General features: G+C 70.5%; 59 protein-coding genes and 1 pseudogene (2 of these 60 cut by a window edge). 25 read left to right on the top strand and 35 right to left on the bottom strand.

The window, feature by feature from the left end; translation table 11 throughout:
• Positions 1–370, top strand: the 3' portion of a protein-coding gene (locus OOK31_RS36970) for an SIP domain-containing protein (protein WP_267091816.1). Its footprint begins 32 nt before the window's first position; the window shows 370 of its 402 coding nt (coding positions 33–402); its start codon lies beyond the left edge, outside the window; the stop codon is at positions 368–370.
• Between the two features lie 120 nt (positions 371–490).
• Here OOK31_RS36970 and OOK31_RS36965 read toward each other — a convergent pair whose 3' ends face one another.
• Both OOK31_RS36965 and OOK31_RS36960 read right to left on the bottom strand, forming a co-directional pair.
• On the bottom strand, positions 491–1,168 hold the full coding sequence (locus OOK31_RS36965; protein ID WP_267091815.1) for an SDR family NAD(P)-dependent oxidoreductase: 678 nt from the start codon (positions 1,166–1,168) through the stop codon (positions 491–493).
• A 393-nt stretch (positions 1,169–1,561) separates the two neighbouring features.
• On the bottom strand, positions 1,562–2,191 hold the full coding sequence (locus tag OOK31_RS36960) for a TIGR03086 family metal-binding protein (RefSeq protein ID WP_267091814.1): 630 nt from the start codon (positions 2,189–2,191) through the stop codon (positions 1,562–1,564).
• A 52-nt stretch (positions 2,192–2,243) separates the two neighbouring features.
• Here OOK31_RS36960 and OOK31_RS36955 point away from each other — a divergent pair, with 52 nt between their 5' ends.
• The 3 genes from OOK31_RS36955 to OOK31_RS36945 all read left to right on the top strand — a co-directional run bounded on the left by OOK31_RS36955 (position 2,244) and on the right by OOK31_RS36945 (position 4,376).
• The gene (locus tag OOK31_RS36955) at positions 2,244–2,699 is read left to right on the top strand and encodes a MarR family winged helix-turn-helix transcriptional regulator (protein WP_267091813.1); all 456 of its coding nucleotides are present in this window, start codon (positions 2,244–2,246) and stop codon (positions 2,697–2,699) included.
• 637 nt (positions 2,700–3,336) lie between these two features.
• The gene (locus OOK31_RS36950) at positions 3,337–3,732 is read left to right on the top strand and encodes a hypothetical protein (RefSeq protein ID WP_267091812.1); all 396 of its coding nucleotides are present in this window, start codon (positions 3,337–3,339) and stop codon (positions 3,730–3,732) included.
• On the top strand, positions 3,732–4,376 hold the full coding sequence (locus OOK31_RS36945) for an OmpA family protein (protein ID WP_267091811.1): 645 nt from the start codon (positions 3,732–3,734) through the stop codon (positions 4,374–4,376). Before OOK31_RS36950 ends, OOK31_RS36945 begins: the two co-directional genes overlap by 1 nt.
• A gap of 339 nt (positions 4,377–4,715) precedes the next feature.
• Here the strand turns inward: OOK31_RS36945 and OOK31_RS36940 are convergent, their stop codons facing one another.
• Positions 4,716–5,663 carry an AraC family transcriptional regulator gene (locus OOK31_RS36940; RefSeq protein ID WP_267091810.1) on the bottom strand — a complete coding sequence of 316 codons (948 nt, stop codon included), beginning with the start codon at positions 5,661–5,663 and terminating at the stop codon, positions 4,716–4,718.
• Between the two features lie 96 nt (positions 5,664–5,759).
• Here OOK31_RS36940 and OOK31_RS36935 point away from each other — a divergent pair, with 96 nt between their 5' ends.
• The 4 genes from OOK31_RS36935 (at position 5,760) to OOK31_RS36920 (ending at position 9,482) form a co-directional block, all read left to right on the top strand.
• Positions 5,760–6,482 carry an SDR family oxidoreductase gene (locus tag OOK31_RS36935; RefSeq protein ID WP_267091809.1) on the top strand — a complete coding sequence of 241 codons (723 nt, stop codon included), beginning with the start codon at positions 5,760–5,762 and terminating at the stop codon, positions 6,480–6,482.
• Between the two features lie 242 nt (positions 6,483–6,724).
• Positions 6,725–7,723, top strand: coding sequence for a hypothetical protein (locus OOK31_RS36930; protein ID WP_267091808.1), 999 nt, complete (start codon positions 6,725–6,727; stop codon positions 7,721–7,723).
• Positions 7,724–7,764: 41 nt separating this feature from the next.
• Entirely contained in the window at positions 7,765–8,775 is a 1,011-nt protein-coding gene (locus OOK31_RS36925; RefSeq protein WP_267091807.1) for a clavaminate synthase family protein, read from the top strand.
• A gap of 173 nt (positions 8,776–8,948) precedes the next feature.
• Positions 8,949–9,482: a hypothetical protein gene (locus OOK31_RS36920; protein WP_267091806.1), complete on the top strand. Its 534-nt coding sequence runs from the start codon at positions 8,949–8,951 to the stop codon at positions 9,480–9,482.
• Positions 9,483–9,590: 108 nt separating this feature from the next.
• Here the strand turns inward: OOK31_RS36920 and OOK31_RS36915 are convergent, their stop codons facing one another.
• The 6 genes from OOK31_RS36915 to OOK31_RS36890 form a co-directional block, all read right to left on the bottom strand.
• Positions 9,591–10,469 (bottom strand): hypothetical protein, encoded by an 879-nt coding sequence (locus tag OOK31_RS36915; protein WP_267091805.1) that lies wholly within the window; start codon positions 10,467–10,469, stop codon positions 9,591–9,593.
• 10 nt (positions 10,470–10,479) lie between these two features.
• Complete coding sequence (locus tag OOK31_RS36910; protein WP_267091804.1) at positions 10,480–11,043, bottom strand: papain-like cysteine protease family protein; 564 nt, start codon at positions 11,041–11,043, stop codon at positions 10,480–10,482.
• A 235-nt stretch (positions 11,044–11,278) separates the two neighbouring features.
• Positions 11,279–12,133 (bottom strand): NmrA family NAD(P)-binding protein, encoded by an 855-nt coding sequence (locus OOK31_RS36905; protein ID WP_323188301.1) that lies wholly within the window; start codon positions 12,131–12,133, stop codon positions 11,279–11,281.
• 98 nt (positions 12,134–12,231) lie between these two features.
• Positions 12,232–12,705 (bottom strand): hypothetical protein, encoded by a 474-nt coding sequence (locus OOK31_RS36900; RefSeq protein ID WP_267091802.1) that lies wholly within the window; start codon positions 12,703–12,705, stop codon positions 12,232–12,234.
• A gap of 153 nt (positions 12,706–12,858) precedes the next feature.
• Positions 12,859–13,377, bottom strand: coding sequence for a MarR family winged helix-turn-helix transcriptional regulator (locus OOK31_RS36895; RefSeq protein WP_267091801.1), 519 nt, complete (start codon positions 13,375–13,377; stop codon positions 12,859–12,861).
• Positions 13,378–13,667: 290 nt separating this feature from the next.
• On the bottom strand, positions 13,668–14,591 hold the full coding sequence (locus OOK31_RS36890; RefSeq protein ID WP_267091800.1) for a transposase: 924 nt from the start codon (positions 14,589–14,591) through the stop codon (positions 13,668–13,670).
• 83 nt (positions 14,592–14,674) lie between these two features.
• Between OOK31_RS36890 and OOK31_RS36885 the strand changes: the two genes are divergently transcribed.
• Together OOK31_RS36885 and OOK31_RS36880 are read left to right on the top strand one after the other, a co-directional pair.
• Positions 14,675–15,130, top strand: a complete 456-nt coding sequence (locus tag OOK31_RS36885) for an ASCH domain-containing protein (protein WP_267091799.1) — start codon at positions 14,675–14,677, stop codon at positions 15,128–15,130.
• A 71-nt stretch (positions 15,131–15,201) separates the two neighbouring features.
• On the top strand, positions 15,202–15,570 hold the full coding sequence (locus OOK31_RS36880) for a VOC family protein (protein WP_267091798.1): 369 nt from the start codon (positions 15,202–15,204) through the stop codon (positions 15,568–15,570).
• Positions 15,571–15,686: 116 nt separating this feature from the next.
• Here the strand turns inward: OOK31_RS36880 and OOK31_RS36875 are convergent, their stop codons facing one another.
• The 4 genes from OOK31_RS36875 to OOK31_RS36860 all read right to left on the bottom strand — a co-directional run bounded on the left by OOK31_RS36875 (position 15,687) and on the right by OOK31_RS36860 (position 18,263).
• Positions 15,687–16,109 carry a hypothetical protein gene (locus OOK31_RS36875; RefSeq protein WP_267091797.1) on the bottom strand — a complete coding sequence of 141 codons (423 nt, stop codon included), beginning with the start codon at positions 16,107–16,109 and terminating at the stop codon, positions 15,687–15,689.
• Positions 16,110–16,285: 176 nt separating this feature from the next.
• Positions 16,286–16,762 carry a DUF4265 domain-containing protein gene (locus tag OOK31_RS36870; protein ID WP_267091796.1) on the bottom strand — a complete coding sequence of 159 codons (477 nt, stop codon included), beginning with the start codon at positions 16,760–16,762 and terminating at the stop codon, positions 16,286–16,288.
• Between the two features lie 179 nt (positions 16,763–16,941).
• Positions 16,942–17,496, bottom strand: a complete 555-nt coding sequence (locus OOK31_RS36865) for a DUF3291 domain-containing protein (RefSeq protein WP_267091795.1) — start codon at positions 17,494–17,496, stop codon at positions 16,942–16,944.
• Between the two features lie 32 nt (positions 17,497–17,528).
• Positions 17,529–18,263 (bottom strand): metalloregulator ArsR/SmtB family transcription factor, encoded by a 735-nt coding sequence (locus tag OOK31_RS36860; protein WP_267091794.1) that lies wholly within the window; start codon positions 18,261–18,263, stop codon positions 17,529–17,531.
• 235 nt (positions 18,264–18,498) lie between these two features.
• On the opposite strand from OOK31_RS36860, the gene OOK31_RS36855 reads away from it, so the two are divergent.
• The 3 genes from OOK31_RS36855 to OOK31_RS36845 are packed head-to-tail and all read left to right on the top strand — an operon-like array spanning position 18,499 to position 20,701.
• On the top strand, positions 18,499–19,041 hold the full coding sequence (locus tag OOK31_RS36855; RefSeq protein ID WP_267091793.1) for a 2OG-Fe(II) oxygenase: 543 nt from the start codon (positions 18,499–18,501) through the stop codon (positions 19,039–19,041).
• Positions 19,038–19,778, top strand: a complete 741-nt coding sequence (locus tag OOK31_RS36850) for a hypothetical protein (RefSeq protein WP_267091792.1) — start codon at positions 19,038–19,040, stop codon at positions 19,776–19,778. The genes OOK31_RS36855 and OOK31_RS36850 overlap by 4 nt, the downstream gene beginning before the upstream one ends.
• Positions 19,775–20,701, top strand: a complete 927-nt coding sequence (locus OOK31_RS36845; protein ID WP_267091791.1) for a glycosyltransferase family 2 protein — start codon at positions 19,775–19,777, stop codon at positions 20,699–20,701. The genes OOK31_RS36850 and OOK31_RS36845 overlap by 4 nt, the downstream gene beginning before the upstream one ends.
• Positions 20,702–20,839: 138 nt before the next feature.
• Here OOK31_RS36845 and OOK31_RS36840 read toward each other — a convergent pair whose 3' ends face one another.
• Positions 20,840–22,894: a transglycosylase domain-containing protein gene (locus OOK31_RS36840; RefSeq protein WP_267091790.1), complete on the bottom strand. Its 2,055-nt coding sequence runs from the start codon at positions 22,892–22,894 to the stop codon at positions 20,840–20,842.
• Positions 22,895–23,207: 313 nt separating this feature from the next.
• On the opposite strand from OOK31_RS36840, the gene OOK31_RS36835 reads away from it, so the two are divergent.
• Positions 23,208–24,077 (top strand): MBL fold metallo-hydrolase, encoded by an 870-nt coding sequence (locus tag OOK31_RS36835; protein ID WP_267091789.1) that lies wholly within the window; start codon positions 23,208–23,210, stop codon positions 24,075–24,077.
• 75 nt (positions 24,078–24,152) lie between these two features.
• Here the strand turns inward: OOK31_RS36835 and OOK31_RS36830 are convergent, their stop codons facing one another.
• The 3 genes from OOK31_RS36830 to OOK31_RS36820 form a co-directional block, all read right to left on the bottom strand.
• Positions 24,153–25,217, bottom strand: a complete 1,065-nt coding sequence (locus OOK31_RS36830; RefSeq protein ID WP_267091788.1) for an LLM class flavin-dependent oxidoreductase — start codon at positions 25,215–25,217, stop codon at positions 24,153–24,155.
• A 95-nt stretch (positions 25,218–25,312) separates the two neighbouring features.
• The gene (locus OOK31_RS36825; protein WP_267091787.1) at positions 25,313–26,785 is read right to left on the bottom strand and encodes a sialidase family protein; all 1,473 of its coding nucleotides are present in this window, start codon (positions 26,783–26,785) and stop codon (positions 25,313–25,315) included.
• Between the two features lie 529 nt (positions 26,786–27,314).
• Positions 27,315–27,521 carry a hypothetical protein gene (locus OOK31_RS36820; RefSeq protein WP_267091786.1) on the bottom strand — a complete coding sequence of 69 codons (207 nt, stop codon included), beginning with the start codon at positions 27,519–27,521 and terminating at the stop codon, positions 27,315–27,317.
• Between the two features lie 137 nt (positions 27,522–27,658).
• Between OOK31_RS36820 and OOK31_RS36815 the strand changes: the two genes are divergently transcribed.
• The gene (locus tag OOK31_RS36815; RefSeq protein ID WP_267091785.1) at positions 27,659–28,108 is read left to right on the top strand and encodes an RpiB/LacA/LacB family sugar-phosphate isomerase; all 450 of its coding nucleotides are present in this window, start codon (positions 27,659–27,661) and stop codon (positions 28,106–28,108) included.
• Positions 28,109–28,167: 59 nt separating this feature from the next.
• Positions 28,168–28,695, top strand: coding sequence for a 2'-5' RNA ligase family protein (locus OOK31_RS36810; RefSeq protein ID WP_267091784.1), 528 nt, complete (start codon positions 28,168–28,170; stop codon positions 28,693–28,695).
• A gap of 6 nt (positions 28,696–28,701) precedes the next feature.
• Here the strand turns inward: OOK31_RS36810 and OOK31_RS36805 are convergent, their stop codons facing one another.
• Positions 28,702–29,133 (bottom strand): DUF4267 domain-containing protein, encoded by a 432-nt coding sequence (locus OOK31_RS36805; protein ID WP_267091783.1) that lies wholly within the window; start codon positions 29,131–29,133, stop codon positions 28,702–28,704.
• 200 nt (positions 29,134–29,333) lie between these two features.
• Between OOK31_RS36805 and OOK31_RS36800 the strand changes: the two genes are divergently transcribed.
• The gene (locus tag OOK31_RS36800) at positions 29,334–29,957 is read left to right on the top strand and encodes a histidine phosphatase family protein (protein ID WP_267091782.1); all 624 of its coding nucleotides are present in this window, start codon (positions 29,334–29,336) and stop codon (positions 29,955–29,957) included.
• 81 nt (positions 29,958–30,038) lie between these two features.
• On the opposite strand, the gene OOK31_RS36795 is transcribed toward OOK31_RS36800, so the two are convergent.
• The 3 genes from OOK31_RS36795 to OOK31_RS36785 all read right to left on the bottom strand — a co-directional run bounded on the left by OOK31_RS36795 (position 30,039) and on the right by OOK31_RS36785 (position 32,821).
• Entirely contained in the window at positions 30,039–31,145 is a 1,107-nt protein-coding gene (locus OOK31_RS36795; RefSeq protein WP_267091781.1) for a hypothetical protein, read from the bottom strand.
• 108 nt (positions 31,146–31,253) lie between these two features.
• Positions 31,254–32,063 (bottom strand): hypothetical protein, encoded by an 810-nt coding sequence (locus OOK31_RS36790; RefSeq protein WP_267091780.1) that lies wholly within the window; start codon positions 32,061–32,063, stop codon positions 31,254–31,256.
• A 449-nt stretch (positions 32,064–32,512) separates the two neighbouring features.
• Positions 32,513–32,821, bottom strand: a complete 309-nt coding sequence (locus tag OOK31_RS36785) for a M20/M25/M40 family metallo-hydrolase (protein WP_267091779.1) — start codon at positions 32,819–32,821, stop codon at positions 32,513–32,515.
• On the opposite strand from OOK31_RS36785, the gene OOK31_RS39610 reads away from it, so the two are divergent.
• Positions 32,724–33,101 carry a peptidase inhibitor family I36 protein gene (locus OOK31_RS39610; protein ID WP_353962699.1) on the top strand — a complete coding sequence of 126 codons (378 nt, stop codon included), beginning with the start codon at positions 32,724–32,726 and terminating at the stop codon, positions 33,099–33,101. The two genes, OOK31_RS36785 and OOK31_RS39610, sit on opposite strands and share 98 nt — an antisense overlap.
• On the opposite strand, the gene OOK31_RS36780 is transcribed toward OOK31_RS39610, so the two are convergent.
• The 4 genes from OOK31_RS36780 to OOK31_RS36765 form a co-directional block, all read right to left on the bottom strand.
• Positions 33,022–34,104 (bottom strand): MerR family transcriptional regulator, encoded by a 1,083-nt coding sequence (locus OOK31_RS36780; RefSeq protein ID WP_267091778.1) that lies wholly within the window; start codon positions 34,102–34,104, stop codon positions 33,022–33,024. The two genes, OOK31_RS39610 and OOK31_RS36780, sit on opposite strands and share 80 nt — an antisense overlap.
• A 202-nt stretch (positions 34,105–34,306) precedes the next feature.
• Positions 34,307–35,008 carry a DUF4232 domain-containing protein gene (locus tag OOK31_RS36775; RefSeq protein ID WP_267091777.1) on the bottom strand — a complete coding sequence of 234 codons (702 nt, stop codon included), beginning with the start codon at positions 35,006–35,008 and terminating at the stop codon, positions 34,307–34,309.
• A 335-nt stretch (positions 35,009–35,343) separates the two neighbouring features.
• Positions 35,344–35,931, bottom strand: coding sequence for a hypothetical protein (locus OOK31_RS36770; RefSeq protein WP_267091776.1), 588 nt, complete (start codon positions 35,929–35,931; stop codon positions 35,344–35,346).
• Positions 35,932–36,069: 138 nt separating this feature from the next.
• On the bottom strand, positions 36,070–36,408 hold the full coding sequence (locus OOK31_RS36765; protein ID WP_267091775.1) for a YciI family protein: 339 nt from the start codon (positions 36,406–36,408) through the stop codon (positions 36,070–36,072).
• Positions 36,409–36,622: 214 nt separating this feature from the next.
• On the opposite strand from OOK31_RS36765, the gene OOK31_RS36760 reads away from it, so the two are divergent.
• A complete protein-coding gene (locus tag OOK31_RS36760) occupies positions 36,623–37,885 on the top strand; it encodes an FAD-dependent oxidoreductase (protein ID WP_267091774.1) in 1,263 nt (420 codons plus the stop codon).
• Positions 37,882–39,102, top strand: a complete 1,221-nt coding sequence (locus OOK31_RS36755; protein ID WP_267091773.1) for a cytochrome P450 — start codon at positions 37,882–37,884, stop codon at positions 39,100–39,102. The genes OOK31_RS36760 and OOK31_RS36755 overlap by 4 nt, the downstream gene beginning before the upstream one ends.
• Positions 39,103–39,175: 73 nt before the next feature.
• Here OOK31_RS36755 and OOK31_RS36750 read toward each other — a convergent pair whose 3' ends face one another.
• The gene (locus OOK31_RS36750; protein WP_267091772.1) at positions 39,176–40,147 is read right to left on the bottom strand and encodes a LuxR C-terminal-related transcriptional regulator; all 972 of its coding nucleotides are present in this window, start codon (positions 40,145–40,147) and stop codon (positions 39,176–39,178) included.
• A gap of 221 nt (positions 40,148–40,368) precedes the next feature.
• Between OOK31_RS36750 and OOK31_RS36745 the strand changes: the two genes are divergently transcribed.
• Together OOK31_RS36745 and OOK31_RS36740 are read left to right on the top strand one after the other, a co-directional pair.
• The gene (locus OOK31_RS36745) at positions 40,369–41,967 is read left to right on the top strand and encodes a DUF6545 domain-containing protein (protein WP_267091771.1); all 1,599 of its coding nucleotides are present in this window, start codon (positions 40,369–40,371) and stop codon (positions 41,965–41,967) included.
• Positions 41,968–42,056: 89 nt separating this feature from the next.
• Positions 42,057–43,667: a M48 family metalloprotease gene (locus tag OOK31_RS36740; RefSeq protein ID WP_267091770.1), complete on the top strand. Its 1,611-nt coding sequence runs from the start codon at positions 42,057–42,059 to the stop codon at positions 43,665–43,667.
• Between the two features lie 295 nt (positions 43,668–43,962).
• Here OOK31_RS36740 and OOK31_RS36735 read toward each other — a convergent pair.
• Positions 43,963–44,172: pseudogene (locus tag OOK31_RS36735) on the bottom strand (IS5/IS1182 family transposase); the annotation flags it as partial.
• 51 nt (positions 44,173–44,223) lie between these two features.
• Positions 44,224–44,583, bottom strand: coding sequence for a hypothetical protein (locus tag OOK31_RS36730; RefSeq protein ID WP_267091769.1), 360 nt, complete (start codon positions 44,581–44,583; stop codon positions 44,224–44,226).
• Positions 44,584–44,842: 259 nt separating this feature from the next.
• On the opposite strand from OOK31_RS36730, the gene OOK31_RS36725 reads away from it, so the two are divergent.
• A complete protein-coding gene (locus OOK31_RS36725; protein WP_267091768.1) occupies positions 44,843–45,418 on the top strand; it encodes a dihydrofolate reductase family protein in 576 nt (191 codons plus the stop codon).
• A gap of 66 nt (positions 45,419–45,484) precedes the next feature.
• Here OOK31_RS36725 and OOK31_RS36720 read toward each other — a convergent pair whose 3' ends face one another.
• Positions 45,485–45,748, bottom strand: a complete 264-nt coding sequence (locus OOK31_RS36720) for a hypothetical protein (protein ID WP_267091767.1) — start codon at positions 45,746–45,748, stop codon at positions 45,485–45,487.
• 169 nt (positions 45,749–45,917) lie between these two features.
• On the opposite strand from OOK31_RS36720, the gene OOK31_RS36715 reads away from it, so the two are divergent.
• Positions 45,918–46,307: a hypothetical protein gene (locus tag OOK31_RS36715; protein WP_267091766.1), complete on the top strand. Its 390-nt coding sequence runs from the start codon at positions 45,918–45,920 to the stop codon at positions 46,305–46,307.
• A 100-nt stretch (positions 46,308–46,407) separates the two neighbouring features.
• The gene (locus OOK31_RS36710) at positions 46,408–46,566 is read left to right on the top strand and encodes a hypothetical protein (protein ID WP_267091765.1); all 159 of its coding nucleotides are present in this window, start codon (positions 46,408–46,410) and stop codon (positions 46,564–46,566) included.
• Between the two features lie 80 nt (positions 46,567–46,646).
• Here OOK31_RS36710 and OOK31_RS36705 read toward each other — a convergent pair whose 3' ends face one another.
• From OOK31_RS36705 to OOK31_RS36680, 6 genes are all read right to left on the bottom strand, one after another.
• Entirely contained in the window at positions 46,647–47,525 is an 879-nt protein-coding gene (locus OOK31_RS36705) for a hypothetical protein (protein WP_267091764.1), read from the bottom strand.
• Positions 47,526–47,598: 73 nt separating this feature from the next.
• On the bottom strand, positions 47,599–48,465 hold the full coding sequence (locus tag OOK31_RS36700; RefSeq protein ID WP_267091763.1) for a hypothetical protein: 867 nt from the start codon (positions 48,463–48,465) through the stop codon (positions 47,599–47,601).
• On the bottom strand, positions 48,462–49,976 hold the full coding sequence (locus tag OOK31_RS36695) for a hypothetical protein (RefSeq protein WP_267091762.1): 1,515 nt from the start codon (positions 49,974–49,976) through the stop codon (positions 48,462–48,464). The genes OOK31_RS36700 and OOK31_RS36695 overlap by 4 nt, the downstream gene beginning before the upstream one ends.
• A gap of 196 nt (positions 49,977–50,172) precedes the next feature.
• Positions 50,173–51,147 carry an endonuclease/exonuclease/phosphatase family protein gene (locus OOK31_RS36690; RefSeq protein ID WP_267091761.1) on the bottom strand — a complete coding sequence of 325 codons (975 nt, stop codon included), beginning with the start codon at positions 51,145–51,147 and terminating at the stop codon, positions 50,173–50,175.
• 78 nt (positions 51,148–51,225) lie between these two features.
• On the bottom strand, positions 51,226–52,866 hold the full coding sequence (locus OOK31_RS36685; RefSeq protein WP_267091760.1) for a trypsin-like serine protease: 1,641 nt from the start codon (positions 52,864–52,866) through the stop codon (positions 51,226–51,228).
• A 305-nt stretch (positions 52,867–53,171) separates the two neighbouring features.
• Positions 53,172–53,641: the 3' portion of a choice-of-anchor D domain-containing protein gene (locus tag OOK31_RS36680; RefSeq protein WP_267091759.1), read on the bottom strand. 2,674 nt of this gene lie beyond the right edge of the window; the window shows 470 of its 3,144 coding nt (coding positions 2,675–3,144); the start codon falls outside the window, past its right edge; it ends in the stop codon at positions 53,172–53,174.

Here is a 53,641-nt window from a genome sequence, read left to right as displayed (position 1 = left end):
ACACGGCGACGCCTTCCCGGCATCTTCCGCCGTACTCGTGGACGCGGTGCGCGACCTCGGTCTTCCCGGCGAGCCCGGGACCGCATACGTGGCCGGCGAGACACGTACGGTCCAACTCGTCCGACCCCACCTCGTCCACGAACGCGACCGGCCCCGCCGCTCCGGTCTCACCACGCCGTTCCGGACACCGGGCATGACCGGGATGGAGTGGGCCCGACGGATCCGCGCCGCCCGGGGAGAACCGCTGGTGCGCGGGGTCGAGGGCGCGGAGGTGCAGGACATGACGGCACCGGGCAGGCCCGTCGTCTCCTACCCGGCGTTCAACGACCCCGGCGGCAACGGATGGACCGTGCAACAGCTCCCCGGCTGACAGCCGCCCCCACACCCGAACCGGACCCCCGCAGGACGCAAGACCGTGTCCCGGCCGGGCGATCCGTAGCGAGCGGAGGTTCTCTCCCAGGCGTAACCCCGGACTGCTGATCATTGCGATCTACCAGGGGCTGGCGCCTGCGTCGTCGAAGAAGCTTCCGGTGGGGCCGGCGGCGGTGAGCTGTGCGGCCCGCACGATGGCGACCGCACCTTGTTCGACGGTTCGGGTGGCCTGGAAGGCGTTGAGGCCGGTGGAGGTGGGGCCGGGGTCGACGACGTTGATGCGCAGGTTGGGGTAGGCCATGGCGTACTGGACGGTCAGCATCGAGACGGCGGCCTTGGAGGCCGAGTACGCCGGGTTGTAAGGGTGGGATTCGACACGGGCGGGGTCCTGGACGCGGCCGAAGGAGCCCATGCCGCTGCCGACATTGACGATGACACCGTTGCCGCTGCGCTGGAGGAGCGGCAGGAAGGCGTGCAGGACGCGGACGATGCCGACGACGTTGGTGTCGAGTACGGCCGTGATGTCGGCGCCGGTGAGGTCGCTGACGGGCTTGCCTGCCCCTGCCCCGGGGATGCCGGCGTTGTTGACCAGGACGTCGAGGGAGCCGTGCTCGCGGGAGATGTGGGCGGCGGCTGCCTGGACCGAGACGTCGTCGGATACGTCGAGGACGATCGGCCTCGCTCCGAGTTCCTTGGCGGCGTGCTGGGCGTCGTCCTCGTTACGGGCGGCGGTGTAGACGGTGTGGCCGGCGGCGACGAGCTGGCGTGCGGTCTCGAAGCCCAGGCCCATTGGCATGGGGCCGCGGCGCCCGTGCGGCGTGCCGGACTTGTTGTGCATGAGCGCGCTCGCGCGCTGACCCAGCCCGTCAGCTTGGGCTGCTGGGTCGCCGCCTGACCAGCGACGACTGGGACGAGGGTGGCGCTCGCCCGGAGGGTCGCCGCCAGCTTCGCCTCCGCGGCGGTCGCGCCACCAGGACGACCCGAACCCATGTCAATCAGCGGCCGCGCTGCTACGTGAAAGCGCTCAAGGGCGGCTCCGTGCGGGCCTCCACGGAAGCGCGGCCGAAACGTGCGACAACCGCGATCACCGAGGTGACCGCGGACGCCCGCGCCGTGCTGAGAAGTCGTCGGCGGCCGCGCAGTAGTCGCAAACCCGATCGGTCGGCTCCATGCCGTCGTCCCGCCCGCCTCAACCGCGCCCATCGCCGGCACCTCTCACGCCCCAGGAGGAGGAGCGGCCCAAGTGGGTGAGGATTCGGGTCAAGGCGTCGGAGTCGGTGGGTTCGGGGAGGCTCGGAGCGAAGGCGGAGCCCAGCTGCGTGCGGTGGGCGCCGTCGGGAACGGCCCGTGCGATGGGGAGGGCGGAGTCCAGGAGGTCAGGGTCCATGGCGAAGGGCAGCTCGAGGGCGCGGGCGACGTCCCACGCGTGGACCACGTAGTCGAGGAAGTGGAATCCGATGGCCCGGATCGCCGGGAAGGCTGCGCCCGCGCCGAATTCCGGGAGGGCGAACTCCTGCTCCTCCGAGCTGACTTCGGCGAATGCGGCCAGGACCTCTTCCGCGGCGGCAAGGTAACGCCCGACGGCTTCCGACCCCGGCACCTCGGCCTTCCAGTGCGTCAGGTCACCGCCGTCGGCCCTCGCCGCCGCCGCGAAACCCCGGTGCTGGGCCGTCATGTGTGCGAGCAGCTCGCCCAGGTTCCAGGCCGAGCAGGGGGTGGGACGGGTGAGGTCCTCTACGTTCACCCGGCGGACCACAGCGATGCTCTCGCGTACCGCACGGGCGTTGAAAGCCTTGATGGTCACTAAGTCAGTAAGCATCTGCTTACGGTAAGCATGGACAGATCATAGGTCAACGAGTATCTTCTTCTCCATGACCGGGAACACCTCATCCGAAGGGCGCCCCGACCTGGCGGCGATGATCGTCCCTCTGGGCCGCGCGCTGGTCACCGCCGAGTTGCCGGTGCTGCGCGAACACAATTTGCGCATGTGGGCGTACTCGGTACTGCTCGGTCTCGACGACGAGCCGGTACGGACGCAGGCCGCGTTGGCGCGGGACATCGGCGCCGACAAGACCCGGATCATCGGCGTCCTCGACGACCTGGAGGAACGCGGACTGATCCGGCGGCAGCCTGATCCCGCGGACCGGCGGGCGCGCGTACTCTCGCTCACCCCTGCGGGGCGCCGGGTGCGCGACGCAGTCCAGTCGGCGATCCAGCAGCGCGAGGAACGGCTGCTGGCTCGTCTGCCGGAGGAAGATCGACGCGGCTTCCTGAACACTCTGCAGGCTCTCGCCGCGCTGCCTCCCTCGGAGATCACCGGGGACTAGGACGTCGTCGGCGGTCCAGGGCGACCCGAAGCCCCTGGGCTGCGGTGTTGGCAGGTCCGGGTGCGGTTCACGCAGGTTGGCCGGGTAATGCGCCGGCCGACCGGCCGCGCCACGCACCGGACTCCTGGTCACTGCCTGGTCGAGGGGGACGCCTGTCGTCGAGTCGCAGCGGCCATCGGCGGGTGTCCGGCGGACAGACCGTGCCTCTACCGGAGCACGGAGTACGGAGTACCGGACCATGGACTTCGTGGCCGCCAGCTCGGCCTCGGCAACTCCCTGAGTGCGGCCGAGAGCCGCTGCGCTTCTCCATGATGCGCGCGCGTTGCCCGATTGACGCCCCTGCCGGCCCCATTCCGGGCCCGGGAGGGCGCATTCCACCATCTGCCGGACCGAGGAAGGTCCGTAAGGGAAAGGAACATCGTTCATGAGCATGAGGCTGATGAGGAGCATACGTCGGGGCGGGGCAGCCACCGTTTTCGCGGCGGCCTTGGCCTTGTCATTGTCGGCCTGTGGTGGCAGTGGTGGGACCACGAAGGACAGCAGCAGCTCCTCGCCCTCCTCCGCGGCGTCTTCAGGGGCCGTGAAGGACGGGGCGTCGAAGGGAGGAGGGGGCAGGACCTTCCCCGACAAGAGCAAGGTGCTCGGCACGTTCAAGGGACCGGACGGCATCGACCTCATCGTCCACGCTGCGACCAGGGACAGCGGCGGGTTCCTCACGGTCTACGGCGAGTTCAAGAACACCAGCAGCGAGGACTACACCGTCCCGATCGGCTGGCAGGGCCTGGAGCAGAGCGTGGCAATGCACGGACGGTCCCTGGGCGCCATGACCCTGGTGGACTCCAAGGAGAGGAAGCGCTACTACGTCCTGCGCGACTCCGACGACCGCCCGCTGACGACGACCGACTACGCGGACCCGCTGAAGGCCAAGGCCTCGATGGACGTCTTCGCGATGTTCCCGGCCCCGCCCGCCTCAACGACCGAGGTCGGTATCCAGTTCCCCGGCTTCGCCGCCGGCACGATCGAGGTGTCCTGATGACCGGGACTGTGACGTCCACCCGGCGGACTGGCGTGCGTACGGCCCGGGCTGCGGCGGTCATCGGTGCGCTGGCACTCGGGCTGCTCACTGCGCACGCCGCTGCCGATGAGTCTCCCTACCCGTCCGCATCCACCGCACCGCCGCCGCGGATCGACGCGAACGACCCTGATCTCGGGCTCCCGTCGGGTGTCCGCCTCGGGCCCGTCAAGGTGCTCACCGTCAAGTCCGTCGTCGAGGACCTCGAGGGCACCGAGCGCCGCGAGGACACGAAGACGGACATCAAAGTCGCGCTCCAGTCGGAGGTGCTCTTCGGCAAGGACAGCGCGCAGCTCTCCCCCGCCGCGAACGGCCGCATCGCCGGCGTCGCGGCGGAGATCAAGAAGCAGGGCGCGAAGAAGGTCCGTGTCTTCGGCTTCACCGACAATCTCGGCTCCTCGGCGCACGGCGACGCGCTGTCGAAGCAGCGTGCCGAGGCGGTACAGGCCGTGCTGGCCACGGACCTCGCCTCCGCGGGGGTCACGTTCGAGGTCCGGGGCTTCGGCGAGCAGCACCCCGTCGCCGACAACAGCACGGAGGAGGGCCGGAAGAAGAACCGCCGCGTGGAAGTCTCCTTCGAGCGCTCCGCGGAGGGCGCTTCGTAGAGTCCCGCGAGGGGCCCTGGATGTACCGGATCGGGGCTCCGGTGCGGCAATACGCCGGTGGCGCCCGCGCTCGGGGTGGGGAGGTCGTCCTCATCGACGGCACCCTGATCCCCACCCAACACCGCACTGGGAAGGCGAACCGCCCAACCACTCCGGCAGGCACCAGAGCCACGGCCTGCGCTTCCTCGCCCTGACCGATGAGCGAGGCAAGCTGGTCTGGATCTCGGCCGCCCGCGCCACCGCCCTCCTGCGCGTCCTGCTCGTCCTGACCAACCTCGAAGTCAACCGCTGACGACACGCTGACGAACGATCAAGAACCCAGGCTCCCGCCCAAGAGAATCAAACCGGCACCGACAGCGAAGCCGACGCCGTCCGCCGCTCCCGCCGATATGCCCCGGGCGGGGCGCCGAAGTGCCGCTTGAAGGCCTTCGCGAACGCGAATTCCGAGGTGTAGCCGGCGTTCTCGGCCACGGCGCTCAGCGAGTCGGCCGTCTCGCGCAGCATCCGCGCCGCGATGGCCATCCGCCACGTCGTCAGGTAGCTGAGCGGCGGCTCGCCGACCACCGTGGTGAACCGCCGGGCGAACGCGGCGCGCGACAGTCCGGCCCGGCTCCCCAGCGATTCGACGGTCCACGGATGCGCCGGGTCGTCGTGGATCGCTTTCAGCGCCGGGGCGATCAACGGGTCGTTCAGTGCCGACGCCCAGCCCTGCGTCTGCTCCCTGGGCAACTCGGCGTACCAGGACCGCAGGATATAGAGAAGCAGCAGATCGACGAGCGTCGTGACCACTGAGTCCGAACCCGGCTGAGGCTGGTGCATCTCGGCGCAGAGCTGGTCGACCGCCGAGCGCAGCGCCGGATGGCGACCGGGGCTGGCCGGGAGGTGGATGACCTCCGGGAGTTCGCCGAGCAGCGGATGCGGCCGGTCGACGTCGAGGTGGTAGGCCCCGCATACCAGCACGCTGCGAGCGCCGTCGCCCTCGACGGTGAAACGCCCGATCGGCGAGGAGGTGTCGACGCGGTCGGGTTCGAAGGCGACCAGCTCGCTGGTGACCGCGTCACAGATGGCGTGATCGGTGCCGCGCCGCAGGAACACGACGTCGCCGGGGCCCAGGGCTATCGGATCGCTGCCAACCGGCAGGAGAAAACAGTGTCCTTCGACGACGACGTGGAATCCGGCTCCCGCGATGGGCTGGAAGCGCACACCCCACGGCGCCTGCGCGTCGGTACGGACAACGGACGGACGCCCGGTGCGCAGGGCCGCGAGCGTGTCGCTGAGTATGTCCATGCACTCACCATAGCGTGCTGAGATCGAGACGATCAGACAGCGAATCAAGACTTCAGGCTATTCATTGTCTCTGTCGTGACACGTAGCGTCCTCGCCATGAACAACACAGCAGACACCCAGCGTGTCGTCGTCATAGGTGGTACCTCCGGCATCGGATTCGCCGTTGCGCAGGCCGCAGCGGCTCAGGGCTCGAACGTGGTCGTCGCCTCCAGCAGCCAGGGCCGGGTCGACCTGGCGGTGAAGAAGCTCGGTGGCCCGGCCGAAGGCATCTTGCTGGACGTCGCCGACGAGGCCGCACTCGCCGGCTTCTTCGACCGGATCGGCGAGTTCGACCACCTCGTCTACACGGCGGGCGAGTCCCTGCTGCTGACCCCGCTCGCCGACCTCACCGCCGAGGAGTCCCGAGCGTTCTTCGAGCGCCGCTTCTGGGGTGCCCTGCTCGCCGCGAAGTACGCGACGCCGAAGCTCCGTCCCGGCGGCTCGATCACCTTCACCTCCGGCGCCTTCGCCACCCGGCCCGCCCCCGGAGCCTCGCTCGGCGCAAGCATCACAGCAGCCGTCGAGGGTCTGACGCGAGCCCTGGCCCTGGAACTCGCCCCGCTGCGGGTCAACGCGGTCCGCCTCGGCGCGATCCGCACCGAGCTTTGGGACAGCACCGTGCCCGAGCCGGAGGCCTTCCTCCAAGCGCAAGGCAGCGCCCTTCCCGTGCAGCGCGTCGGCAGCCCCGAGGAGGCTGCGGCGGCCTACCTCTACCTCCTGAGCAACGGCTACGCGACCGGCACGGTGCTCACCCTCGACGGCGGAGCCGCACTGGCCTGACATCGACTGCTGTCGGACCGACGAGCCCGGTCCGGCAGACGTCCGCCAACTCCGGCGCACGCACAGGAATGATCTTGCCGGTCAGGTTTCGTGTGGAGTGTTCTTGGCGAAGTACTTCAACCATGGGCTTATCGCCGGTCGCCGGTCATCCTGCTGTCGCTGTTTTCCGTGAGCCCCGAGGCGGGCGTCCCGTCCCGGTGCTGGGTCCACGGGTCGATGCCGAGGCGGAGCGGACCGCGCGCGTGCTGGCCGGGTTGGCGACCCATGCCAGACCTGCCGAACAGACCTCCGCGCTGCGGCAGGCTACTGCGGCTGCCGGTGAGTTGGTGGCCGCGCTGTCGGTTCTGGCTCCGGCCGTGGCCGGTGAAGGACTCCCGGCGGAGTCGACCAGTCAGTCGTTCTTCCGGGTCCGAGAGGGGGAGCTGTCGGATCAACAGGCCGCCCTGCACGGTGTCCTGGTCGTCCACCGCGGTCTGGAAGACCTGTGTGATGCTCCGCTGTCGGGTGCCGACCTGGCGCTGGAGGTCGCCGGGATGCGGCAGGCGGTGCTCGACCTCACCGGCGCGGCGCCGGGCGCCGACCCTGACTCCCTACCGCTCGTGGCCGTCCCCGAGGCCGGTGCGGGGGCGTCGTTGGAAAGTGTGTGGAGTGCTCGGTGGCTCATCGGTCACCAGGTCCATGTCCTGTTCAACATCTGCGCCGCGGTCGCCGTGGCCGACGCCACCCGCCATCTACGGCACGGCGACGGCGATGCCGCTCTGCTGCGGCTGGCAGATGCGACGGAGTACGTACGGGGCTTCCCGGCGGCCATGACCCACGCGAGTACGGTCCCGGCCGAGTACTACATGGCGGCGATACGCCACACCATGGCGCCCCCGTCGGTGGACGTCCCGTTGAGCGGGCGCCAACATCGCGGATACAAGCTGTTCCGGGCGGCGATGAAGGACCTGCTGTCCGTGGTTCCCGATCCCTACGAACAGTTGGCGGCCCGCGACCCGGAGCTGGCCGAGGCACGGGGCGCTCTGCTGGAAGCCGACATCGTGGACGGTGAACGGCACGTCACGCTCGCGTACTCGATGGTGCATCTGCGTCGTTCCATCGCTCAGAAGCCCGCGGGCCCCGACAACGCGGTCGCCGAACTACGGCTGATGCGCCATCGCCGCGCGGCCCAGTACGCCTCGCTGATCCGATTCGGGGACCACTACGTCGCCGACGCCGTGGCCGGCCTGCGCCACTCGTGACTCCGCGCGTCCGCCGCCCACGCCCCCGGCAGGAGACCCCGATGCCCGAGACGACGCCCGACACCATCCAAAGCTCCGCCGTCGCCGCCGACTGGGCACTTGACCCGGCCGATGCAGACGCGTGCGAGCGGCTGGCCCGCACCCTGTGCGGTAGCGACCACGACCAGGTCGACACCCCCGAGTGGGTGGCCCGGGCCCGGGACGCCTGGGAGGACCTTCCGTTCCCGCTGCGCCGTGGGGTGCGCCGATTTCGAAGGCACTCCGGCCCGCATGGCACCTTGGTGATCGGCGGCCTGCCCGTCGACCGGGCGGCCCTGCCCGCGACGCCGTCCGTACCCGGCTCGGTCCAGCGCCGGGCCACCGTCTCGGCCGCGTTGCTCACCATGGTGGCCTGCGGGCTCGGCGAGCCTCTCGCCTACCTGGCGGAGAAGTCCGGCGCCCTCGTCCAGGACGTCGTGCCCGTGCCCGGGCAGGAGAGCTTCCACGGCAACGCCGGATCGGTGCCGCTGTCCTTCCACACCGAGAACGGCTTCCACCCCCACCCACCCGACTATGTGGTCTTCCTGTGCCTGCGCGCCGACCACGACCGGCGCGCAGGCATGCGCGTCGCCGGCATCCGCCGAGCGCTGCCGCTGCTCACCCCAGCCGGCCGCCAGGCGCTGTTCGCACCGGAGTTCATCACCACACCACCACCCTCATTCGGCCCCGACGCCGGCGCGACCGAGTCCGATGTCAGGCCCCGACCGGTGCTGTCGGGAGCAGTCGAGGATCCCGACATACGCATGGCTCAACTCGTCACCACCCCGCTCACCCCCCGGGCCGCCGCGGCGCTGGCCGAATTCGGACGCGCCTGCGAGGCGACCGCCCGCACCCTGCGCCTGAATCCGGGCGACCTGGTCGTCATCGACAACCGCGTCACCGTCCATGGCCGCACCGCCTTTCACCCCCGTTACGACGGTGCAGACCGCTGGCTGCAACGCACCTACGTCACCACCGACCTGCGCCGCTCCCGGGACCACCGCCCCGACGACGGCCACGTACTTGCCCGCTGACCTGCGTCCAGTCCCACGGGTAGGTGTTCACGTACACGGTCTTGATCTGCTCGGTGGTGATCCGCAGGAATGGTCTCGGGGCGCATGGCTACGCGTGCCGGGCCGGCGGGGGTTCGCTTCCTTCTCGGTGTCGTCTCGTTGACCTGGTCACTCGACCATTGGAGGCGCGCCCCATGCTCAGGACATCCCCCACCCGGCGGCTCTCGGCGGTGCTGGTGGCGACCTCCGTCATTGCGGGTGCCGCGGGGATCGGCCCCGCGCACGCGGTGGAGCGGTGCAAGGTGTCGTCCAGGACCATCGACAACCCCACCTACAACGGGCCCTGGCCCGACAACTGGGATTTCACCGTCAAGGCCTGTGTGACCGAATCCGGTGCGGCCGTCCGGCACTGGGCGACGGTCTCATGGGACCTGCCGGAAGCCTCCACCGGCCGAGGCCCCGTCTTCAACACCACGGGCACGAACATCGAAGTGACGGCGATGATCGTCGGGGGCGGCCTGGCCGTCACGAGGCGCACCGACCTGGCCAAGCGTCTCAACCAGGCGAAGGACGGGTCCACGACGCCGGCGTCCTACTCCTCACGCTGGCCCGACCGCCACCGCCTCTTCACCGACGTGATCTTGTTCCTCGACTGGAAGGACGACGGGAAGGGCCCCCAGAAGATCCACTTCGACGCGTCCCCCTCCATCCCCGGCTCGTCGCGGTGAAGCCGGCCCGCTGCGGTGGCCGGACCGTGGTGGCGGTCCGGTCGGACGGGGAGGTGCTCCGTCCCGGCCGGCTGCCGGGGCGGAGCGAGGGGGCGTACGGGGTCGGGCTCAGCGGGTGCTTGCGCGCCGCCGCCGGTGGAGCAGGGCGGCGCCCGTGAGGGCGAGTGCCGTGCCGGAACTGCCGGCGAGGAGCAGCGTGGAGGACGAGGCGTCGTCCTCCTTGCTCTGGAGGCTGTAGCCGCTGGAGTAGCCCGTGGTGTCGTACTCCGAGCCGGGCAGCTTGTCGGCGTAGCGGGCCTTGACCAGTTTCTGGTAGTCGCTGAGCGACACCGACGCCTGGCCGCCGAGTCCTTGTCGGGCCTGGTCGTTGAGGGGCTCGACGGTGGTGAGCTTGAGCTGGTACCAGCCGCGGATCTGCGGCTCGGTGAAGACCAGCGTGCCCACGGTGGCCTTGCCGGCGTATGCGGCGTCGCTGTCGCTGTCGCGCACGGCTGCCAGGTGCCAGCCGCCGCCCTGGGTGGGGGCGAGCATGACGGTGGCGTTGCGGCCGTTGACGGTGGTGCTGAGCGAGGAGACCAGCTGCGTCAGCTTGACCGCCTCGATGGGCAGCGGCTGGGCGGTGCCCGCGACGAACCCGGGGGTGATCTCGTTCCGCGCCACCGGGTCCTTGATCGTGAAGACCGGGAGGCCCTGGCAGGGCTCGGCCGTTTCGGGGATCGTCTGCACCGGGGCGCCGGCGCCGCCGGTGGGCACCGGAGTGCGCAGGAAGCGGCAGACGGCGTTGCGGACGTCGGTGGACTTCACCGCGTTGAGGGCGGCCTGGTAGTCGGGGATGTCGGCCGGGAGAGGGTCCTTCGCCGGGACCGCGTGGGCGGGACCGACGACGGACAGCAGCGCGGATGCGCTCACTGCGATGACGATGGACAGACGGGAGAAGCGAGAGGCCGCCCGCTTGCTGGACATTTCGGTGCCGCTGGTGTCGCGCATGTCGCCTGCCTTAGCGGGAGATACCGATACGGGAGTGGGTCCACTTGGACGAGCTGTTGCTCACGTAGTCGTTGTAGTTCCACCACGTGTAGGTCGTCGTGTCCGGCCAGGGGTCGGCCACAGCGATCGTGCTGTTCGACGTGTCGAAGCCGTAGACCACGTTCATGTGGCCACCACCGGACGTCCACCCGATGCGGGCACCGATCGGCCGGGCCGCCTTGACGTCGGTGGACACCTGATTGAACGTGGCAGCGCTACTGAGGCCCGAGCCCGTGTGGGTCATGCCGAGGCTGTTCCAGCCCCTGGCCATGTCGTCGAGCGTGGCGGGCTGGTTGTTGCAGCCGTAGGAGGGCTGGGCCCGGTTGCAGAAGTCCGTCTGTGTGGAGCCGAAGCCCTGGAACTTGGCGATGGTCAGCCCGGAGGCGACCCAGCACCACTGGGACTTCTCCTGCTTCAGCATGCTGATGGTGTCCTGAGCCGCTTCCGCGTGCGCCGTGCCTCCCGCGGCCGCGAGCGATCCCAAGGCGGCCAGCGCGATGGCCGACGCCGTGGTTCCGTACCTGAACCTGCCCATTTTCCTGCCTTCCCCTGATGGGTACAACGAGATGAACGGGGCAACCTGTCAGGAATATGACAGCGCAGCATGTCTGAGGCATATAGGGGTCCAGCAGGAAATTACCCCGTACTGATTATTTGTCGGGTAATCATGCGACTCGGGCACTGGCGGCTCGCGTCTACCTGCCGAAGCGGGGTGTGATGCGCGCGACCTGCCCGCCTTCGGCGGGCTCCAGGTATCCCGGTGAAGCGCCCTATCGGCGGAAGTGGGCGTGGTGTTCGCGCAGGAAGGCGTCGAGGGTGCGGGGCGGGCGGCCGAGGATGTCGGTGACGGTGGTGGTGGGGGTTTCGGGTCGGGTCATGGCGAGTTGCTGGATCTCCGTCACGTGGTCGGCGAGCCAGGTGGGCATGTGGGCGTTGTGCATGAGGTTGTCGCGCAGTTCGTCCGGGGTGAGGTTGACGTAGCGGATCTGATTGCCGGTCAGGGTGGTCAGTCGTGAGGCGAGTTCGGGGTAGGAGACGGCTTCGGTTCCGGTCAGGGTGTAGGTGCCGCCGGCGATGTCGGGCCTGGTGAGGGTGGCGGCGGCGACGTCGCCGATGTCGCGGCAGTCGATGTAGTTGCAGGGCGCGTCGCCCGTCGTGCCGAGGATGACGCCCTGGGCGACGGTGGGGGCCAGGCGCAGGAGGTTCTGCATGAACGCGTAGGGGCGCAGGATGGTGCGGGTGAGGCCGCTGGCGCGCAGGTGTTCCTCGACGGCGTGGTGTCCGCGGGAGACGGCGACCGGGGAGTCGGGTTCGGCGGCGGGTGCGGAGATCTTGACGATGTGTCCGATGCCGGCGTGGGCGGCGATGTCGATGACGCGGGTTTCGAGTTCGACCTGTACGGGGCTGTTGGCCATGGCGAGGAAGAGCTGGCTCGCGCCCTTGAAGGCGGTGCGCAGGGAGTGGGGGTCGGTGGCGTCGGCGTACTGAACCTCGACGCGCGGTTGGTGTGCGCCGGTTATGCCGGGGATCGGCCTGTGCGGGGTGCGGGTCAGCGCGCGGACGGGTGTGCCGAGTGTGAGGAGGCTGTGGAGCAGGGCGTTCCCGGTTGCTCCGGTCGCTCCCATGGCAACGATCATCGTGTGCTCATTCCTTGGTGACTTCCCGGCGGCGGGTGCTGCCGGGGTCGGCTCGGTCGGGTGGGCCGGCGCGGTGCCGGGGCGGGTCACAGCCGGGATGCCGTGGTGGTGCTGCGCCAGCGCAGGGTGACGATGGTGGTGGCGAGGGCTGCGGAGACGGGCAGGTCGATGCGCAGACGCTCCAGCCACGGAGTGGCGGGGAGCGGGGTGTGGGCGGGCAGCCATTGGGCGGTGAACCATCCCAGCAGGGCCGCCGCGCCGGCGGAGGTGATGACGAGTGCGGCGGTCAGGGCGACGCGCGGCGTGCTGGTGGTCCACCGTCGGGGCCGCCCGCCGTGCCGCAGCCAGGTGCCGACGAGGAACGCCACCACGGCGGAGGTGCCGGCGATGGAGGTGCAGGCGGCCACGGCCAGGTCCTGCCGCCCGGTGACGACCCCGGCGGTACCGGCCATCAGCGCGGGGGCGGCGTAGGCGGTCAGCACCTCGCGCCACAGGGTGAACGGGCGGGACGGCCGGGAGGCTGCCCGGTTTCGGCTGGTTCTGTCCTTCGTTGCGGGCATGCTGGCCTCTTTCTCGTTTTCTCGTTCGTGTAAGGGAAGCGAAGGGTTGCGGCGGGGGCGGCAGGCCTACTCGCAATATAATTAGGTGGCTAACTATTGCCCCGTAAAAAGGGCCCTGCCCGGAGGGCGGGGCCAAACCGGCCGAGAGCCGGGTCAGTCAGCGGCCAGAGCCGCACTGCCGCGCACGACGCGGGCGAGCAGATCCAGGAACACCGCACGCTCCTCGACGGAAAGCCCGCCCACCATCGCCTCGAGCCGCCCGAAATGCTCGGACGCCATGTCGCGCAGGCGCTGCGCCCCGCGCGCGGTCAGGATGGCCACCGTGCCCCGGCCGTCCTCCGTGGACGGGCGGCGGGCGATCAGGCCCTCGCGCTCAAGGCCGTCCAGCAGGCCGGTGACCGTGGCCCTGGAGACGTCGAGGTCGGCCGCGAGGCGCGAGGGGGATTTCTCCCCGCCGTGGTCTTCGAGGTCGGCGAGCAGGCGGTAGCGCCCCGTCGACAGGCCGAACCTGGCAAAGTGCGCCTCGGCCGCCCGGCCGACCCTCGCGCCCGCCGAGATCAGCCGCACCGCGACCAGCACCGCCTGCGGATCGACCTCCAGGCCGTAGTGCTCGACCTGCCGCCGGGCCTGGTCCAGCGTGGGCGCCTCGCCGTCGATGCCATCCCTCGTCATGCAAATAATATGGCGGCTAATCACTTGGGCTGTCAAGGCGCCCCGGTCTCCGGCCTGGTGCTGGTGGGCCCCCGCATTCAACTTCCACCAGCTCTCCGAGGAATGAGGGGCTGGCACCTCAAAGCCGCCGAAGCAGCCGGGCGCCTGGCCAGCAAGCCCGGTACCTACCTGCAGACACAGACGCTGGCCTGACAGGCCATCTCGTGCAACCGACCGGGGCGGCGCCTCTTACAACGTGGTGCGCAATTGAGGGTGGGGCGTGCTGGCCTGGAGAGTCGTCGGGTGGGTGATCACCTCTCGGCGGCACGGTCGGAGACCAGGCCGCCGACGGCCGAGTGAATCTCGTCGTAGTACTCTCGGGCACCGATCCAGCGTTGCAGGGCCCGCCACTGCTTGTGCTCGGCGTTGCCGTGCTCGACGCAGATCCGCTCCGAGGACTGCTGGTGTCGGACCCTTTCCCAGACGGCCAGTTCCTCGGGGGTGGCGTCCTTGCTCGGTTTCTTCGGAGGCGCCTCGACCTGGTTGGGGAAATCTCTGGCCAGGCCCAGATAGCCGGCGTCGACCTTGGCCCTGACCCCGGGGAACTGCTCGAACAGATCCCAGATGCCCTCGGTCTTCAACGCTGTCTGATCATGCATGCGGCCGGGCCGGAACGCCCCGGTCCACAGCGTGCGGCCCTTCCCGTCGGTGATGACGGTGGCCTTCTTGGTGTTCTGCCTGCGCTTGCCCGAGACGAAGGCGCGGCGGCCGGGCCTGTTCGCCCGCGGGCGGCGGAGCTGGACCTCGGTGCCGTCGATCCGCAGCTCGACGCCCTTGGCAGCGGCGTACGCGAACACGTCCGCAAGCGTACGAAGCCGCAGGTTGGGCTGGCCGGGAACGGCGAAACCCCGTGCGGCAAGCAGTGGACGGATCTCGTGAACAGCGCGGGTGATTGTGGAGCGGTCCACGTCGCAGAACAGGGCCAGGGCGGCGTGTGGGAGTTGAAAGCGCAGGATCACCAGGGTGGCGATCATTCGATCAGTGAACACCAGCTCGTGGTTCGTTCCAGCACCGGCCGCGCGCAGACGCTCGTGGCCTCGACGTTCATGGAGCCGCCCTGCTTCGGAGGCCATCCAGGGGCCGGCCAACTCTCCGATCAGCGCACCGAGTCGACGCCGGGACAGACCAGTGCAGATACGATGGGAAAGGGCCGTGCGGGCCAGGTATTGCGTCACAACAACACCCAACCCACGCGGTCCTCGCCACGTCACGGCCCACTCCTGCCGGCCTGCGCGGCATGGGCAGTTACCGTGACCGCATGACGACTGACGCCACCCCACCCGCGAACCTCGCATCGATGCCCAGGGTCGAGTTCGCCTTCCCCGGCCCGCTGCGCGACCAGCTCGTCGCAGCGATCCTCAACGGTTCCAAGACCTCCACCACAGAACTCCTTGTCGACTACGAGCATGAGGGGGAGCCCCTGCCGAAAGTCGGGAGCCGTTCGGTGGTCATCGACTCGGATGACCGTCCGGTCGCGGTCATCGAGATCACCGGCGTGCGTGTCGTCCCGTTGGCGCAGGTGGATCTCGCTCACGTGGTGGACGAGGGGGAGGGGGACACCAGCGTGGCCGAGTGGCGGGCGGGCCATGAGCGGTTTTGGCACAGCGAGGAGATGCGCGCCGCGTTGGAGGACCCCGAATTCACCGTGGACGACACGACGCTGGCGGTTCTGAAACGCTTCCGCATCATCACCGACCTTCGCCTCGCCGATTAATCATCCGCCTATCGCTCACCACGTCGTTAGAGTGTGCATCGCGAAAGTCTGTTGATCGGCTCAGAGGTGTCATGTCCTTGCAGATGAAGTTGAGCGCGATAACACTCGATTGCCCTGATCCGCTGGCTCTGGCGGCGTTCTATCAGCAGGCCACCGGCCTTGAACCCCACCCGAAGTCGGACGCCGACTTCGCCGGTCTCAACCGTGAGGATGGACTCCTCATCGGCTTTCAACGGGTCGACGACTACCAGGCCCCGAGCTGGCCTAATCCGGCCGTTCCCCAGCAGCTTCACCTTTGCTTCGACGTCGTGGACCTGGACGAGGCGGAGGCCCGGTTGCTGGAGTTGGGCGCAGGCAAGTCGGATCACCAGCCGCATGAGGACAAGTGGCGGGTCCTCACCGATCCGGCTGGGCATCCCTTCTGCATCGTCAGGGGCTGACTGTGGGCAACCTCTCGGACAACGCCGGCGGCATCCAGGTGCTCTCACGGATCGCGAAGGCACACTGAACTGGCGCGACACGTAGCTCACCCCGGACGTGCCTCAACGGTGAGGCGTCAGCCGCCGTCAAAGCCGCAGAAGGTCCCTGATTCATCAGCGGCATCGGCGAAGTCCGCAAAGTCCATGTTGGCGATGCTGAGGTTGGCAGCCACGTCCGGAAACCACTGAACTGGAACCCTGAACGTTCGCCCAGGTTCGTCCGAAAGGTCCACGGCCAGAACCGGGTGGCCCGGATCATCCATCGTGGTCGCGTCCGCCAGGAACATGTAGACGATCTGGTCGTCCTCTTCCGTGGCAGCTTCTTCGTCCAGGAGCGCCTGGACATCCACGTCGGCGAAACGAAGGTCGCTGATATACGTGGCATGGGGATACTCGCCGGCAGCGTCGAGTGCGGCTCGAACCGCATCCCAGGCTCCCTCGTCACCGAAGTCGGTGCGCAGGACCAGCGAAGTCAGATCATCGGGATGAGGCAGGGGCATGAGCGTGATCCTCTCACCCGACGCCGACATCGACCGTCGGCAAGGTCAGGGCACCCCAACCGCGTCGACGTGACCCCCAGACCTGACCGGCTGGTCGGCATTACCACCAGGCCGAAGCTGCTGAAGCGCTGATTTTCAAGGCCTTTGACGTGATCGAACGTCCAGTGCTTGAGGAGTCAGGCGTTCCACCACTCTTCGGTGCCACAACCGACTTCGTAGTGCCACCAGCCCTCCTTCTGCCCCTGTTCCAGGAGCGCCTTGATCCCCGTGAAGTCCGCGCCGGCCGGTGCGGTGAAGGCGACCATGGGGAAATCCGCGCTGAAGACCTCACCACCGAGACGGAAGGCCGAAAGGCGCTGGTGCACCGCGTGGGGGCTCCGACCCAGAGGGCCGGAGGGAACGGGTACGACGCGAAGGGTGCAGTTGCCGGCGGAGCTGACGCGCCCGACGGCCCAGTGCAGCCCATCGGAGTCGGTCGCGAACCGTACGACGTCGTCCTCGGCGACGCCGTCCTGAAGAAACGGGATGTTCTGCACCCTGGCGGTGTCGGCGCTGAGTCTCGTTGCCCACAGGCCCTCCGTGTCCTGCGGGAACCAGCCTTCACGCGGGACGAACCGGAACCACACCTTGATCTTCTCGCCCAAGCTCTCCATGGCGGCAATCATGCGTGGACCACCCCCTGCCTCCCACACCGGGTCTGAGCTGTGCGATCAGCCCTCCTGTCGCTCTCCTGCCCGCGGTTGTGGAGATGATGCCGAGCCGGCGGTCGCGTATTGCGCACGACGTCCAGGGAGAACGGTGCCGCCGCCTTGATGGGCCGAGTGTCCCTGCTCTACACCGCCGCCGTGTCCCCGGCCGGCGTCGGCCGCGCGCTCTGCGCGGCCTGCTCAGGCTGCGCCGGCGGCGCGGCCTGAAGGTGTTGGGCGGCCTCGGCCGTGGTGTAGGAGGAGGCGAAAGTGAACGCGCGCGGGGAAGGACCGTGCGCCCGCAGGTCCGCCAGTCGCTCCAGGGCCTCGTCTGCGGTCGGGAGGTGCCCGGCGGGGACCCACCAGAGCACCATGTGCGCCTCGACGTGGCGTTCGAACCATTCGCGGCGCCGTCGCATCACCTCCAGGTGCCCGCTGCGGTAGGCGAAGTCCCACAGGGCCTCCTGGGTCTCCCACACCGACAGGTTGACGATGACGTGTTCGCCCGCCGGGCGCAGGCCGGTGGCGTCGGCCGCTCCCTCCTCCACGAGCCGCCACACGAAGCCGGGCGCGCCGTCGGCGGCGGCGTTGACCGGGTCGAGCATCTCGACGAAGGGCGCCACACGCGGGTCGTCGAACGGGTGGCGGAGCGTGGCGACATTGAGCTGGGCGAGGTGGGCGGCATGCGTGGATGCGGTCATGGCCTCATCCCAGCACGACCCGCTTTTCTATGTCAATCCCCATTGTTTTTAGAAGTCTCGACCACCACGCAGCACTCTCCCGGCCGGGAGTCCATGCGAGCGCGGACGGGACCGTCCGCACCGAGCAGCCCCTCCAGCAGTGCGAGGTTCATGCCGCAGACGAGTGGCGGGAAGCGTTCGGCGACGGCATGGAAGGGGCAATTGCGCATACGGACGACGCGTGCGGCCGCCCCGGTCGCCCCCTCGGCGCCTTCGGCGTCCTGCGCGCCCTCGGCATCCTCGGCGCCCTCGGCGTCCTCAGCGCCTTCCAGGTGCGGTTCGTAGCCGCGGGCGGCCAGCATCTCCATCGCCTCTTCGAGACCTCCGCAGGGCGCCGCCGAGCCGCGCAGGGCCTCACCCCGGCGGCGAGCGGCCGCGCAGAGCCCGGCGTCCAGCCCCGCTTGCTCGGCGGCCTCGGCGAGCAGCTCGGCGGCCGTGCGGTAGTCGCGGGCGGGCAGCGACACCGACCGCTCGACCCGCGCCCGCGTGTACACCTTGGCGGGACGGCCCGCCCCCGGCCCTGAACGGCCTGTCAGGCGGCGGCTGCCACTCTCCAACAGCCCGACCTCGGTCAGCCTGTCCAGATGGTGCGCGGCAAGCGTGCGCGCCACCCCGGCCGCCTCGGCGGCCTCGTTGCGGCCGACCTCACGGCCCTGCGCCACCACATACTCGTACAGGCGGCGCCGCACCGGATCCTGCAACACTGCGATCACATCGATGTCCTTCACATGGCCATTCTAGGAACAACGCAGGTTGGAGATAGAAAGGCGGAATCCGCCGTGCGAGCTGGTCCGGTGTGTCGGTCCCGGTGCGCCAGGCCCGCCTGCGGCAGTCTGGGTCCACCCGCACCAGACGTATCTGACCGGGAGGCGCCAGGACATGCGACCCCAGTTCAGGACGCAGAACGTGGCGTCGGCCCCCGGCTTCCTGTCTGCCGCCGAGTGCGCCGATGTCATCCGGGCCATGGACGAGTCACCTCGCGAGCCGGCCCAGGTCGTCCGCGCGGGCGAATCGCTCCTGGACACGTCGCTGCGCCTCTGCTTCGACCACCACTTCCCCGAAGACCACAAGCAGCGCATCGGTGAGCGCCTGGCGTCCTATTTCGACGACCACCGCGCGGCGTTCGACTCGGATGCGGACTTCCTGTACGGCCCGTACTTCATGTCGTACGAGAAGGGCAGCTACTTCCGCGCGCACCGCGACGTCGCCAACCACAAGGACGATCCGCCGCGGCTCGCCGCCCACCGCTGGTCGCTGCTGCTCTACCTCAACGGCCGCCGCGACACCGGGACCCTGCCGACGTTCGACGGTGGCGCGCTCACCGTCTACGAGACCGATCCCCGCCTGCGCGACCGGCGGGTGGTCGTCGTGCCGGAGCCGGGGATGCTGCTGTTGTTCCGGTCCTCGCTGATGCACGAGGTGGCGACCGTGCTCGACGGCACGCGGTACGCGGTCGCCGGGTGGATGTCCAGTGCAAGCTCCCCCGCGCTCGGAGGCCCGCGATGACCTGCCACTCCTCCGCCAACGAGTCGGTCCGGATGCGCGTGTCCGGCGACATCGACCCCGAGACGCGGAGCGCGCTCGCGACGTTCTGCCGCCGCAACGGCTACCCGTACCTCTTCAGCGAGGTACTGGAGCCGCTGCTGTCCGGGCACGGCCTCATCCTGGCTCTGGCCGTGACGGAGAGGCCGTGGCCGCCCAAGGGCATCGGATCGCAGACGATCGAGGCGGTGGGCATCGCCATGATCGGAACCGAGGACCGGACCCACCTCACACCGGTCCTGACCGACCGGAGGAACGCCACGAACCTGGGCCTCGTCGGAGCCATGACGAAGCAGCTGCTCGAGTACCTGCGCGAGGCGGACGTACCGTCGGCCGGCTATCTGGTGCGCCAGGGCGACCGGGCGGTCGAGCGCGCCCTCGAGCAGGCCGGTTTCGCCGAGGCGGACTTCCGGTCGTCCACCGACTTCGCCGACTACCTGGAGTTCTCCGCCGCCCCGCAGAACGTCATTGACGCGCTGGGCCTGGCCCGACTACGGCTCGGTGACCTGCTGTCGCTCAGCCTGGACGGTGCGGAGCTCGACCGGCTGGGCTCCTACCATTTCGCGCTCACCGCCGGGCTCACGGCCTATCTGCAGGACTCGCTCCGGCACGCGGCCCTCCTGCCCGGCCTGATCGACCTGGTCGCCACGCTGCCTCCCGGGGGCGTCCCGCCGGGCACTCCCGGGCCGCCGGCGACATGAGCCGTACGGCGTCCTCGGCCGGTCCCGTGCGGCGCGGCACGGGGGCGTCGACGGTCTCGCTGGTCATCTCGACGCTGGATGAGGGGGCGGAGCTGCATGCGACCCTCGAGTCCGTGTTCGCCGGATCCGCCGTCGCCGACGAGACGATCGTCGTCGACGACGGTGGCACCGACGGCAGCTGCACCGTGCTGGAAGGGGCCCAGTGGCGGGCCCGCGGGGTCGTGGTCCATCGCATCCGGCGGAGCGGGGTCGCGGCGGCCCGTAACGCGGGCGCCCGGCTCGCCCACGGTACGCACCTGGTGTTCCTCGACGCGCACTGCCGGCTGGAGCGGAACTGCCTGGCACGCCTGCGGGCGGCGCTGGAAGCCAGGCCCGACGCCGTCCTCGCGCCCGCCGTCCGCGACATCGGCGGCACGTCGGCGGGCTGCGGAGCGCGGCTGATCGACGCCCACCTGCGGGTGCGTTGGCTGCCTCCCGCGCCGGACCGTACCGCCCCTTACCCGGTGCCCCTCGCGCCGGGCGGCTGCCTCGCGGTGCGCCGGGTGACGTTCGACCGGTTGGGCGGCTTCGGCACCTTCCGCGAACTCGGTCTGGAGGACGTGGACTTCAGCCTCCGGGCCTGGCGTGCCGGGGTCGACGTGCTGGCCGTCCCGGGGGCGCGGCTGGCGCACCGGTTCCGCCCGTATCCGCCGTACCGCCTGAGCTCTACGAGCCGCGCGTACAACGTGACGCGGGTCGCGCTCGTCCACTTCGACGGTTCGCGCCGCGAGGAGTGCTTGCGCAAGGTGATCGGTACGCCGAGGGCCGCGGAGGTGCTGGTCGAGGCGTTCGCCGACGACTGGGAAGCGCAGCGGGCCGTGGTGGAGGCGACCAGTGTGCGCTCCGTGGAGGCGTACTTCGAGAGGTTCGGCGACTGGAGGTGACGCTCGCGTCCTGGGAAGTCCCTTGCCCGGGGTACGTGGACCGGCCCCGACGGTGTCGGCTGTCCCGTCGGTCCGGGGCACGATCGTGCCGATCGTGCCCCGGACCGACGACGGAGAACGTCCCGCGCTACGCGACCGTCAGGGGCGGTCGCGGGGACCATCCGCCGGGGACGGCGACGCGGGCACCGCCGCCTCGTTGTAGGCCTTCCAGATCAGCGGCGGGAAGGCGCTGCCCCGCTCGGAATCGGGGCCGCCCACACCCTGCATGGGCAGCAGTTGCGGGACGTCGGGCTTCGTACGGAACATCGCGACCGAAGTACTCAGTTCCTGCGTCGCGCCGATGAACCAGGCCGAGTTCATACGGTCGTTCGGACCGGTCTTGCCCGCCCAGGACGGAAGCTGGTTCCGCTGGCCCTGCGGCGGTCCGACGGTGCTCCAGCTCACCTGGCGGAGCGCCGCGCTGACCATCGCGGCCGCCTCGGAGCTCATGGCCCGCCGCGGTTTGGGCTGGCCCAAGCCGTCCACCGCGGCGCCGTTCCACTCGACCTTGGTCACCGAGTAGGGTTCGGTGGCCCGGCCCTGGTTGACGAACGTCGTATAGGCGCTGGCCAGCCGGACGGCGCTGGGGGTGGAGGTACCGATGGAGAAGGTCGGCTCCAGCTTGGCCATGCTCTCCTCGCGCAGTCCCGACGCGACCGCGAGATCCTTGACCTTCTTCAGCCCGATCTTCTTGCCGGTCTCCACGAACGGCGTGTGGCCGGAGTCCACCAGGGCCGAGTGGAGGCCCGCGGATGCCGTCGGCGGCCCCGCCGGCCTGGGTTCGCGGGGGTCCGGGTCAGAGACCTCGGCCGGGCGTTCCCTGCCTTCGAGCTCCTGCTCCAGAGCGGCGGCGTACACGAAGGGCTTGAACGCCGAGGCCGCGGGCACGCCCGAGGTGTCCGCGTTGTTGGTGAAGTGCTCGACCGCGTCGGAGCCGCCGTAGACCGCGACGATCGCTCCGTCCTTGGGGCGTATCGAGGCGGCGCCGACCTGCACGTACTGGTCCTCCGCGCGCTGCCTCGGGTCCAGCCGGTCCGCGCGCACCTGCTCGACGGCCTTGGTCAGCGCGAGCACCTTGTCCTTCTCGAAGGTGGTGTGGACGCTGTAGCCCCCACCGGCCAGATCCTTGTCCGTGATCCCGCCGCGGCTCTTGAGGTACTTGTTGGCGATGTCGACGAGGTAGCCGGTCTGCCCGGCCTGGCTGGTCGGCTTGACGGGGGGCTTCGGCTCGGGGAACTTCGTGTACTTCGCGCGTTCCTCGGCGCTCATCGAACCCGTGTCGACCTGACGGTCCAGGATCCAGCTCCAGCGGTCTTCGGCGCGTTGGCGGTTGGCGCCGCTGAGGGCCGGGTCGAAGCTCTCCGCGCCCTTGAGGACAGCGGCCAGCAGAGCGCCCTGACTGGGGTTCAGCTCCTTGGCGGGGATGCCGTAGTACGCGTACGAGGCTGCCTGGACGCCGTACGCGTCGCGGCCGAACCAAGAGGTGTTGAGATACCCCTCGAGGATCTCCGTCTTGGTCTGCTGGTTGCTGACCTTCAGGGACAGGAAGAGTTCCTTGATCTTTCGCTCGACGGTCTGGTCCTGGCTCAGATACGTGTTCTTCACGTACTGCTGGGTGATCGTCGAGCCGCCCTGGGTCTCCTTGCCCTTGACGATGTTGACGGCGGCGCGGCCGATGCCCGTCACCGAGACGCCCGAATCACTGTAGAAGTCCGCGTTCTCCGCCGCGATGACGGCGCTCTGGACGGATTCGGGCACCTCGGAGAGCTTCACGTCCTGCCGGTTCACATCGCCGACGCTCACCATCCGGCTGCCGTCCGCCCAGTAGTAGACGGTGCCCTGCCGGCTCGCGGAGTCATGCGGGTTGGGGATCTTGACCTGTATGTAGATGGCGGTGAAGAGCCCGGCGAGGGCGCCGGCGAAGAGCAGGAACAGGCCGGAGGCCAGCTTCCAGGAGGGCGTCCAGCGCCGCCAGCCCCGCCGGCCGCGTCTGGGGAAGTCGATGAGGGGGCGACGGGCCTTCCGGGCGGCTCTCCTACGGCTCTTCGCCCGGCCACGAGGGCGCCGTGTGCGCTTCGGGCCTTCCCTCTGCTCCGGGCTTCCGCTGTCGTCCGTACTACCGGCGCGGTCTGCGCGGCGTTTGCGGGGCCTCATAGGGGGTGCGGACCTCCTCGATCGCGAGCCGTCACCTCGGGGGTGGTGACGGACTCGGCCAGGAAGATGATCAAACCGTGTGCCGGGTTGGTCCGATCATGAAATCTTCATGCGCGGCACGGGACTTACGACCTCGCGCACGGTCGTTCCGAGGGCGTGTTCGGCTACGTGACCCGGGCGTCGCGCGGGTCGGGGAGAACGCGTCGGGTCCGGAAGCACAAGGCCGGCAGGGCCTACCGGTTCCGGCCGGGGGTGGGGTATCCCTGGAAGACGGCCCTGATCGGGGGTCGTTTCCCCAGGAAGGAGACCCGCCGTGGACGGCTGGTACGTGGACGACCGTTGCTTCAACTGCGATGTCGCACGACAGCTCGCGCCCGATCTGATCGGCGAGGCTGACGGAAGGTCCCAGATCCTGCGCCCGCCGCGCGATGAAGCGGAGACGCGGCGCTTACACGCAGCCGTCTTCGCCTGCCCCACCCGCTCGATCCGCCCCACCTCCGGGCAACCGGACCGTCGGCTCGATCCCTTTCCGATGGCCTTGGACAGCGGCGTACTGTTGTGCGGGCACAACTCACAGCACACTGCCGGGGCCAATTCCTACTTGCTTCTGCGGCCCTCCCGCACCGTCATGATGATCGACACGCCGCGCTGGAGTCCTGAACTCGCCGAGCGTTACGCAGCATTGGGCCCGGTCACCGATGTGCTGCTCACCCACCGCGACCACGCCGCGCACGGCCGCCGTTACGCGGACCATTTCGGCGCCCGGCTGTGGATCCACGAGGGCGACCTCGATGCGGCGCCGGACGCGGACCAGGTGATCCGCGGCCTCGAACCTCTGGAGATCGGTGAGGGGGTCACCGTCCACCCGCTGCCCGGCCACACCCGGGGCAGTGTGCTCTACCTCGCGGATGACCGGTACTGCTTCAGCGGGGACAGCTTCTACTGGTCACGCACCACCGGTGACCTGGAAGTCGCGGAAAGCGTGACCTGGTACTCCATTGAGGAGTTGGCCGCCTCACTGGCCAGGACGGCCGGACGGCTCCGGTTCGAATGGGTCCTGCCGGGCCACGGCGACCGCCGTCGGCTGCCCGCCGACGAGATGTCCCGGCGGTTGACAACGCTGGCGGAGCGCACCGGGCTGTTGCGGCCCCGGCCGGTCGACCTCACCGCCGTCCGCTGGTGACGGGGCCCGTGCGCGTATGCAAAGCCTTGGTGATCTTGTAGGTACAGGTCACGGGTGTGCGGCAGGTGGGTCAGCTCAGGTGAGGAGTTCCGCGAGCAGGGCCATCTCGGTGGGCGCGTCGATCACCGGCTGGATGAGGAGTTCGTCGACGCCGGCCTGCTCCAGGGTGGTGATGCGGGCGAGGAGGTCGTCGCGGGTGCCGACCAGGGCCAGGGTGTTCATCAGTGAGGGCACGACCAGGTCCCGGTCCTGCGGCGCGATGCGTCCGAGGTAGTTGGGGTAGAGCTTGGTGTGCCGGTCCGGCGCGGTGGCGGTGGTGCCGCGCCGGTCGAGGAGCTTTCGCACCGCCTCGCGTTCCTCTGGGCCGAGCTGGTCGGCGAAGGCGGGTGCGTCGGCGGCCGTGTCGGCGGCGAAGGCCAGCAGCGACAGGACGAGGTGGCCCGTCGCGTCCCGGGCCGCGTCGCCGTGGGGGTCCTCGTCCTCGTCGAGCAGGTGGAGCGAAGTGACCAGGTAGGAGTCCGTGTGGGAGTCGGGGTCGCGGGGTGTGCCCTGGGCGGCGTGGCGGCGGGTGTCGTGCAGCGCGTGCCAGGCGGTGGAGTCCAGCAGGCCGAAGGAGATCAGGCCGGTGCCGCGGCGGCCGGCGACGGCGGCGGCCTTCGGTCCGAGCGCGGCCACGACGAACTCGACCGGGTCGGCGGTGTTCACGTGCGCCCCGGCGTGCAGGAACCGGATGTCGCGGACCCGGTCACCTTCGCGGTACTCGGTCGGACGTCCGGCGCACAGGTCCTGCAGTGCGACGGTGAAGTCCTCCAGCCCGGCCGCCGTGGCCGGCCGCAGGCCCAGGGTGCGCCGGGCGGTGTTTCCGGTACCGACTCCGCAGATGATCCGGCCCGGCGCCAGAGCGTTGAGACTGGCGAGCCCGCTCGCGGCGGCCGGGGCCGAGCGCAGCGCCGGTGAGGTCACGCCGATGCCGAGCCTGATGCGGCTGGTGGCCTTCGCACACAGGCTCAAGGCGACGAAGGGGTCGCCGTGGACCATGGGGGTGTCGTTGACCCAGAAGCTGTGCAGGCCCAACTCCTCGGCCCGCACGGCGAGGTCCTCCACACCGGGCTGCGCGGCGACAACGACGCCTGCACGCATCAAACCTCCAAGGCGTGAGGATCGAATCGAACCCGCTCAGCATGGCAGGTCCCGGCGCAGGGCCCTTGTACTGCGGCCGTCGTCGGTCGGGCCGGTCAGCGGGTGCCGAGACTGCTGGTGTACACGTCCGTACGGTTGTGTGGTGCGCCGGAGTGGGTCTGGGTGAGCACCGCCCGTACTCCCTTGCCGTCCGCCACCAGGCCTTGGTAGTCGCCGAGGAAGTAGCCCCCGGCGAACGGCGCCTGCAGCCAGTCGAAGACCCGCGAGATCCGCCGTTCCGTCCGGAGCTTCGGGTCTCCGTGCGGCAGTGTGGCCAGCTGGTAGGCGGTGGGCAGGGTGGTGGTGTCGCCCGGCTTGAGGAAGCGCAGGTCGTAGTAGGTGAGCGCGACGGTGCCCCGCTCGTCGACCGCGATCGACGGTGAGAAGGCCGGCACGCCTTCCGGGCTGATCAGTTCGGGGGTCCCCCAGGTGCGTCCGCCGTCGGTGGAGCGCACGAGCTGGACGGAGTCGAACCTGCCGCCGGAGAAGTCCGAGCCCTCGTAGGCCATGTACAGCGTGCCTGTCCTGGGGTCGACGGCCGGGCTGGGCAGCGTGGCCGCGGCGCGCAGCAGTCTGGTGGGGTCGTTCGGGTCGACCTCCGGTACGGAGGTGTCCCGGGCCACGGTGACCGGGGCGCTCCACGTCTCTCCGGCGTCGGCCGAGGTGACCACCTGGTAGCGGGCTTCGACGACGGTGCTCAGGTCGTCGGAGTAGGTGATCCGGTCGAAGAAGTCGTACAGGGTGCCGGTGCGCCGGTCGACGACGATCAGATGGCCGATGGTCTGGGTGTTGGGCACGCTGCTGGTGTCGACGAACGGCCGGGCCTTGCTCCAGGTCCGGCCTCCGTCGCGGGTGAGGGTGATGTAGCCCGGACCGTCGAGGGAACTGGGGCCGGGCGGGTCGTTGTCGAGTCGGTTCCAGACCTGGTAGGCGGTGCCTTCGCGGACCGGGTCGGCGGTGAGCGAGGGCTTGTCGTTGAAGAAGGGCTCTTCGTCGACGTGCGTGGTGGTGAGGTTCTGCCAGGTACGGCCGCCGTCGCGGGAGGTGGCGGTCAGGAGGGCGCTGCGCGTGCTCCTCGTGAAGTCGACGCCCTCCCCACCGGCGTAGACGGTGCCGTCCGGTCCGGTGCTCACCCAGGGGTCGGAGGCCCGTTCGTAGTCCGCGCCGCCGGGGGCACACAGGCTGAACGGCAGCGTGCTCCGGTGGAAGGTGTGGCCGTCCGTGGTCCAGCCGGCCGCCAGGCCACGGGCGCCGCCGTCGTTCCAGCGGTCCTGCTGGAAGACGGTGACGACTCGCTTGGGGTCGCGCGGATCGACCGACAGGTACGGCTCGACCTCGGTGCCCGGGTAGACGATGCTGTCGGGGGACCTCGCGCCGATGGTGCAGTCCGCGTACGGGTCGCCGTGGGACACCTTGGTCAGTGGTGTGCCGTCGGGGTTCCGGTCTGCCGTGGCGGGAGTCGCACCGGTGACCGTGACGAGCAGGAGCGCGGCGGTGGTGACGGCGGTCAAGGGCAGGATGACGCGCATGCGGGATCTCCTCCGGGCCTGGCGGCCGGGGTACGGAACCGCCGTCATCGGGGCGGCCTGGGGCGCGGAGGAGTGCCGGAACGCTGGGGTGGGGCGACTCCGCTTGATCCTTTTCGGCGTTCTGGCCGGTGCCCTTGATGGGCCGAAGGGCGGAGTCCTCCCCGGGGTCGTCGATGAGCACGGCGAAGCCGACCGGCGGTGCGGCGTGCCGGTCGGCTCCGTGGTCGTGCTGTTGTGCCCGTCTCGTGGTCCCGGAGGGGGCGGAGGGGCGGAGGGGGCGGAGGGGGCGGTCTGGGCTCAGACGGGACGGTGGACGACCGTGAGCGCGGTGTTCACGACGTCGCGGACCGCCTCGAAGCGGTGACGGCCCGGGCTTCGAGGCGGTCGGCGTCCACGATCACGAGTGGCGGTGTCGAGACGGGCGTGGGCGATCCACCCCGCACGGGATCCGGGGCCGTCGCCCCGTACGCACCACGCCGGGCGCACCGGTCGGGCTGGTCACCCGGCCGTGCGGCGGCTGATCAGCTGATCAAGTGATCGCCTGTGTGGTCCCGTCAGGCAGCGTGCAGACGTAGCCGCCGTAAGGGCGTCCTGTGATCTGCCCGTCGGCGGCCGTGCAGTCGTCCCTGCTGATGTTCGGAGACGAGGCGGCCGCGGTGCTGACAGCGCCGACGGCGCTCATGCCTGCAAGGGTTGCCGCGGCCAGGGCGAGGCCCAGGATTCTTCGCAAGCGCATGACTTCCTCCTCCTCTCAGGCGCCTTCGTTCGGCCCTCGGAAGGACAAGTCTCAGGACGACGGCGCCCTCCTACTCAGCATGGGCGCTCCGCATGATGCCCGCGAGGCGGGGCGGCCGGGGCCGATAGTGTCGGGGCATGCGGATCTGTGTTTCCTCGGACATGGACGAACCCGTGGCTCGCGCCCTCCTCGGGCAACTGCGCGACCGCGGACACGACGTGGTGGCGTACGGGGCGCTGAGCCCCGGCGACGATCCGCAGTGGGCCGCCTGCTCGGAAGCGGCGGCCCGCGAGGTCGCCGCCGGAAACGCCGACATGGCAGTCGTGTGCTGCTGGACCGGTACGGGCGCGTCGATCGCCGCGAACAAGGTGCCCGGCGTACGCGCGGCCCTGTGCACGGACGCCTACACCGCGAACGGTGCGCGCCGCTGGAACGACGCCAACGCACTCGCCCTCAGCCTGCGCCTGACCTCGGAACCGCTCCTCAAGGAGATCCTCGACGCCTGGTTCGCCGCCGCGGCGAGCACGGACCCCGAGGACCGGGAAAACGTGGCGCGCATCGAACGGCTCGACAACACCAGAGCCTAGCCATCCAGGGCTTCCAGGCCGTCTCTTCCGGATCTTGCCCGGCCTGCGATGATGACGGCGTGCCAGAGCCAGGGACCACTGCCGTCGTCATCGTCCTGCCCGATGCCGCCCCGCTCCTCGATGCCGCGTCGCGTATCGACCCGGCTCTGGTGCGTCGTGGGGTGCCGGCGCACGTCTCGCTCCTCTACCCGTTCGTGCCGGAATCGGCGCTGACAGGTCAGGACGAGAAGGACGTGCGTTCCCTCGCGGCGAGTTCCCCGGCAGCTGATCTGCTCTTGGAGGAGGTCGTGACGGCGTCCGGCTCCGTCGCCGTCACCGTTCCGGGGCTCCAGCCGATCGTCGACGCGTTCCGCGCCCAGTGGCCCGGGCTGCGCCCGTACAGGGGCCGCTTCGGGGCGCGGCCCGCCGCCCATGTCACGGTCGCCATGGGTGCGGACGACCCGACGGCTGCCGCCCGTGTCCGCGCCGCGATCGGCAGCCTGCTGCCGCTGCGCACCCGTGCGGCGGCGGTCCAGCTGGTGGTGCTGACGGAGGAAGGCTGGCAGTCGCGGTTCACCGTGCCGCTCGGCGTCCCGGACCGGCCGTGAACTCCGTCACGCCACCTCGTGGGGCCGAACCTGCCGTTCGGCCGCACGGGAGTTGGGGTTACTTGTCGCAGGCGATGCCGTCGCCGTCCTTGTCGTTGCGGACGGGCGTTCGCGCAGCAGCAGCCCGGCGGTGACCGCGACGGCCAGGGCCGTGAACCCGTGGACCCCGTACGCCGTGCCCGCGGGTCCGCCGCTGGTCAGGACGATCACCATGTCGCCGGCGGGAACGAAGGCGATCGCCGCCATCGCCCAGCCGAGCGCCCGCCGGTGTCCGGTGAGCAGCAGCGCCAGGACGACCAGGCCCGTCGCGATGTCCCGCACGCCCTTGACCGCGAGGAAGGCGGCGCCGTCGTGCTGCGGCCAGGTCGGAATGCCGAAGTCGGGGGCGGTGGCCTGCGGCGCGAGCAGGTAGCTGAGGCCGATGAACCGTGGACCCACCCCGAGATCATGCGGCTCGGCGAACTCCGGCTGGCCGCCCGCGAACTCGCCGACCGCCCGGCCGACGGTGGGGCACCTTCTGACCGTTCGGTGGGGTCGTCGTCCACACCGAACTCGGAAGTCCCTCGCCGGGAACCGGCGCCGGAGGATGCAGCGTCCCTTGATGCGCAAGATCGTTAGTGGGCGCAGAGGAGTTCGCGATGACCGGCACGGCTACTCGTTACCTCTATCTGGTTCGGCACGGTGAGGCAGCGTCGGAGGAGAGCGGGCTGACGGAAGGCGGCCGGCGGCAAGCCGTGCTGCTCGGCCGGCGGCTCCGGGGCATCCCTCTCGCAGCGGTTCACCATGGCCCGCTGCCCCGGGCAGAGCAGACCGCACGTCTGATCGGCGACCAGCTCGAGAACGTTCCCCTGCGCGTCTCGGAAGTCGCTGGTGACTACGTTCCTTACACGCCAGTGAGGGACGAGCTTCCGGCAGAATCCGCAGACTTCTTCCTCCGCTTTCTCGCCGGTGCCTCTGAGGAGGAGCGGGAGCACGGACCTGCGCTGGCCCGGCAGGCGCTGGACGTGTTCACCGGGCCGGTGGAGGGTGAGGAGGACCGGCACGAACTGGTCGTCACCCACAACTTCCTGGTCGCCTGGCTCGTCCGGGACGCCATGCACGCGCCGCAATGGCGCTGGCTCGGCCTCAACCACGGCAACGCCGCACTCACGGTCATCCGGTACGCGCCCGTTCGGCCGGCCTCTGTCCTCATCTCCAACGACATGGGGCATCTGCCCCCCGAGCTGCGCTGGACCGGCTTCCCGTCCGAGGTGCACGTCTAACGCGTGCCTCTTCGGCGGGTTCGTCAGCTGTTCGATTGCGGCAGCCCCGGAGAGCGGGTACCGGCATCCTCTGTCAGTCGGCTAGAAGAGGCCGGCGCGCATGTGGTGCGTGAGGTTCTCGAGGATCTCGCGCAGCCACGGACTTCGGACGGCGGGCAACCGGACCAGCGTGTGCCGGAAGGTGCCCGAGTCGGCCCGGAACAGGTGATGGGGACGCGGTGTGGGCGGGTCGTCGCGGAGGACGCCGTCGGGCATGGTTCCCGAGGCGGGGAGGGGTAGGCCTGGTTCGGGGAAGGCCATCCACATCCACACGCCGAACGGCAGCGGCACGGGGTACGCCGATGCGGCCGGGCCGGCCGGGCTCCAGGGTTCCCCCGTCTGCGGGTGGATCGGCACGAGGATGATGTCGGCGTCCATTTCGGGGACGGACAGTCCCGGTCCGGCCAGAACGGCGCGCCGCGCGGGCTGGACCGCGGGCAGCAGGGCGTCGAGGGTGCGTTGGAAGACTTCCGCGATCAGGCCGTGCGGGACGGTCACCGGCTGGCCGTCCGAGGCTGCCAGCAGGTGGGCCAGGGCCCGGCCGGCTGCCGCCTCCCATTGCGGGTTCCATGACCACCAGTGGTCCAACCCGAGCAGCGAACCCCATCTGGCGATCGGCACGATCGGGGGTGTGGCTTTGCCCTCCACCAATACTTCCGCCCAGGAGAGCGTTGCGGTGTCGGCCTCGTCGACGGGGAGGCGGTGCACGGCGTCCGGCGCGAGCCAGACCGCCTGCCAGAGTGAGCAGTCGTCGATCCGGCTCGCCACGGGCAGGCCGCACGCCTCGCAGGCCATGTTGGGGCCGTCACCCCAGTCGAGGCCGCAGCAGTAGCCGCCGGCTTCCTCCGGGACGAGCACGGTGCCGCGCGCATCCCCCGGGGCGATAACAATCGTGCCGGACTCGGCATCGGACAAGGCGTAGACAGGAGCGTAAATGCCGCGGGCCGCCGCCTCGTCTGGACCGATATCCTCCCACCTCCGCCACGGTGGCCCCCAGGGCTCCGGTTCCACGGCGAACGTGCCCGACTCCATGAGCACCGGGAGCTGAATCCCGTTCCCGTACTTCTGATGGGCGTGGGCCGGCAGAGCGACCTGGGACAGCGGGATGGTCAGCCTGGCGCCGCACCCGGCACACACGAAAACGAACAAATGTCCTCCGCTAGCGAAACAGGGGGCATCGTCGCAGCTCCGTGGCGGACCGGCCAACGTGTTTTCATCCGCTGCCCGCGGGCCGGATGTCGGACTCCCGCGCGTGGGTCAGCCGAGCGCGCTGACGGCCAGCCAGATCGTCAGCGGGGCGGTGCAGAGCCCGGCGAGGGCGGAGAGCCAAGCCACCGAGATGTCGAGGAACCGTGCGAACGGAGTCCGGAGTACGAGCACGTCCGACGTGTCCTGCGGGTTGTAACTGACCTGTTCGGACGGTGCGGCACTCACATACGAGAGGTAACGGGTCGTACCGGTGCTGTCCGCGTACTGGTACACCCTCGGTCTGTCGGTCCGCACCGCGAAGACCGTCACGCCGTGCCGGCGCAGGCGGCGCTCGTGGAACGACGGCCCCGTGAACAGCACGCAGAGCCCGATGAGCAGGACGGTGAGGCCACCGAGGATCCCGCTGGCGACAGCGCTGCCCTGCGCGTCGGGACCGTCCGCCGTGGCGGTGAGGGCCACGGACAGGCCGACGACCCCGCCCAGCGCCCCGAGCACACACCACGCGAGTGTGCGCCGGAACTTCTGCAACCTGGTTCTGGCGAAGGAGCGCACCACGACCAGGGCCCCGCCGTCGACCTCCTCGACCGGGTCGGGCAGCAACGCGTTCACGGCGTCCGCGAAGACGACGGCCGCCGCCTCGCTCACGTCCTCGATCCGATGGACGGACGGCGTCGCCCCCGCAAGCACCCTCAACTCGACCGTCACGCACCGCGCCTCGGCATGGACGCGGGCGACCGCCCTGGCCGGGATCTCCAACGTCTCGCCGCGTCGCTCCAGAACCAGCTCGCCCTGCTTCCAGCTCAGAACAGCGGCCGCACGCCCTTGCAGGACAGGTATGGAAGAGGATGTGATCGACATGGGGAAGATCGTAAGGCGGAGACCGTCGCCCGCGACACGGCCATGCACAAGCCGTTCCAGTACGGGAAGGGCAGGCGGCCCTTGCTCACGGTGCCGTCGTCTCGGTACGCACCGACCCATGTGAATGTTCTACGCGCCGGGGCGTCGGGGCGGGCCTGGGTCGCGGCTGGACCGCCTCGTATCTCTGCGCCGTGCGGGCCACCAGACGCCGGGGCCGTCTTCACGTGCGTCTCCACCACACCACCCGGTCATACGCGGTCAGGAGAGGCGTAGGTCGAAGTGGACATCCCAGCAGGAGACCCGAAGCCGTCCCCGCGGTCAACTCCGCTGTGCGTCGGCGGCGCGGCGCTGAGCGCGCGTGGACCGGGGACCGCACCCGGCTCCCCGCACCTCGCCCCACCGCCCACCCCGGGGCTGGCGCGGGGGCACGTCTCAGGAGGGGGGCGGCGTCACAGCCTGAGGGCCGTGCTCAAGAGGACCTCGGCGCCCGCGGCCAGGTCGGCCGTGGCCGTGTCCTCCTCCGGGACGTGGCTGAGCCCGTTGATGCTCGGGACGAAGATCATTCCGATCGGGGCGTTCCCCGCCACGATCTGGGCATCGTGTCCGGCGCCGCTGGGCAGCGCCTGCCAGGGGAGACCCAGTTCCGTGGCGCTGTCGGCGATGGCCTTCGTCAGTGCGTCGTCCACCCGGGCCGGCTGTGACCGGGTGTCCACGGACACGGCGAGCCCCACACCACGCTGCTCGACGATCTTGGACATGGTGTTGCGTATCGCGTCCTCCGCGAGTTCCAGCCGTACCGGGTCGTTGTCGCGCAGGTCGATGGCGAGCTGGACCTGCTACTCAACGCAGTGGAACAACCAGGTCTCTTCGGTGCGCAACGACTCGCCGTACTGGGCGTGCGTGTACCCCGAAGTACACCCCGCCGGTCACCTCCGGGCGGCCCCTAGGTCCTGTCGGCCTAGCTCTCCAGCCGGACCGGCATCAGTATCGAGAAGGTGTCCTCGGTGTCGGTCCGGCGGATCGCCAGGGGTGCGGTAGGGGCGCCGAACTCCAGGACCAGGTGGTCCCGGGCTCCGGCGGCGAGGGCGTGCAGCAGGAACTCGCGGTTGACGGCGACCTGGTCCTTGTCGTCGTCACCGTCTTCGCAGACGGTCACCACACCGTCGGCCGTCACCTTGAGCACGCTGAGTTCACGCGACACGGCGTCGTGATCACGCACCTCGCTCGCACGGACGGGGCCGGTCTCCACCGCCTTCCGGAACGCCGGCACGTCGACGAGGGCACGACGCCCCGCCGGCAGGCGGAGGAGGCGACGGTAGTCGGGGAAGTCGTGGGCGAGGCACTGGCCGGCCACCTGACGGTCCCCCGCCTCCAGGGCCACCCGGTCACCGTCCACCGTGAGGTGTACGGACGCGTCGTCACCCAGCAGCGCACGCATGGCGTCGGCGAGCGGCGACGGCACGACGGCCTGGACACGGGGCCCGCCGTGCCCGCTGGTACCGGTCTGTGCGACAGCCATCCGGTACCGGTCGGTGGCCACGACGCGCAGCTCGTCGCCCTCGATGTCGAACAGGACACCGCCGAGCACCGGCAGCTCCGGATCGGTACTGGCGGCGAAGCGGACGGCGTCCAGCGCGGCTGCCAGCTCCCGTGCGGAGACAGCGGAGCGGACGGTCGTGGTGAGGGGCGAAGTCATGGGGTTCTCCCTGTGTTCGAGTAGCGATCGGATCGTGGAGAACTCGCTGCGGGCATCGGACAGTCCCAGTTCGAGACGGCGCAGGTGCGCCTGGAGCAGCTTGCGCACCAGGCCGGTGTCCGCACCGGACCACCCGGCCAGTACCAGCCTGATGTCCGCCAACGGCATACCGGCCCGGCGCAGCCGCGCCAGCAGCCGGGACTCCTCGAGCTGCTCCGGGCCGTACCAGCGGTAGCCGCTCACCGGATCCACCCAGGCCGGGACCAGCACACCCGCGCCGTCGTAGAACCGCAGGGCACTCACGCTCAGCCCACTGTCCCGGGCCATCTCACCGATACTGCGCATCTCGCTCTCCACACCCAGAACCCTGTGCCCTCCACCAGGTCGAGGGTCAATCCCAGTCCAGCCGACTCGAACACCGAACAGGATGCCGGTACGGGTCACGTACGTGATGCTCGCGCGGCTACCCGAGGGGGGCTCGGGCGCCCTCGTGCGCAGCGTGGCCGGTCCATGAACCCCGCCGGGAGCCGGCCGACGCTCCTGCGCGTCAGCCGCCCTGGCCGGCGCTTCCGATCGGGCCGACCTTGACCGGGGAGCCGGTGCCGTCCGTGACGGGCAGCGTGGCGGCGCCCGGCCAGGCGAGGGTGACCGACTTCGTCTCGTCCGGCGGGGTCACGACGAGCCCCGTGACGCGGACGCCGGAGCCGCCCGACGTGTTGAGCGGGTAGGTGACGCCGAAGGAGATCGCCGCGCCCTTCTTGAGGACGGCCGGTCCGGGGTGCTCGCCGGTGCGCTGCGCGGACAGCGACCCCGCGCTGGTCTTCAGGTCGACGCCCGCGTACTCGGAGAGCGTGCAGTCCCGGCTGCCGCGGTTCTTCAGCTGGACCGCGACGGTACCGTCGGTGTCGCCGCCGATGGTGCTGTCGATCGCCGTGATCTCCAGGTCGTCGGTGCGGCACTTGTCGGCCTTGGCGTTCTCGGTGGAGCCGGTGGAGCCTGTACCGGCAGCCGTGCCCTTCCCGTTGGAGCCCGTCCCGGCGGAGCCCTTCCCGCCGCCCTGATCCGAACCACCCGGGCTCGAACCGCCGCCCGGGGAGGACGGGGTTGAGGAGGAGGGCGGGGTGGAGGCGGCGGAGGACGCGGACGACGGGCCGCCTTGTGCCGCGCCGTCTTCGCCGTTCTGGCACGCCGTGAGCGTGAGACCGGCGGCAACGGCCAGGGCTGCGAAGGTGAGCTTGTGAACGCGCATCGTTGCTTCCTCGGAATCGGTTGGCGGTGTGGGCCGCTCGGGTCGCTGCGGGTCGGTACGAGCGAGCGCTTCTGTTCACCATGACCCGCCCGGTCGGAGAACCGTTCCGCCTCACCGCCCCTAATACTTTCCTGTTACACACACAGCCTGGTGCGACGCCCACGACCGCCAAGCGCACGGCGTCAGGGGAAGCCGCTTACCAGCCGGGACTGCGGTTCCCGCCACCGTTGCGCACCAGTTCAGGCCACCTGTCCGCTGGGACAGACCCGTAACCCGGTGGATGTTGACCACAAGCAGTGGCATGCCCCCCATCCTGTTGCCGGCGTTCCCGGCTGTCAGTTGAAGATGTCCAGGACGTCCAGCCAGGAGCTGTCGTCGGCGGTGGAGCGGGGCCGCATCGGGAGCGGATCCGGGTAGGTCTCCGCTGCGGCCCTCGCGCGGACGATGTCGGGCCCGCCGCACGCCGCGACCGCGAAGTCTCCGAAGACCTTGGCGAACGCGGCCGGGTCGCGGAACTCCACGCCGAACGCCCGGCCGTCCCGCAGCGGCACCCACACCACCCGCTCGGACCGTGTCCACTCAAGCACCGGCCGGCCGTCCGCGGTCGACCGCCCCTCCAGCCACAGCCGCGCCACGTGCAGCAGGTTCACCTTCTCCATCGGCAGCCGCTTGCGCCGCACCCGCAGTTCACGTGTCGTCAGCTCGACGCGCTGGTCCTTCCTCGGGTACCAGACGACGCCGACCCCGAACGGCCCCCACAGCAGGATCCCGATCATCGGCACGACCAGAGCGTCGCCCCACGACCGGAGCAGCCCGCCGTCCAGCAGGTACAGGGCCCCGAAGACCAGAACCCACTTCGCCGTCATCCGCCAGAACCCACTGCCCTGCCGGTACAGGACCCGCCGCTTCCCCGTCATCACCATGCCCCCACGCTATCCGCCGCCCCGCGGCCCACCGCAGGCGCGTGCCATGGCCGCGGAGCCGGTCCGCCGCGTCGCCCGGGCCGCGTCCCGGGCGGGCGCAGAGAGACGCCGACCAGGCACTGATCACGTACGCGGCGGTCAGACGGTCTGATCGGTCATGATCTCCCGGACCTCTTGCGCACAGCGGCACGCGGCAGCGAGTTTGGCGGCCCACTCCAGCGCGTCCGCGCGTGAGGGCACGTCGATGATCGAGAAGCCGCCGAGGACCGCCTTGGTCTCCGGGTACGGGCCGTCGGTGACGGCCCCGTCGGTGGCCACGACGCTCGCCCGCTGCCTTTCCAGTCCACCGCCGAAGACCCACACACCGGCGTCCTGGGCCTCCCGCACCACCGCGTGCGAGGCCTCGACCAGCTCGGGCAGCTCCTCCTCGGAGAAGGTCATCGCGCCGTCGTCGAACGAGATCAGGTACTGCGTCATACATGGCTCCCTCGACCTCGGCCGCCGGCCTCCTTCAGCCGCCTCTCACCCTACGACGAACGGATCGACCACGACGTCCTGGACACAGCAGACGTGCTCGTCGTCGCAGACGGTCCGCGCCGGGCCGACTCGCCGGGCGCTGCCGCGACCGCCGCCGCTGGTGGGGTATACGTCGTCGTGGGCTCACCCGACGCCGGCGAAGGGAGTGGTTGCCGTGGAGCGTACGGCCTGCTGTGTGGTGGGAGGCGGGCCCGCCGGGATGGTGCTGGCCCTGCTGCTGGCCCGGGCCGGGGTGGAGGTCACCGTGCTGGAGAAACACGGCGACTTCCTGCGCGATTTCCGCGGCGACACCGTGCACCCCTCCACCCTGTCGCTGCTGGACGACATCGGCCTCGCCGAGCGGTTCGCCCGGCTCCCGCAGCGGCGGGTGACCTCGGTGCAGCTGCCCATCGGGCCGGACCGCTCCCTCGTCACCGTCGGGAACATCGGGGCGCTGCGCGGGAAGTACAACTACATCGCGATGGTGCCGCAGTGGGACCTGCTCGACCTGCTCGCCGACGAGGCGGGCAAGGAGCCTTCCTTCCGGCTGCGCATGAACACCGAGGCCATGTCCTTCCTGATGGAGCGCGGCCGGGTCGCGGGCGTGCGGTACCGCACCGCGGACGGCGCCACCGGTGAGCTCAGGGCCACGCTGACGGTGGCCTGCGACGGCCGCGGATCCTTCGCCAGGGCGCTGCCCGAGCTCGGTCTTGAGAGCTTTCCGTGCCCGATGGACGCCTGGTGGTTCCGGCTGCCGCGCCACGACGGCGATCCCAGCGGGCTCGTGGGAGGCCTGGGCGAGCGGTTCTTCAGCGCGCTCATCGACCGCGGCGACTACTGGCAGTGCGCGGGGCTCATCCCCAAGGGGACGGATGCCCAGCGCCGCTCCGAAGGGCTGGACCGGTTCATGGCCCAGTTCACGCGGGCCGTCCCGTGGCTGGCCGACCGGGCGCACTCGGTCACCTCATGGGACGAGGTCAAGCTGCTCGACGTACGGCTGGACCGGCTGCGCCACTGGCACCGGCCCGGGCTGCTGTGCATCGGCGACGCCGCCCATGCCATGTCGCCGGTGTTCGGCATCGGCATCAACCTCGCCGTACAGGACGCGGTGGCCGCCGCCCGCTACCTCGTGGCACCGCTGGGCGCGGGGACCGTGGGGCTGCACGACGTACGCCGCGTCCAGCGCCGCCGCATGCCCACGACGGTGGCGACGCAGGCCCTGCAACGCCTGGCCCACGCCCAGGTCATCGAGCCCCTGCTGGCCGGGCGCGCCGCGTTCGGCCACCCGCAGCGGGCGAAGCGGCTGACGGAGCTCGTCACCGACTCGCGGTGGCTGAACCGGGTACCGGCCTACTTCATCGGGTACGGGGCGCTGCGCGAGCGGCCGCCGGTGGAATCGATCCGCGGCGGCGGCTCCTCGGTGCGGGAGGCGTCATGAGCGAGGGGCCGGTCCTTCTCCCCTACGCAGACCCGGCCTTCGTCGCGGACCCGTTCCCGCTGTACCGGCGGCTGCGCGAGGACGGCCCGGTCCGCCGGGTCGTCATCGCGGGCGGCCTGGAGGCCTGGCTCGTCACCCGCTACGCGGACGCGCTCGCGGCCCTGTCCGACCCCCGCCTCAGCAGCGACGTACGCGACGCCTCGGACACCCGGCTCCTGGCGCAGCTGCCGGACACGGAGCGCGAGGCGATGCTGGGCAACATGCTGCGCAGCGGTCCGCCCGACCACACGCGCCTGCGCCGCCTGGTCTCGAAGGCGTTCACCGCCCACCGCGTGGCCGGGATGCGGCCGCGGATCCAGGCCGTCGCCGACCGGCTGCTGGACGCGGTCGTGCCGGCCGGCCGCGCCGACCTCGTCGCGGACTTCGCGCTGCCGCTCCCGGTCACGGTGATCAGCGAACTGCTCGGGGTGCCGGTGGACGAGCGGCACGAGTTCCAGCACTGGACCGACCGCATGATCATGCGGGGCGCCGAGCCGCCGGACCCCGCCGTGGTGGACGAGGCGTGGCAGCACATGCGCGCGTACGTCACCGAACTCATCCGCGCCAAGCGAGCGGAGCACGGCGACGACCTGCTCAGCGCCCTCGTCACCGCCCGGGACGAGGAACAGCGGCTGACCGAGGACGAGCTCGTCGCGATGGTGTTCCTGCTGCTGGTCGCCGGCTACGTCACCACGGTCAACCTGATCGGCGGCGGCATCGCCATGCTGCTCGCCCACCCCGGCCAGCTCGACCTGCTGCGCTCCGATCCCGGCCTCCTGCCGGACGCGGTCGAGGAGTTCCTGCGCTACGACGGTCCGGTCAGCCCCGGCATCGCCCGTTTCGCGCGCGAGGAGGTGGAGATCGCAGGCGTGCGCGTCCCGCGCGGGGCGACCGTGCTGATCGGCTCGGCCGTCGCCGACCGTGACCCGGGGCGGTTCCCGGATCCCGACCGCCTGGACATCACCCGGCCGGACAACGCCCATCTGGCGTTCGGGCACGGCTTCCACTACTGCCTGGGCGCTCCGCTGGCCCGTCTGGAGGGTCGGATCGCCATCGGCACGGCCCTGCGGCGCCTGCCCGGCCTCGCCCTCGCGGTCCCCCCGGCGGACATCCCCTGGCGCCCCGGCGGCCTCCGCGGCCCCCTGAGCCTGCCGGTGACGTTCACCTCGGGCGGCTGAGCCGGGTTTCACGGGGGGCCTCGCAGCGCGCGGACGGTCGGCTGCGCGAAAGTGCCTCTGCCAGGGGGTGGCTCTACGCATCGTGCAGGAGGCCCTCCCGGGCCCAGGTGGCGCCGGCCTGGAAGCGGCTGTCCGCGCCCAGCCCTTCCATGATGTCCGCGATGTGGCGGCGCGCGGTGCGCAGGGAGATGCCGAGACGGCGTGCGATCGCCTCGTCCTTGAGGCCCGCTCCGAGAAGCTTCAGGATCGTACGGTCGAGTTCGCCCGCCACCTTCGCGAACCCTTCGCCGCCGGCGTCGGCGAAGGGCTCGGCCGTTTCCCAGGCACGCTCGAACAGGCCGCACAGGTAGGCCACGGTGTGGGGTTCACGGATCACGACCGCGCCCCCGGAATCTTCGGCCGTCGGCAGGAAGGCCGTTTCGCGGTCGAAGACGATGACCCGGCCGAACAGCTCGTGCTGAGTCCGGTACTCGGCGCCGAGAGCCGATGCGGCCGCCACGTACGCCTGGCTGGGACGGTGGAAGCGGGCCGCGTGGTGGTACAGGGTCCTCAGCCGGACGCCGCGTTCCAGAAGGGGACGGTCACGGGCCAGGGCGTCTTCCAGCACCTCGGGCTTCCGGGCGCCGCCGCCGGGCTGGCTGGTGAGCAGTTCTCCGCGGCACTGGGCGGCCATGTGGTTGAGTCGGCCGCGGACTTCCTTCAGGGTGGGTATCACCTCCACCGCGTGGTTCTCGCGTTCGGTCCGGAGTTGATAGACCGGTGCGAAGCGGGTGGCCTGCAGCTGGATGCGGGCGATCTCGGCCTGCTGCTGACGGATCGCCGCTTCGAGGGAGGCGATGCGGCCGCCGGCGGCGATGTCCGGGGCGACCGCCTGCTCCGTTCCCGACCCGTCGGCCGTAGCCTGCAGCAGCCCCGCCCCACGCAGCCGCGCCGCCGCACCCGCCGTCCGTTCGGGGCTCAGGCCGAGGTCTGCGGCCGCCCTGTGCAGGTCTACGCCGGGATGATCGAGTGCCCAGCCGTAGAGGGCCAGGTCCGCCTCGGACATGCCCTCCGCCCCCGGGCCTTCATGGTGGTTCAATAGGAAATCACCCATTTCGCTCCCCTGTCTTCAAGCTGCCACGCAGCTTGGTGAGGTACATGATCCATTGCCTCTGTCCCGGGCAGCTCGGCAGGATCTGAGGCAGGGCACCCGGCTGCGGAGCCTCCCTTGCCGTTCCGAGAGACGTGGGGTGGGGTGTGCGAAGGGCTGGACTGATCCGCAGGGCGATGGGTGTGTTCGGCGCTGCCGTGGCGCCCCTGGCACCCGTTGCCGGTTCCTCCCGCGAGATGAGACGTTATCGCGACGCGCTGTTCATGGCGGTCGGGCGGCCGGTGCCGCAGAGCCCGCGCGAACTGCTCCAGGCGATGTGCGCGCACATCACGGCATGCTCGGGGCGTGAAGTGCGGCTGATGTTCGAGCCGATGCCTGCGGGCACCATCAGTGGTCTCTGGATCGACATGGGTGATTTCGATCTGATCGTGGTGGAGGCGGACACGTCGCCGCTGCACCAGGTCGTCATCGCGGGACACGAACTGTGGCACCACAAGGAACGACACTGCGGACGTCACGGCGGTCCGGCCGGTGTCGCGGCGGCGCCCCGCATGCTCGCGGACCGGTGGCGTACCGGCGGTGCGGCGGCCCACGTGGCCGCGCGTGGCGATGCCGGCCTCGACGAGGAACGGCGCGCGGAGGCGTTCGGCCGTCTCCTGGGCGCCGGTTTCCGCCGTGGTTCCGGGGGGAGCGCCGACATGTCCGTGGGCCGCGGTCCGCTGCGGACAGGGCTGCTCGTCCTGGCCCTGCGTCCCCTGTGGCGCCTCGTGTGTCACCCCGTCACCGGGGCAGGCGACGCGCTGCTCCTCCCCACGCCGTGGTACGCGACCCCCGAGCAGCGTCTGATGTCACGGATCACGAGCGCGTACGACTGGATACTGAAGCTGCGCGCCTACTACAACGACGACGTACGCGCGGCGGCGTACCGGCAGGCCAAGCAGAACGGAGAGCCGGAGCGCGACGCCGTGGTGTCCGGCCTCGCCGTCATGCTCAGGGCCGCGGCGGAGGACCGCGCGCGCGAGGCGCCCGCGGGTGACGAACAGAGCACCAGGGCCGCCCTGGCGTTCCGCTCGGCGGAGGCCATGTACCCCGACCTCATCGTGCGCATCTCCCGCGCGCTGCCCTCCGTGCCGGCCGTGCCCGAAGACGGCGTTGGCGTTGACAACTCCCGCCGGGATGGCGCCAGATGGAACTTCGAGGGCAGTCGGCACGGACGGCGCCCGCCCGGAGCGGAGGTGTCGGTGTTGCGCCATCACCACGACCGTGAGCAGACCGCTCGGCTTGCCCGTTCGGCGGTGGCCGACCTCGCGCCGGAGGAGCTGGAGCTCTTCGAGCAGACCGCCGAGGCGTTCTTCGCCCGGCCGGTTCCCCGCCGTGCGGTGACGGTTCAGGACCCTGTCGGTATGGGGCTGGAGACCGTTGTCGGCGTGTTGTCGGGGGTGGCCTTGGCGGTGACCACCTCCGTCCTTCAGCACGTCGCCGTACAGACGGCGGACCGGACCAGGAACATGTTCCGGTTCAGAAGGAGGCGGGAGGCGGTCCAGTCCGTTCCGGACCCGGACCCGGAACCGGTCTCCGGCGCCCAGTTGGGCAAGCTGCGCGAGCTCGCCCAGAAACGGGGAATGGAGCTGGGGCTCTCCGCGGAACGCGCGGAGCTGCTCGCGGACGCTCTCGTCGGTGGCCTGACACGGAGCGCCCAGGACGGCGGTGGGGACCGGGACGGCGGGCACGGCACACGACCCGCAGGGGCCGCGGACCCCGGAACGGGAGGGTGAGTCCCGCGGCGGCCGGCGCGCGGCCGACGCCCCCTCCCCTCTCTCCGTTCTCGCTTCCCGCCGGCACGACGTTCCGTTTCGCTCTGCTCATGATCGCCATCTCCGGAACGGTCTTCTCGGTCGGCCTCTTCTGGGTCCGGCCGTTCCTCGGAGACCGCGCGGTCGGCCTGGAGGCCGTCCGCGCCTGCGTCGAGAAGTACGCCGCGGGCGCGGCCTCGGGTGACGCGGAAGCCGCACGTCGTCTCGCCCTGTGCGGGGGCCTGTCCGACAACGCCCTCCTGTGGATCCAGCTCGGCGTCCTGGGTTGCTTCTGGGCCCTGGTGGCCCTGGTGTACTGGATCCTCCCCGGCCGGCGCATACGCCGCAGGGGCTACGGCCCACTCGGCACCCGTTCGTTTCCGGGCATTCACGAAGACCTCGCCCGGCTGATGCGGTCGGCCGGCATGGACCGGCGGGTGAACCTGCTGGTGGATCTCCTCGACGGCAGGGTGAACGCGCTCGCCTTCGGAAGGGTGGGCAAGCGTTACGTCCTGCTCAGCCGGGGTCTGATCGCGCTGCGCGACACCGATCCCGAAGCCTTCCGGGCGATCGTCCTGCACGAGCTGGCGCACCTGCGGAACCGCGATGTCGACATCGCGTACCTCACACTGATCTCGTCCCAGCTCTTCAGCCGCCTGGTGGCGATCCCCGTCACCCTCGCCTTTCCGCTCGCGGTCTTCGATCCGTCCGCGGGACCGGCCTCCTTCTACCTGGGCACCGCCGCGGGAACCCTCCTCCTCGGGCTGGCGGTGCCGCTGACCCGTAACGCGGTGCTGCGCAGCCGCGAGTTCCACGCGGACGCCCGCGCCGCTTCCTGGGAGAACGGTGGGACCGGACTGGCAGCGGTACTCACCTCGCAGCGCGAGATCGACTCCCGAGCCGCCGCGCCTCCCGTGGAGTTCCTCCGCCCGCACCCTTTGGCAGCCCGCCGTCTGGACGCACTGCGTGATCCCGCTCCGCTCTTCTCCTTCGTCCCCTGGGAAGGATTCGCCCTGGGCCTGGTCTGCGCCATCGCGCAGGGCCCGGTCACGGCCTTCACCAGCGGGTTCCTCGGACTGCCCGCGAGTCACCCCCTGGCAGCGCTGCCCGCGGCCCTGCCGCTGGCCGGCGGGGCGGTGTACGGACTCTGGCGTGCGGAGTCGGCCGCCTTCCGCTTCGGCCGGGGCGTGAGCAGCGCCCATCGGGCTGCGGTGGCCACGGGGATCGGTTTCGTGACCGGTACGGTCCTCAGGCCGACCCACCTCGGCACGCCCCAGATGGGACCGTCGGCCCCCGCGGGCGAACTGGCCGTCTGGCTCTTCCTCCTCTTCCTCGGCAGCTACGTCTTCGTCCAATGGCTCGCGCACACGGCGCGCGCCTGGGCTCCCCTCGAAGCGGTCGGCAGGCTTCGGGGACTCCTCGTGGCCGGCGTGATGTGCTGCGCCCTCGTACCGCTCAGCTTCGGACTGGGCCTGTCCTACGTCATCCACCCCTCCGACGTGGCACTCGCCTTCTCGGCGTCCCCCGACGCGGGCGACCGGGGAACGGGCACGTATCTGATGCGCGTCCTGGCCGTGGCGCAGGACGAGGTCCCCTTGGGGTACGGAGTGTTCGCGGCCGCAGCCCTCGCGGTGGTGCCGCTGAGCGGGCGCATCACCGCACGGGCCGGAAAGCCCCGCTAAGGGCTGTCCTGTAACCACCCGCGGTACTCCCTACTCCCTAGGAGCTCAGCGCCCTCCTGATGCGGGAGGCCCAGGATCAATCCGGGAAGGCTGGGGCTAGATTCTTCGCATGTCTTCGCACCTCAGTCATGGCGCTTCGGGAGCACTGCGGCGCTTCGCTGGATGGCTTGCTCGAGGGTCGGTGGGCCATCCGATGCTGGAAGGGATCGACTACTGGGAAGAGCTGCGCGAGTCGCCCTCCCAGATGGAGGTCTGCGTCGCGATCTTCGCCAATGTCCTCGAACTGGACGAGCAGGGCGAGCTGGTGCATCGTCAGGTTGGTGCGCCAGTACGCCGTGACCAGCAGCGCCCGGTCCTCCAGGGGCAGGCCCCATGGCCGGCCCTTGCGGACCGCGTCGGCGCCCTCGCGCCGCAGCATGGTCACCAGCTTCCCGAAGGCACGCGGGCTCAGCCCCGTGAACGGGGCTGTCCAGGACGGCTCCGACGCCGTGATCGCACCAGCCACTTCGGGATCATCGCACCGGGCCAACCTGCCCTGTTGGCAAGCTTTCCCGCCTCAGCGGAACTCGTGGACCACCTGGATTTCGCCGACGATGTGGGCGTTGAAGTCGTCCAGCTCCTCGGCCGGAACCCAGAGCTCGAGGATCGTCTGCCCGCCCGCCTGTTGGATGGGATACCGGCTCAAGAACTCCGACTCGACCTCAAAACGAGTGACGAAGCCGGCGCCATCGTGCTTCACGTTCCAGTCCCGCGCGATCCTGATCGCGTAGTCCTCGTTGAGGACCGGGTAGAAGATCGGCTGCTCGGGCAGCCGGGGCGGCCACGCACTCCAGTTCAGCTCCCGAACCAGATCCAGCTCCTTGGGGCCGGTGGGGCGCCACAGGGTCGTCGTTGCTTGCTGGCTGGTCATGTGCATCGCTCTCTGAACGTCGGCCGCTGGTACGGCGGGTCGGCAGACCGGACGATACCGGCACCACGAACTCGGCAGCTACGCAGTTTCCGCACCTGGCCAGCTCCGTGACCAGCAGTTGCGGGACGATCCTCAGGCCGTCTCTCTCGGTTGTGATCCTGAGGCGGGCTGGCACACTCCTCGTGCGATGGTGCGTGGTGGAGTGCGGCCGAGCAGGTCCTGCGTGAGTGGTCGTAGTGTCGAGGCTGACCGAGGAGGGCTTCTGATGCGCAGCGTGACCTATTCGATGGGCGTATCGCTCGACGGCTACATCGTCGGGCCGGACGGCGACTTCGACTGGACGTCGCCCGACGAGGAGCTCTTCCGGTTCGTCACCGAGGAGATCCGGGAGCTCGGCGTCTACCTGTTGGGGCGGCGGCTGTACGAGACGATGCTGTATTGGGAGACCGCCGACCAGGATCCGTCGCTCGACGACGCGAGGCTCGAGTGGGCGGCGCTCTGGAAGCCGCTCCCGAAGGTGGTGTTCTCCACCACCCTGTCGGCGGTGGAGGGCAACGCCCGCCTGGCTTCCGGCGGCCTCGCGCAGGAGATCGAGCGGCTGCGGGCCGAGCCGGGGAAGGGCGGCATCGCGATCGGCGGCGCGACGCTCGCGGCCGAGGCGGCCGCGGCGGGTCTGATCGACGAGTACCGGGCCAGGGTCTACCCGGTGCTGGTCGGCGGTGGCATTCCGTTCTTTCCCCGGCACGAGCGCCGGGTCGATCTCGAACTCGTCGACACCCGCACCTTCAGCTCAGGAGTCGTCTACCTCCGCCACCGCGTGGCGCGCCAGGTCGTGGCCTAGGCGCTCCGGAGGCCTGTCGGCGCCGGCCGGGACGCGGCCGGGCGGGCGCCGTCCAGTGAGTCCCGGTCAGTCCTCGCTGAGGTGGAGCAGGCCGGCGTCGACCAGGCGCTGGAAGCCGGCGCGCAGCCCCGCTTCGCCGACTTCGTCTCCGAACCGGCTGTTGGCGAGCTCGGTCACGACCTGCTCGAGGTAAGGGCCCGCGGCGCGCGCCGGCAGCAGATGCCTGATCTGGACGTACAGGCCCATGTCCTGGAGTGACAGACGGGCGCGCAGCGCCGTGGCGGGTACGGTGACCGGCTGGTCCAGGTGGTCGTGATCGTAGAGGCGCATGCTGTTCTCCTGTGTCGTGTGTGTCGTGATGGCGGTGAACGGGCCGGTCGGCTGCCACCTGAACATGATGTACGGGGCACCTTCAGCCGGCTCCGCCGGGGTCCGCCGGCTCGTGAATGTCTGCCGGGCCGCCTGGGTGACGGCGTCCCGGGCCTGCGACGATGGCCGCGTGAGCAAGCACGAGTGGGAGGCCCTGACCGATTCGGAACGGGCGTTCCTGATCAATTCCTATGAGATCGACATCCTGCCGGGCGTCTGGGGTGACCTCGGAGAGGACGATCAGTCCTTGCCGGTCGACGAACTGGCGCAGGTCCTGCTCCGTCTCGTCGACCGGGGCTGGATCGAGGTGCGCCGGATCGCACCGTGGACGTCCCCCACCGGGGAGGAAGGACTCCAGCCCGGAGAGCTGGTGCCGCGGGAACGGCTCCAGGTGCTGCTCTGTGACGCGGCCAACTGGGAGTACCCCGAAGGCGACAGCTGGATCGGCGCGTTGACCCTGGTCGAGACCGCGGAGGGGAAGAAGGTCACCCGCATGTCGCCCGAGGAGATGGCTGAGTAAATCGCCCCCTCGTCCGATACGGCCTGGGCGCCTTGCGGTCGGACGTCCTGGACGGTGAGGTGGTTCCTGACGGGCCGGAGCGGAGGAGGCGGCGGACATCGTGGCGGAGCAGACGTGTCGGGTGACGGCGCAGTTCTTCGACGACGAGGGGTGCGAGGCGGCATGTGTACTGCCGGCCGGGCATCCGGGCAAGGTGCACAAGGATGCCGTGATCGGCGCGTGGGACGAGGACGAGCCCTGCGTCGTCTTTCTGGCGTGACGGCGGCTTCCTGCCGGGTGCGGGCGGGGCGTACGAGGGCGGCGCCTCCTGCCTCGTCCGCCCGGCCCCCAGGGCCTCGGCTACTGGTTGGCCAGGAGGTCGGTGCGGTGCTGTTCGAGGTCGGTGACGCCGTTGAGGCCCACCGTGGTCGTGTACTGGGTGTGTACCCCGTCGGGGGCCTTCTCCGGGGTCAGGAGATAGGTGTGCATGACGAAGCCATAGGTGTTGTTGCCTGTGTAGAGGCCCTTGAGCCTGCCGTCCACCGTTCCGACGGCGTCGAAGGGTTCACCCTGCGCTCGGAAGGTCCAGTGGGTTCGGTACCAGGCGTCCAGCTGCTCCGGGGCGGCCAGGAAGTGCCCGGCGTCCGGGTCCCGGGGATCGGCGACAAGATCCTCGGGCTGGTCATCCCCGATGGTCAGTGCGATGAGGCCCGAGGCGTCGGCCTCGGCAGCAGCCGGATACGTCCGGCCGTGATGGACCGCGTAAGCCTTGGGGCGGAAATGGTCGACCTCGGCCAGACGCCGCACCAGAGCGTGCAGAGGCTGCAGCAGATCCTCGCGCTGCTCCTCCAGATCGGTGACCTCATGGCGTGGGAAGACGCCGTAGTAGTCGATGACCAGGCGCTTGAGGTGCTCCTTGGCGAAGTGTTCGTCGGAGCCGAGGTAGTCGCCCGAGAGCGTGGTGGGCGTGGCGGCGGTGCACTCGAAGGGCTCGTCGCGCCAGCGGAACGTCCACGTCACGGCATACCAGGCTTCCAGGCGCTCCGGGGCAACCGGATACCACAGCGACCCGTCGGCGGCCTCGCGCGGCGCAAGCCCTTCAGGTGCGGGACGGCCGGGCTCAGGCAGCAGCTCGACGCACGGCCACAGACCCACGGCGCCACGGGCCCGATAGAGCTCACCGTGAAAGACCGCGACCTCGCCCTTGACCGGGGAGGGGCGGCTCGCAGGGTCAGCCATAGTAGTTCCACAATCCTTCGTTCTTGTCGAAGACGACCCTGACCTCTCGTCCCCCCGGCTGCCAGGGCCTCGGCTACTGGTTGGCCAGGAGGTCGGTGCGGTGCTGTTCGAGGTCGGTGACGCCGTCGACGCCCACCCTGACCGTGTACCGGGTGTGGTCGCGATCCGACTCGTCGGTCAGCTGCCAGTTGTCTGCGAAGCCCCAGCTGCCGCCTGTGTAGACGCCCTTGAGCCTGCCGTCCACCGTCCCGACGGCGTCGAAGGGACCGCCCTGCCAGCGGAAGGTCCAGTGGGTTCGGTACCAGGCGTCCAGCTGCTCCGGGGCGGCCAGGAAGTGCCCGGCGTCCGGGTCCCGGGGATCGGCGACAAGATCCTCGGGCTGGTCATCCCCGATGGTCAGTGCGATGAGGCCCGAGGCGTCGGCCTCGGCAGCAGCCGGATACGTCCGGCCGTGATGGACCGCGTAAGCCTTGGGGCGGAAATGGTCGACCTCGGCCAGACGCCGCACCAGAGCGTGCAGAGGCTGCAGCAGATCCTCGCGCTGCTCCTCCAGATCGGTGACCTCGTCACGTGGGAAAACGCCGCGGTAGCGGGTGCCCAGGCGCTTGAGATGCTCCTTGGCGAAGTGTTCGTCGGAGCCGAGGTACTTGCCCGTGAGCGTGGTGGGCGTGGCGGCGGTGCACTCGAAGGGCTCGTCGCGCCAGCGGAACGTCCACGTCACGGCATACCAGGCTTCCAGACGCTCCGGGGCAACCGGATACCACAGCGACCCGTCGGCGGCCTCGCGCGGCGCGAGCCCTTCAGGTGCGGGACGGCCGGGCCCGGGCAGCAGCTCGACGCACGGCCACAGACCCACGGCGCCACGGGCCCGATAGAGCTCACCGTGAAAGACCGCGACCTCGCCCTTGACCGGGGAGGGGCGGCTCGCAGGGTCAGTCATATTATTTTCCACAGCCTTTCGTTCTTGTCGAAGAAACCGACGGCCTCTTCGGTACCGTCGGCGTGCATACACCAGATCTCAGCATGGTGCGGGAAGCCGGTGGGCTCGGCGATCCACTCCGGGACACCCCCGCCGGTGTAACCAGTGCCGAGGAACGGGTCACGCCAGGCCCGTCCCCGGCTCTGGTCGGCCATGCCGGCGACGTGGTTGGCCAGCACCTGGTCGCCGACTGCGCCGAGGCTCGGATCGGCACGCATGTCGTCCGGTGCCGGGAAGCGCAGCTGGTACGCCTCGGACGCGCCCGGAGGGACGGGAGTCCAGCCGGCCCCGCCATCGTCGAGAGCGAGCCCGTCGCGCAGTTGGCCCATGCTGCGCAGATCGGCGGTGTCACAGCCGCGCGCGATGGAGCCGCTGAACTCGCCGGGGTTGAAGTCTTCCTCGCCGCGCGTCGTGGCGTTGTCCAGGTAGGCGTCCAGGGTTTCGCGTGTGATCACCTTGGTCACGATACGGCCCTCGTCGAGCTTGATCGTGTCACGGACCTCGACGACCTCGCGGGCCTGCGCCTCGGTCAGCTCGTTGGTCCGGGTGAGCCTGAACTTGTCATGCTCGGAGCGGTCCAGGCCGCGTGCCCCCAGCTGGTCGTCGATCTCCTGCTGGTAGCTGGGGCCGTCGCGTAGCGCGCTGTTGTCGTATGGTTCGGCCTCCTTCTCAGCGTGCGCGTCGGCCCGGTTCCGAGCATCTGCTGCCTGCGGTTCCGGAGCATCGTCGGACGACGCTGCCGCGTCCGGCGGTTCCTCTTCGGAGAGGGAAGGTTCGAGGGGCCCGGTGGCGTCGGGGTGTTCCTGGGGCTCTTCCGGAGCGGGCACAGGGTCGGGGGCGGCGTCGTACGGTGTCGGGGCTTCGTCCGGGGCCGGGGTGGTGTCGGCCGGCGCTTCGGCGGGTGTGTACGGAGCGTCGTGGGGGCGGGTGGGGTCCGGCGCCTCGTCGGGGTCGTCGGCTGCCGGGGCGTCGTGGGTGTCGGCTGCCGGTTCAGGTGCCTGCGGGGCCGCGTCCGATGCCGGCGCGGGGTCGGGTGCCTCGTCCGCGTCGGGGGTGGGTGGGGGCGCCGAGTCGCCGTCTTCTTCCGGCTCCAGGGGTTCGGGGGGCTCCGGGGCTTCGTCCGGGTCCGGCAGGTCTGCCTGATGCGTGGTGTCGGGGTGTTCCGCGGGCTCTTCCGGGGTGGATGGGGGCTCGGGGGCGGCGTCGTACGGTGTCGGGGCTTCGTCCGGGTCCGGGGTGGTGTCGGCCGGCGGTTCGGGTGCTTCCGGGGTGGGTGTTGCCGCCGAGTCGTTCTCCGGCGTGCCGGGCTCGGCTGGCTCCGGGGCGGTGGGCTGGTCCGCCGGCTCGGCCGGGGCGTCCGCGGGCGCGGGCGCCGCCGAGTCGTCGGGCGGGGTGGGCTCCGGGGCGTCCGTGGCTTCGGGGGCCGGCGGTGATTCCGGTACCGGAGGCTGTTCCGTCGGACGGTCGCTCACAGGCCGGCCCCCGGGCGGCGGGTGTCGGCTCCGCGTGTGGTGGTCGTCCCCGCCGCGTGTCGTGGCCGGCCTGCGCGTATTCCGTCCATGGTCCCGTCCCCCGGTCAAGCAGATCAGTTGATCACACTAACTGAGGGATCAGGTCGGCGTGTTCGGCGGCGGTGGCCCTGGGGCCCGCCGACGGGTCCGTGGCGTGTCAGTTGGCGACGGTGAGGCTTTCTATGAGGAAGCGGTGGTCGGATCTGGTCGTGGTGGTGACGGTGCACCAGTTCCTGGGCTGGTCGCTGAAGATGTAGTCGATCTTGGCTTCGATGGCCGGGCTGGTCGCGGTGGCCGCGGTCGTGTGGGTGGGGCTTCCGGTGCGGGAGGTGCCCTTCTGGTCGCATTCCTGGTAGCCGGGCGTGCCCGGGCCGGTGGAGTAGAGGCCGGCGGGCCAGACGGCGGCGGCGGTGTTCTTCGGGTCGTCGGGGGAGCGGGCGTTGAAGTCTCCGCCGAAGACGACGCGGGGGAAGGTGTCGACGATGGCCTTGATCTCGGCGAACTGCTGACCGCGGGAGTCCGCCTTCGGGTCGTTGGGGTTGGCGCCGACGCGGGTCGCGTGGACGGTGCACAGCCGTACGCCCCACTTCGACGCGGTGGCGCAGTGGAAGGGGGTCTGCTGCCCGGCGGTGGGCTGGGTGGTCGGGTACGGGCGGGCGTCGCTCATCTGCCCCTTGGCGACGATGGCCGTGCCGAGCCGGTCGGCGCGGCCGGTGGCCTCGCCGCAGCGGCTGTTGTTCTTCGTACCGTCGTTGTTCAGCCACTGATAGGTCTCGAAGGTCTTGCTCCAGCCCGGACCGAGCTTGGTCATCAACAGGGTGAGGTCGTCCTCGCAGACCTCCTGGAGGAGGACGGCTTCGACGCGGCTCACCGTCACCTGGGAGGTGATCACGTCGATCTTCTCCTGCGGTGTGCCGGTGCCCTCGCAGTGGTAGGCGGCGCGCTGGGGGCCGCACATGTTCCAGGACATGACCTGCAGGGTGTGGGGGAAGTCCTCGACCGCGTACGGCATCGCGGCCGTGCCGTCGGCGTCGGCCGCGGAGTACTCGGTGATGGCGTACGCGCTCACGCCCGCCCCGGTGATCACCAGAGCGGCGAGAGTGGTGAGGGCGTTTCTGACGCGGTGCCTCATGGGGTTCCTTTGTGCCGTGGAGCGGTACGTTGCCGGGCGGGCAGGCGGGCGGCCGGGCGGGCGGCCCCATGCCCGGTGTCAGCCGGTGAAGGTGGCGGTGAGGGTGACGGCCAGGCTGCCGGGGGTTGCGGGCAGGCCCTGGAGGGGCGCCGTCACCGGAGCGTCCCAGCTGCGGTTGGTGTGGCGGGTGGTGTGCAGGAGCTTGCCGTCGGCGGTGGTGACGGCGACCTGGACCTCCCCGTTGACGGCGGCCGCGGAGACGGACTTGGCGGTCACGGTGCCCAGGACGGCCTTCAGCTCGCCCCAGAGGCTCCACGTTCCGTCGGGGTTGCGGATGGTGTGGAACTGGCGGGCGCCGTTGTCGGTGGCGATGACGAAGTGGGTCTCGTCCCCGGCGCCGGCCGCGCTGATGGAGCTGATGGGGCCGCTCGGGCCGGCGGCGAGGGCGACGTCGCCCCAGGCCGTCCAATTGCCGTTGGCCTGGCGGATGCTGTGGTACGGCTTGCCGCCGCTGACGAGGCCGACGTGGAGCTCGCCGCGGACGCCGGCGGTCGCCGCGGCCGTCACGTTGGTGACGGAGCCGCCGGAGACGTCGCGGAAGGGGGTCCACTGGCCCGCGGCGTTGCGGACGGTGTGGAAGGCCCTGCCGTCGGCCACGGCCACGACGTGCAGGTCGCTGCCGAGGGAGACCGCGGAGACCTGGGTGGGGTTGCCGAGGGAGTTGGCCACGGAGAACACGTCCCCGAAGGCGCTCCAGGTGCCGTCCGGCTTGCGGACCGTGTGGAAGAGGCCGCCGTTGGTGCTGATGGCGAGCACGTGCGTGTCGCCGTTGATGCCGGCGGCGGCGGCGCTGCGGACGCCGTTGATGCCGCTCGCCTTGGTCTGGACGTCGGCGAACCCGGTCCAGGAGCCGTCGGGCAGGCGGACGCCCTGGTAGAGGCCGCTGCCGGACTGTACGAGGGTCTTGGTCTGCCAGCCGGGCGTCCTGGCGCGGTTCTCGTCGATCCACTGCCGGAGGTCGTCGGCGCGGGCGGCGATGGCGCCGGTCCGGGTCTCGTCGGGGTCGGTGCCGAGGCAGCCGGCCTGCCAGGAGCGGCTGTTGACGCCGACGAGCTCACCGGCCGCGTTCAGCAGCGGGCCGCCGGTGTCGCCCTTGCAGAGGGTGTCGGTGCCCTTGCCGGTGACGGCCAGCGTGGTCGCGTCGGTGGTGTCGAGGGTGAACGTGCCGGTGTGGAGCTTGGCCGGCACCCACTGCGTCTTCGTCCGTCCGAACCCGGCCGCCGTCAGCTCGGCGGCGGCCGCGGGGGCGGCCCCGGCCAGCTTGACGCCCTTGATCCCGCCGGCGGGGGTGGCCAGGCGGGCGAGGACGACGTCGCGGTCGACGCGGGGCGCGAGCTCGGCCACGTCGGCGGTCCTGCCGTCGCTGAGGGTCGCGGTGGTCTTCAGGGCGGGCCGGCCGGCCGGGACCGTCGCACCGGGGGTGGCGGCGAAGCAGCTCGCGGCGGTCAGCACCCAGGAGGCGTCGATCAGCGTGCCGGTGCAGGCGCGGCCGTTCGCCTCGTCACCCAGGTTCAGCTTGACGGTGTAGGCGTGCCGACCGTCAGCTCCGGGGGTGCCTATGACGGCCTGAGCCGTCCCGCCCGACGACAGGAGGCCGGCGCCGACGACGGCGGCGAGACTGGTGGTCATCCACGCGGGGCGCGAACGGTGAGCAGACATGGGTCTTCCTCGAGAACGACGGAACGACGGAACGACGCAACGGGTGGCCCGGCGGGCGTCGTGGCCGTCGGCCGCGCCGAGAAGGGCCCGACGGGCACGAGATGTCGAAGGCGTCGTTCCATGGGAGCCGACCCGACCGAATCGGCCAGGCAAGGGGGAGGCGAAGGAGCTGTGTGAATCTACCAGTACGATTTGTGCCTGGTGACCGGCCTGCGGTCTGATCCACACTCAGCTCGCCTTCGGGCGGGCCCTGTTCTCGAGGTGCACGGCGGGCGCGCTGACGCACCCTCTCCGCTGGGGAACCGTCAGGAACCCCCGGGGCGGTCGCCGCTGTCGAGCATGCGGCGGAGCAGGTCGTTGTTCTCCTGGAGCAGCGCGTGGAGCCGCCTGTCGACGGGCGGCGGTTCTTCCCCGGTCTTGGACAGCACGGTCTTGTCGCGGAGCGCTTCGCGGCGTACGGGTTCCCCGTCACGGCTGCGTCCGACCGCGGTGAAGCGGAGGTGGTAGATGCCCGGGACGGTGGTGTGGGGGAAGCTGACCGCGTACTCCCCGTCGTCCGCCTCCCCGTCGTCGTGCCCGCCGTCGTCGTAGAGGTCCAGCGTTGCCGTGGAGCCGTCCGGCCGGGTCACCTCGACGCGCACCTCGCATCCCGTCACCGGCAGGCCGGCTTCCGAGACGAAGGCGGTGAGCAGGATCGGGTCACCCGCGTAGACGGGGGCGGGCGTGACGAGGGGAACCATACGGAAGTTGCTGCCGACGCCGATGGCGACTCCGT

This window comes from Streptomyces sp. NBC_00249, assembly GCF_026342355.1.
Lineage (GTDB): Bacteria > Actinomycetota > Actinomycetes > Streptomycetales > Streptomycetaceae > Streptomyces.
The sequence above is the reverse complement of the archived record's forward strand: the minus strand, read 5'-3'. Positions and strand labels throughout refer to the sequence as shown.

Excerpts from the sequence above, each read along its gene's own strand:
- OOK31_RS36965 (WP_267091815.1), bottom strand. The coding sequence starts at position 1,168 with ATGCCAATGGGCCTGGGCTTCGAGACCGCACGCCAGCTCGTCGCCGCC.
- OOK31_RS36960 (WP_267091814.1), bottom strand. The coding sequence starts at position 2,191 with ATGCTTACTGACTTAGTGACCATCAAGGCTTTCAACGCCCGTGCGGTA.
- OOK31_RS36955 (WP_267091813.1), top strand. The coding sequence starts at position 2,244 with ATGACCGGGAACACCTCATCCGAAGGGCGCCCCGACCTGGCGGCGATG.
- OOK31_RS36945 (WP_267091811.1), top strand. The coding sequence starts at position 3,732 with ATGACCGGGACTGTGACGTCCACCCGGCGGACTGGCGTGCGTACGGCC.
- OOK31_RS36940 (WP_267091810.1), bottom strand. The coding sequence starts at position 5,663 with ATGGACATACTCAGCGACACGCTCGCGGCCCTGCGCACCGGGCGTCCG.
- OOK31_RS36935 (WP_267091809.1), top strand. The coding sequence starts at position 5,760 with ATGAACAACACAGCAGACACCCAGCGTGTCGTCGTCATAGGTGGTACC.
- OOK31_RS36925 (WP_267091807.1), top strand. The coding sequence starts at position 7,765 with ATGCCCGAGACGACGCCCGACACCATCCAAAGCTCCGCCGTCGCCGCC.
- OOK31_RS36920 (WP_267091806.1), top strand. The coding sequence starts at position 8,949 with ATGCTCAGGACATCCCCCACCCGGCGGCTCTCGGCGGTGCTGGTGGCG.
- OOK31_RS36915 (WP_267091805.1), bottom strand. The coding sequence starts at position 10,469 with ATGCGCGACACCAGCGGCACCGAAATGTCCAGCAAGCGGGCGGCCTCT.
- OOK31_RS36910 (WP_267091804.1), bottom strand. The coding sequence starts at position 11,043 with ATGGGCAGGTTCAGGTACGGAACCACGGCGTCGGCCATCGCGCTGGCC.
- OOK31_RS36905 (WP_323188301.1), bottom strand. The coding sequence starts at position 12,133 with ATGGGAGCGACCGGAGCAACCGGGAACGCCCTGCTCCACAGCCTCCTC.
- OOK31_RS36900 (WP_267091802.1), bottom strand. The coding sequence starts at position 12,705 with ATGCCCGCAACGAAGGACAGAACCAGCCGAAACCGGGCAGCCTCCCGG.
- OOK31_RS36895 (WP_267091801.1), bottom strand. The coding sequence starts at position 13,377 with ATGACGAGGGATGGCATCGACGGCGAGGCGCCCACGCTGGACCAGGCC.
- OOK31_RS36885 (WP_267091799.1), top strand. The coding sequence starts at position 14,675 with ATGACGACTGACGCCACCCCACCCGCGAACCTCGCATCGATGCCCAGG.
- OOK31_RS36880 (WP_267091798.1), top strand. The coding sequence starts at position 15,202 with ATGTCCTTGCAGATGAAGTTGAGCGCGATAACACTCGATTGCCCTGAT.
- OOK31_RS36875 (WP_267091797.1), bottom strand. The coding sequence starts at position 16,109 with ATGCCCCTGCCTCATCCCGATGATCTGACTTCGCTGGTCCTGCGCACC.
- OOK31_RS36870 (WP_267091796.1), bottom strand. The coding sequence starts at position 16,762 with ATGGAGAGCTTGGGCGAGAAGATCAAGGTGTGGTTCCGGTTCGTCCCG.
- OOK31_RS36865 (WP_267091795.1), bottom strand. The coding sequence starts at position 17,496 with ATGACCGCATCCACGCATGCCGCCCACCTCGCCCAGCTCAATGTCGCC.
- OOK31_RS36855 (WP_267091793.1), top strand. The coding sequence starts at position 18,499 with ATGGACGAGTCACCTCGCGAGCCGGCCCAGGTCGTCCGCGCGGGCGAA.
- OOK31_RS36850 (WP_267091792.1), top strand. The coding sequence starts at position 19,038 with ATGACCTGCCACTCCTCCGCCAACGAGTCGGTCCGGATGCGCGTGTCC.
- OOK31_RS36845 (WP_267091791.1), top strand. The coding sequence starts at position 19,775 with ATGAGCCGTACGGCGTCCTCGGCCGGTCCCGTGCGGCGCGGCACGGGG.
- OOK31_RS36840 (WP_267091790.1), bottom strand. The coding sequence starts at position 22,894 with ATGAGGCCCCGCAAACGCCGCGCAGACCGCGCCGGTAGTACGGACGAC.
- OOK31_RS36830 (WP_267091788.1), bottom strand. The coding sequence starts at position 25,217 with ATGCGTGCAGGCGTCGTTGTCGCCGCGCAGCCCGGTGTGGAGGACCTC.
- OOK31_RS36825 (WP_267091787.1), bottom strand. The coding sequence starts at position 26,785 with ATGCGCGTCATCCTGCCCTTGACCGCCGTCACCACCGCCGCGCTCCTG.
- OOK31_RS36820 (WP_267091786.1), bottom strand. The coding sequence starts at position 27,521 with ATGCGCTTGCGAAGAATCCTGGGCCTCGCCCTGGCCGCGGCAACCCTT.
- OOK31_RS36815 (WP_267091785.1), top strand. The coding sequence starts at position 27,659 with ATGCGGATCTGTGTTTCCTCGGACATGGACGAACCCGTGGCTCGCGCC.
- OOK31_RS36800 (WP_267091782.1), top strand. The coding sequence starts at position 29,334 with ATGACCGGCACGGCTACTCGTTACCTCTATCTGGTTCGGCACGGTGAG.
- OOK31_RS36790 (WP_267091780.1), bottom strand. The coding sequence starts at position 32,063 with ATGTCGATCACATCCTCTTCCATACCTGTCCTGCAAGGGCGTGCGGCC.
- OOK31_RS39610 (WP_353962699.1), top strand. The coding sequence starts at position 32,724 with ATGGCCTTCGTCAGTGCGTCGTCCACCCGGGCCGGCTGTGACCGGGTG.
- OOK31_RS36785 (WP_267091779.1), bottom strand. The coding sequence starts at position 32,821 with ATGTCCAAGATCGTCGAGCAGCGTGGTGTGGGGCTCGCCGTGTCCGTG.
- OOK31_RS36780 (WP_267091778.1), bottom strand. The coding sequence starts at position 34,104 with ATGCGCAGTATCGGTGAGATGGCCCGGGACAGTGGGCTGAGCGTGAGT.
- OOK31_RS36775 (WP_267091777.1), bottom strand. The coding sequence starts at position 35,008 with ATGCGCGTTCACAAGCTCACCTTCGCAGCCCTGGCCGTTGCCGCCGGT.
- OOK31_RS36770 (WP_267091776.1), bottom strand. The coding sequence starts at position 35,931 with ATGGTGATGACGGGGAAGCGGCGGGTCCTGTACCGGCAGGGCAGTGGG.
- OOK31_RS36765 (WP_267091775.1), bottom strand. The coding sequence starts at position 36,408 with ATGACGCAGTACCTGATCTCGTTCGACGACGGCGCGATGACCTTCTCC.
- OOK31_RS36755 (WP_267091773.1), top strand. The coding sequence starts at position 37,882 with ATGAGCGAGGGGCCGGTCCTTCTCCCCTACGCAGACCCGGCCTTCGTC.
- OOK31_RS36750 (WP_267091772.1), bottom strand. The coding sequence starts at position 40,147 with ATGTCCGAGGCGGACCTGGCCCTCTACGGCTGGGCACTCGATCATCCC.
- OOK31_RS36745 (WP_267091771.1), top strand. The coding sequence starts at position 40,369 with ATGGGTGTGTTCGGCGCTGCCGTGGCGCCCCTGGCACCCGTTGCCGGT.
- OOK31_RS36740 (WP_267091770.1), top strand. The coding sequence starts at position 42,057 with ATGATCGCCATCTCCGGAACGGTCTTCTCGGTCGGCCTCTTCTGGGTC.
- OOK31_RS36730 (WP_267091769.1), bottom strand. The coding sequence starts at position 44,583 with ATGCACATGACCAGCCAGCAAGCAACGACGACCCTGTGGCGCCCCACC.
- OOK31_RS36725 (WP_267091768.1), top strand. The coding sequence starts at position 44,843 with ATGCGCAGCGTGACCTATTCGATGGGCGTATCGCTCGACGGCTACATC.
- OOK31_RS36720 (WP_267091767.1), bottom strand. The coding sequence starts at position 45,748 with ATGCGCCTCTACGATCACGACCACCTGGACCAGCCGGTCACCGTACCC.
- OOK31_RS36705 (WP_267091764.1), bottom strand. The coding sequence starts at position 47,525 with ATGGCTGACCCTGCGAGCCGCCCCTCCCCGGTCAAGGGCGAGGTCGCG.
- OOK31_RS36700 (WP_267091763.1), bottom strand. The coding sequence starts at position 48,465 with ATGACTGACCCTGCGAGCCGCCCCTCCCCGGTCAAGGGCGAGGTCGCG.
- OOK31_RS36690 (WP_267091761.1), bottom strand. The coding sequence starts at position 51,147 with ATGAGGCACCGCGTCAGAAACGCCCTCACCACTCTCGCCGCTCTGGTG.
- OOK31_RS36685 (WP_267091760.1), bottom strand. The coding sequence starts at position 52,866 with ATGTCTGCTCACCGTTCGCGCCCCGCGTGGATGACCACCAGTCTCGCC.